General features: G+C 59.5%; 57 protein-coding genes, 1 tRNA gene and 1 pseudogene (1 of these 59 cut by a window edge). 33 read left to right on the plus strand and 26 right to left on the minus strand.

What is annotated here, in order from left to right:
- A protein-coding gene (locus J1G37_RS19670; protein ID WP_124525840.1) for an AI-2E family transporter crosses the window boundary here: on the minus strand, nt 1-785 show its 5' portion. 286 nt of this gene lie to the left of the window's left edge; 785 of the gene's 1,071 nt are visible here — the first part of the coding sequence; the start codon lies at nt 783-785; its stop codon lies off the left edge, out of view.
- Nucleotides 786-816: 31 nt separating this feature from the next.
- Nucleotides 817-1,056 carry a sulfurtransferase TusA family protein gene (locus J1G37_RS19675; protein WP_064451315.1) on the minus strand — a complete coding sequence of 80 codons (240 nt, stop codon included), beginning with the start codon at nt 1,054-1,056 and terminating at the stop codon, nt 817-819.
- Between the two features lie 95 nt (nt 1,057-1,151).
- Between J1G37_RS19675 and J1G37_RS19680 the strand changes: the two genes are divergently transcribed.
- The gene (locus J1G37_RS19680) at nt 1,152-2,585 is read left to right on the plus strand and encodes a M48 family metalloprotease (RefSeq protein WP_017736335.1); all 1,434 of its coding nucleotides are present in this window, start codon (nt 1,152-1,154) and stop codon (nt 2,583-2,585) included.
- 67 nt (nt 2,586-2,652) lie between these two features.
- Here J1G37_RS19680 and J1G37_RS19685 read toward each other — a convergent pair whose 3' ends face one another.
- The 4 genes from J1G37_RS19685 to rpoE all read right to left on the minus strand — a co-directional run bounded on the left by J1G37_RS19685 (nt 2,653) and on the right by rpoE (nt 6,504).
- Nucleotides 2,653-4,089 carry a DegQ family serine endoprotease gene (locus J1G37_RS19685; protein WP_207044707.1) on the minus strand — a complete coding sequence of 479 codons (1,437 nt, stop codon included), beginning with the start codon at nt 4,087-4,089 and terminating at the stop codon, nt 2,653-2,655.
- A gap of 235 nt (nt 4,090-4,324) precedes the next feature.
- Complete coding sequence (locus J1G37_RS19690) at nt 4,325-5,287, minus strand: MucB/RseB C-terminal domain-containing protein (protein WP_207044710.1); 963 nt, start codon at nt 5,285-5,287, stop codon at nt 4,325-4,327.
- A gap of 15 nt (nt 5,288-5,302) precedes the next feature.
- Nucleotides 5,303-5,890 carry an RseA family anti-sigma factor gene (locus J1G37_RS19695; RefSeq protein WP_016975168.1) on the minus strand — a complete coding sequence of 196 codons (588 nt, stop codon included), beginning with the start codon at nt 5,888-5,890 and terminating at the stop codon, nt 5,303-5,305.
- Between the two features lie 32 nt (nt 5,891-5,922).
- Entirely contained in the window at nt 5,923-6,504 is a 582-nt protein-coding gene (gene rpoE, locus J1G37_RS19700) for an RNA polymerase sigma factor RpoE (RefSeq protein WP_003172477.1), read from the minus strand.
- Nucleotides 6,505-6,967: 463 nt separating this feature from the next.
- Here rpoE and nadB point away from each other — a divergent pair, with 463 nt between their 5' ends.
- Nucleotides 6,968-8,572, plus strand: coding sequence for an L-aspartate oxidase (gene nadB, locus J1G37_RS19705; protein WP_207044713.1), 1,605 nt, complete (start codon nt 6,968-6,970; stop codon nt 8,570-8,572).
- A gap of 162 nt (nt 8,573-8,734) precedes the next feature.
- Here the strand turns inward: nadB and J1G37_RS19710 are convergent, their stop codons facing one another.
- The 3 genes from J1G37_RS19710 to J1G37_RS19720 all read right to left on the minus strand — a co-directional run bounded on the left by J1G37_RS19710 (nt 8,735) and on the right by J1G37_RS19720 (nt 10,380).
- Nucleotides 8,735-8,950 (minus strand): hypothetical protein, encoded by a 216-nt coding sequence (locus tag J1G37_RS19710; protein ID WP_169907988.1) that lies wholly within the window; start codon nt 8,948-8,950, stop codon nt 8,735-8,737.
- 75 nt (nt 8,951-9,025) lie between these two features.
- Nucleotides 9,026-9,565 (minus strand): HNH endonuclease, encoded by a 540-nt coding sequence (locus J1G37_RS19715; protein WP_169990287.1) that lies wholly within the window; start codon nt 9,563-9,565, stop codon nt 9,026-9,028.
- A gap of 305 nt (nt 9,566-9,870) precedes the next feature.
- Nucleotides 9,871-10,380 (minus strand): hypothetical protein, encoded by a 510-nt coding sequence (locus J1G37_RS19720; protein WP_169990286.1) that lies wholly within the window; start codon nt 10,378-10,380, stop codon nt 9,871-9,873.
- A 770-nt stretch (nt 10,381-11,150) separates the two neighbouring features.
- On the opposite strand from J1G37_RS19720, the gene J1G37_RS19725 reads away from it, so the two are divergent.
- Nucleotides 11,151-12,239: a hypothetical protein gene (locus J1G37_RS19725; protein ID WP_207044716.1), complete on the plus strand. Its 1,089-nt coding sequence runs from the start codon at nt 11,151-11,153 to the stop codon at nt 12,237-12,239.
- A gap of 541 nt (nt 12,240-12,780) precedes the next feature.
- On the opposite strand, the gene J1G37_RS19730 is transcribed toward J1G37_RS19725, so the two are convergent.
- Both J1G37_RS19730 and J1G37_RS19735 read right to left on the minus strand, forming a co-directional pair.
- Nucleotides 12,781-13,158, minus strand: coding sequence for a hypothetical protein (locus tag J1G37_RS19730; protein WP_169990285.1), 378 nt, complete (start codon nt 13,156-13,158; stop codon nt 12,781-12,783).
- Between the two features lie 28 nt (nt 13,159-13,186).
- Entirely contained in the window at nt 13,187-14,629 is a 1,443-nt protein-coding gene (locus J1G37_RS19735; RefSeq protein WP_207044719.1) for a tyrosine-type recombinase/integrase, read from the minus strand.
- A gap of 43 nt (nt 14,630-14,672) precedes the next feature.
- Here J1G37_RS19735 and J1G37_RS19740 point away from each other — a divergent pair.
- Nucleotides 14,673-14,864: pseudogene (locus J1G37_RS19740) on the plus strand (L-aspartate oxidase); the annotation flags it as partial.
- Here J1G37_RS19740 and J1G37_RS19745 read toward each other — a convergent pair.
- Nucleotides 14,833-15,279 carry a hypothetical protein gene (locus tag J1G37_RS19745; protein ID WP_207044722.1) on the minus strand — a complete coding sequence of 149 codons (447 nt, stop codon included), beginning with the start codon at nt 15,277-15,279 and terminating at the stop codon, nt 14,833-14,835. The pseudogene J1G37_RS19740 and the gene J1G37_RS19745 sit on opposite strands and share 32 nt — an antisense overlap.
- Entirely contained in the window at nt 15,263-15,517 is a 255-nt protein-coding gene (locus J1G37_RS19750; protein WP_017736358.1) for a succinate dehydrogenase assembly factor 2, read from the minus strand. Before J1G37_RS19750 ends, J1G37_RS19745 begins: the two co-directional genes overlap by 17 nt.
- A 140-nt stretch (nt 15,518-15,657) precedes the next feature.
- Here J1G37_RS19750 and J1G37_RS19755 point away from each other — a divergent pair, with 140 nt between their 5' ends.
- Together J1G37_RS19755 and J1G37_RS19760 are read left to right on the plus strand one after the other, a co-directional pair.
- The gene (locus tag J1G37_RS19755) at nt 15,658-16,599 is read left to right on the plus strand and encodes a folate-binding protein YgfZ (RefSeq protein ID WP_207044725.1); all 942 of its coding nucleotides are present in this window, start codon (nt 15,658-15,660) and stop codon (nt 16,597-16,599) included.
- A gap of 36 nt (nt 16,600-16,635) precedes the next feature.
- Nucleotides 16,636-17,457 carry an HDOD domain-containing protein gene (locus J1G37_RS19760; RefSeq protein ID WP_207044728.1) on the plus strand — a complete coding sequence of 274 codons (822 nt, stop codon included), beginning with the start codon at nt 16,636-16,638 and terminating at the stop codon, nt 17,455-17,457.
- Here J1G37_RS19760 and J1G37_RS19765 read toward each other — a convergent pair whose 3' ends face one another.
- Nucleotides 17,458-18,843, minus strand: coding sequence for a sensor histidine kinase (locus tag J1G37_RS19765; RefSeq protein ID WP_207044731.1), 1,386 nt, complete (start codon nt 18,841-18,843; stop codon nt 17,458-17,460).
- Nucleotides 18,836-19,507: a response regulator gene (locus J1G37_RS19770; RefSeq protein ID WP_017736361.1), complete on the minus strand. Its 672-nt coding sequence runs from the start codon at nt 19,505-19,507 to the stop codon at nt 18,836-18,838. Before J1G37_RS19770 ends, J1G37_RS19765 begins: the two co-directional genes overlap by 8 nt.
- A 235-nt stretch (nt 19,508-19,742) precedes the next feature.
- Here J1G37_RS19770 and J1G37_RS19775 point away from each other — a divergent pair, with 235 nt between their 5' ends.
- The 5 genes from J1G37_RS19775 to J1G37_RS19795 all read left to right on the plus strand — a co-directional run bounded on the left by J1G37_RS19775 (nt 19,743) and on the right by J1G37_RS19795 (nt 25,122).
- Nucleotides 19,743-21,035 carry an OprD family porin gene (locus tag J1G37_RS19775; protein ID WP_207044733.1) on the plus strand — a complete coding sequence of 431 codons (1,293 nt, stop codon included), beginning with the start codon at nt 19,743-19,745 and terminating at the stop codon, nt 21,033-21,035.
- Between the two features lie 35 nt (nt 21,036-21,070).
- Complete coding sequence (locus J1G37_RS19780; RefSeq protein WP_124525852.1) at nt 21,071-22,054, plus strand: tripartite tricarboxylate transporter substrate binding protein; 984 nt, start codon at nt 21,071-21,073, stop codon at nt 22,052-22,054.
- 63 nt (nt 22,055-22,117) lie between these two features.
- On the plus strand, nt 22,118-22,576 hold the full coding sequence (locus J1G37_RS19785) for a tripartite tricarboxylate transporter TctB family protein (RefSeq protein ID WP_207044736.1): 459 nt from the start codon (nt 22,118-22,120) through the stop codon (nt 22,574-22,576).
- 1 nt (nt 22,577) lies between these two features.
- Nucleotides 22,578-24,092, plus strand: coding sequence for a tripartite tricarboxylate transporter permease (locus J1G37_RS19790; RefSeq protein ID WP_065899413.1), 1,515 nt, complete (start codon nt 22,578-22,580; stop codon nt 24,090-24,092).
- Nucleotides 24,085-25,122, plus strand: coding sequence for an AbrB family transcriptional regulator (locus J1G37_RS19795; RefSeq protein WP_026136752.1), 1,038 nt, complete (start codon nt 24,085-24,087; stop codon nt 25,120-25,122). Before J1G37_RS19790 ends, J1G37_RS19795 begins: the two co-directional genes overlap by 8 nt.
- Before the next feature lie 112 nt (nt 25,123-25,234).
- On the opposite strand, the gene ung is transcribed toward J1G37_RS19795, so the two are convergent.
- A complete protein-coding gene (gene ung, locus J1G37_RS19800; protein ID WP_207044739.1) occupies nt 25,235-25,927 on the minus strand; it encodes a uracil-DNA glycosylase in 693 nt (230 codons plus the stop codon).
- A gap of 136 nt (nt 25,928-26,063) precedes the next feature.
- On the opposite strand from ung, the gene J1G37_RS19805 reads away from it, so the two are divergent.
- Nucleotides 26,064-27,176 carry an enoyl-CoA hydratase/isomerase family protein gene (locus J1G37_RS19805; protein WP_207044742.1) on the plus strand — a complete coding sequence of 371 codons (1,113 nt, stop codon included), beginning with the start codon at nt 26,064-26,066 and terminating at the stop codon, nt 27,174-27,176.
- Here J1G37_RS19805 and J1G37_RS19810 read toward each other — a convergent pair.
- The gene (locus tag J1G37_RS19810; RefSeq protein ID WP_207044744.1) at nt 27,173-27,520 is read right to left on the minus strand and encodes a hypothetical protein; all 348 of its coding nucleotides are present in this window, start codon (nt 27,518-27,520) and stop codon (nt 27,173-27,175) included. The genes J1G37_RS19805 and J1G37_RS19810 overlap by 4 nt on opposite strands.
- Nucleotides 27,521-27,751: 231 nt before the next feature.
- Here J1G37_RS19810 and J1G37_RS19815 point away from each other — a divergent pair, with 231 nt between their 5' ends.
- From J1G37_RS19815 to J1G37_RS19840, 6 genes are all read left to right on the plus strand, one after another.
- Nucleotides 27,752-27,964: a cysteine-rich CWC family protein gene (locus tag J1G37_RS19815; protein ID WP_207044746.1), complete on the plus strand. Its 213-nt coding sequence runs from the start codon at nt 27,752-27,754 to the stop codon at nt 27,962-27,964.
- Nucleotides 27,964-28,656: a pseudouridine synthase gene (locus J1G37_RS19820; protein ID WP_207044748.1), complete on the plus strand. Its 693-nt coding sequence runs from the start codon at nt 27,964-27,966 to the stop codon at nt 28,654-28,656. Before J1G37_RS19815 ends, J1G37_RS19820 begins: the two co-directional genes overlap by 1 nt.
- A gap of 306 nt (nt 28,657-28,962) precedes the next feature.
- Nucleotides 28,963-29,847 carry an alpha/beta hydrolase gene (locus tag J1G37_RS19825; protein ID WP_207044750.1) on the plus strand — a complete coding sequence of 295 codons (885 nt, stop codon included), beginning with the start codon at nt 28,963-28,965 and terminating at the stop codon, nt 29,845-29,847.
- A 108-nt stretch (nt 29,848-29,955) separates the two neighbouring features.
- Nucleotides 29,956-30,029: transfer RNA gene (locus J1G37_RS19830), tRNA-Gly, on the plus strand.
- Nucleotides 30,030-30,359: 330 nt separating this feature from the next.
- A complete protein-coding gene (locus J1G37_RS19835) occupies nt 30,360-30,653 on the plus strand; it encodes a type II toxin-antitoxin system RelE/ParE family toxin (protein ID WP_207044752.1) in 294 nt (97 codons plus the stop codon).
- Nucleotides 30,654-30,655: 2 nt separating this feature from the next.
- Nucleotides 30,656-30,964, plus strand: a complete 309-nt coding sequence (locus tag J1G37_RS19840; protein WP_124525905.1) for an addiction module antidote protein — start codon at nt 30,656-30,658, stop codon at nt 30,962-30,964.
- A 34-nt stretch (nt 30,965-30,998) separates the two neighbouring features.
- Here the strand turns inward: J1G37_RS19840 and J1G37_RS19845 are convergent, their stop codons facing one another.
- Nucleotides 30,999-32,162, minus strand: coding sequence for an MFS transporter (locus J1G37_RS19845; RefSeq protein WP_207044755.1), 1,164 nt, complete (start codon nt 32,160-32,162; stop codon nt 30,999-31,001).
- 95 nt (nt 32,163-32,257) lie between these two features.
- Here J1G37_RS19845 and J1G37_RS19850 point away from each other — a divergent pair, with 95 nt between their 5' ends.
- The 5 genes from J1G37_RS19850 (at nt 32,258) to J1G37_RS19870 (ending at nt 34,944) form a co-directional block, all read left to right on the plus strand.
- Nucleotides 32,258-33,151, plus strand: coding sequence for a LysR family transcriptional regulator (locus J1G37_RS19850; protein WP_207044757.1), 894 nt, complete (start codon nt 32,258-32,260; stop codon nt 33,149-33,151).
- A gap of 168 nt (nt 33,152-33,319) precedes the next feature.
- The gene (locus J1G37_RS19855) at nt 33,320-33,502 is read left to right on the plus strand and encodes a type II toxin-antitoxin system HicA family toxin (RefSeq protein ID WP_017736377.1); all 183 of its coding nucleotides are present in this window, start codon (nt 33,320-33,322) and stop codon (nt 33,500-33,502) included.
- A gap of 22 nt (nt 33,503-33,524) precedes the next feature.
- The gene (locus J1G37_RS19860) at nt 33,525-33,935 is read left to right on the plus strand and encodes a type II toxin-antitoxin system HicB family antitoxin (RefSeq protein WP_207044759.1); all 411 of its coding nucleotides are present in this window, start codon (nt 33,525-33,527) and stop codon (nt 33,933-33,935) included.
- A 57-nt stretch (nt 33,936-33,992) separates the two neighbouring features.
- Nucleotides 33,993-34,346, plus strand: a complete 354-nt coding sequence (locus J1G37_RS19865; RefSeq protein WP_242551659.1) for a hypothetical protein — start codon at nt 33,993-33,995, stop codon at nt 34,344-34,346.
- A gap of 97 nt (nt 34,347-34,443) precedes the next feature.
- Entirely contained in the window at nt 34,444-34,944 is a 501-nt protein-coding gene (locus tag J1G37_RS19870; protein ID WP_207044762.1) for a methylated-DNA--[protein]-cysteine S-methyltransferase, read from the plus strand.
- Between the two features lie 65 nt (nt 34,945-35,009).
- Here the strand turns inward: J1G37_RS19870 and J1G37_RS19875 are convergent, their stop codons facing one another.
- On the minus strand, nt 35,010-35,537 hold the full coding sequence (locus tag J1G37_RS19875) for a DUF4142 domain-containing protein (protein ID WP_207044765.1): 528 nt from the start codon (nt 35,535-35,537) through the stop codon (nt 35,010-35,012).
- Nucleotides 35,538-35,813: 276 nt separating this feature from the next.
- Entirely contained in the window at nt 35,814-36,734 is a 921-nt protein-coding gene (locus tag J1G37_RS19880) for a LysR family transcriptional regulator (RefSeq protein ID WP_207044768.1), read from the minus strand.
- A 68-nt stretch (nt 36,735-36,802) separates the two neighbouring features.
- Here J1G37_RS19880 and J1G37_RS19885 point away from each other — a divergent pair, with 68 nt between their 5' ends.
- Complete coding sequence (locus tag J1G37_RS19885; RefSeq protein ID WP_207044771.1) at nt 36,803-37,288, plus strand: DMT family transporter; 486 nt, start codon at nt 36,803-36,805, stop codon at nt 37,286-37,288.
- Here J1G37_RS19885 and J1G37_RS19890 read toward each other — a convergent pair.
- Nucleotides 37,246-38,211 carry a hydroxymethylglutaryl-CoA lyase gene (locus J1G37_RS19890; RefSeq protein WP_207044774.1) on the minus strand — a complete coding sequence of 322 codons (966 nt, stop codon included), beginning with the start codon at nt 38,209-38,211 and terminating at the stop codon, nt 37,246-37,248. The genes J1G37_RS19885 and J1G37_RS19890 overlap by 43 nt on opposite strands.
- Before the next feature lie 11 nt (nt 38,212-38,222).
- A complete protein-coding gene (locus J1G37_RS19895; RefSeq protein ID WP_207044777.1) occupies nt 38,223-38,897 on the minus strand; it encodes an NAD-dependent epimerase/dehydratase family protein in 675 nt (224 codons plus the stop codon).
- Between the two features lie 352 nt (nt 38,898-39,249).
- Between J1G37_RS19895 and J1G37_RS19900 the strand changes: the two genes are divergently transcribed.
- Nucleotides 39,250-40,479 carry an aminotransferase class I/II-fold pyridoxal phosphate-dependent enzyme gene (locus J1G37_RS19900; RefSeq protein WP_207044780.1) on the plus strand — a complete coding sequence of 410 codons (1,230 nt, stop codon included), beginning with the start codon at nt 39,250-39,252 and terminating at the stop codon, nt 40,477-40,479.
- 85 nt (nt 40,480-40,564) lie between these two features.
- Nucleotides 40,565-41,749: an MFS transporter gene (locus J1G37_RS19905; protein WP_207044783.1), complete on the plus strand. Its 1,185-nt coding sequence runs from the start codon at nt 40,565-40,567 to the stop codon at nt 41,747-41,749.
- On the opposite strand, the gene yiaY is transcribed toward J1G37_RS19905, so the two are convergent.
- The gene (yiaY, locus tag J1G37_RS19910; protein WP_207044786.1) at nt 41,716-42,864 is read right to left on the minus strand and encodes an L-threonine dehydrogenase; all 1,149 of its coding nucleotides are present in this window, start codon (nt 42,862-42,864) and stop codon (nt 41,716-41,718) included. The genes J1G37_RS19905 and yiaY overlap by 34 nt on opposite strands.
- 123 nt (nt 42,865-42,987) lie before the next feature.
- Here yiaY and J1G37_RS19915 point away from each other — a divergent pair, with 123 nt between their 5' ends.
- Entirely contained in the window at nt 42,988-44,004 is a 1,017-nt protein-coding gene (locus tag J1G37_RS19915) for a DUF4917 family protein (protein WP_207044789.1), read from the plus strand.
- A gap of 123 nt (nt 44,005-44,127) precedes the next feature.
- Here J1G37_RS19915 and J1G37_RS19920 read toward each other — a convergent pair whose 3' ends face one another.
- The gene (locus J1G37_RS19920) at nt 44,128-44,655 is read right to left on the minus strand and encodes an XRE family transcriptional regulator (protein ID WP_207044790.1); all 528 of its coding nucleotides are present in this window, start codon (nt 44,653-44,655) and stop codon (nt 44,128-44,130) included.
- Nucleotides 44,656-44,815: 160 nt separating this feature from the next.
- Between J1G37_RS19920 and J1G37_RS19925 the strand changes: the two genes are divergently transcribed.
- From J1G37_RS19925 to J1G37_RS19950, 6 genes are all read left to right on the plus strand, one after another.
- A complete protein-coding gene (locus J1G37_RS19925) occupies nt 44,816-45,598 on the plus strand; it encodes an aldolase (RefSeq protein WP_124525923.1) in 783 nt (260 codons plus the stop codon).
- Between the two features lie 27 nt (nt 45,599-45,625).
- Nucleotides 45,626-46,498 carry a dihydrodipicolinate synthase family protein gene (locus tag J1G37_RS19930; protein ID WP_207044793.1) on the plus strand — a complete coding sequence of 291 codons (873 nt, stop codon included), beginning with the start codon at nt 45,626-45,628 and terminating at the stop codon, nt 46,496-46,498.
- Nucleotides 46,499-46,700: 202 nt separating this feature from the next.
- Nucleotides 46,701-47,240 (plus strand): sigma-70 family RNA polymerase sigma factor, encoded by a 540-nt coding sequence (locus tag J1G37_RS19935; protein WP_207044796.1) that lies wholly within the window; start codon nt 46,701-46,703, stop codon nt 47,238-47,240.
- Entirely contained in the window at nt 47,237-48,196 is a 960-nt protein-coding gene (locus tag J1G37_RS19940) for a FecR domain-containing protein (RefSeq protein WP_207044799.1), read from the plus strand. Before J1G37_RS19935 ends, J1G37_RS19940 begins: the two co-directional genes overlap by 4 nt.
- 128 nt (nt 48,197-48,324) lie before the next feature.
- Entirely contained in the window at nt 48,325-50,895 is a 2,571-nt protein-coding gene (locus J1G37_RS19945; protein WP_207044803.1) for a TonB-dependent receptor, read from the plus strand.
- Between the two features lie 103 nt (nt 50,896-50,998).
- Complete coding sequence (locus tag J1G37_RS19950) at nt 50,999-51,898, plus strand: DMT family transporter (RefSeq protein WP_207044806.1); 900 nt, start codon at nt 50,999-51,001, stop codon at nt 51,896-51,898.
- 66 nt (nt 51,899-51,964) lie between these two features.
- Here J1G37_RS19950 and J1G37_RS19955 read toward each other — a convergent pair whose 3' ends face one another.
- Together J1G37_RS19955 and J1G37_RS19960 are read right to left on the minus strand one after the other, a co-directional pair.
- Nucleotides 51,965-53,173 (minus strand): SAM-dependent methyltransferase, encoded by a 1,209-nt coding sequence (locus J1G37_RS19955; protein ID WP_207044808.1) that lies wholly within the window; start codon nt 53,171-53,173, stop codon nt 51,965-51,967.
- 247 nt (nt 53,174-53,420) lie between these two features.
- Nucleotides 53,421-54,038, minus strand: a complete 618-nt coding sequence (locus J1G37_RS19960; protein WP_017737108.1) for a TPM domain-containing protein — start codon at nt 54,036-54,038, stop codon at nt 53,421-53,423.
- Nucleotides 54,039-54,131: the final 93 nt, after the last annotated feature.

The raw sequence follows: 54,131 nt of genomic DNA on the forward strand, positions 1-54,131 counted from the left end.
ACCGTCACCACCACGGCGCCGACATAGGGCACCACCACCGACAACCCCACCAGCAAGGCCAGCAGCGCGGCGTAGTTCAAGTCCAGGGCGATGAAGGCGATGTAGGTCACGCCTCCACAGATAATGATTTCGATGACCTTGCCACGGATGTAGTTGGCGATCTGTCGATTCATCTCTTCGGCTACCCGGGTAATCAACGCCCGTTCGCGCGGCAGGTAGCCACGCACCCAGCGCCCGATCATGGCACGGTCCTTGAGGAAGAAAAACACCAGGATCGGCACCAGCACCAGGTAGATCATGATGTTGACCAGCAACGGCAGACTGGACAGGGAAAAGGTCAGCGCCCATTGCCCGAACTTTCCGATCTCGCCGCGCGCCACCTCAATGGCCTGCAACACTTGCTCATCCGACACCAGGTGCGGGTAACGCTCCGGCAACAGCAGCAGCAACGACTGCCACTTGGCGAGCATACCGGGCAGCTCGTTGAACAGGGTGATCAGTTGGTGCCACAGCAACGGCAGCACCACCACGATAAACAGCACCAGCAGCCCCATGAACAACGCGAACACCAACCCCACCGCCGCGCCGCCCGGCAAGCGCAAGCGCTCCAGGGTGGTGACCAGACCCTGCATCAGGTAGGCCAGCACCATCCCCGCCAGCACGGGCGCCAGCATGCCGCCCAAGGTGAGCACCGCCGTAAAGGCGAGAAACAGCAGGACCGCCAGCACCACTGCTTCTTCATCGGAGAAATAGCGCTGAATCCAGTCTCGTAACACTTTGAACATCAATCAACCTCGGCGTGGTGGGGCTAGTTTTTCAGGCCTTGCGCAACCAGTAACGGTACACACCGGCGGCGTCTTCTTCGTGCAACAGGGTATGACCGGCCAACCTGGCAAACGTCCGGAAATCACGCTGGGAGCCTGCGTCCGTGGCAATCACCTTGAGCACCGCGCCGCTGGCCAATCGGTTGAGTTCCAGCTTGGCCTTGAGCAAAGGCAACGGGCAATTGAGGCCGCTGGCATCGAGTTCGGCATCGAAGGCTACAGCGTCGGTCATGGTTTTACTCCGGGCATCCGTTTGGGCTGCTTAGAATATCTGGTCCGAAGCTCAGTGTCCGGCTACAGTAAGCTCTTTGTCGAAAGGCTCTGTGCATGACTTTTTTGCGCCCCACCCTGCTGACGCTGGCTTGCCTGCTGGCCTCCCCAGGCTTCGCTGACGACCTGCCGTCACTTGGCGACGCCAGTTCTGCCATTGTCTCGCCTCAACAGGAATACCAACTGGGCCGTGCGTGGCTGGCCTACCTGCGCGGCCAGGTCTCACAGCTCAACGACCCGCAGCTCAAGGATTACGTCGAAACCAGCGTCTACAAATTGGTGGAGACCAGCCAGGTCAATGACCGGCGCCTGGAGTTCATCCTGATCAACAGCCCGCAGCTCAACGCCTTTGCCGCACCCGGCGGGATCGTCGGGGTCAACGGTGGCCTGTTCCTCAACGCGCAGACCGAAGGCGAGTACGCCTCGGTACTGGCCCACGAGTTGGCGCACTTGTCGCAACGCCACTTCGCACGTGGCGTTGAAGCCCAGCAACGCATGCAGATCCCGATGATGGCCGCCCTCCTCGGCGGCATCATCGCCGCCGCCGCCGGTGCAGGTGACGCCGGCATAGCCGCAATTGCCGGCACCCAGGCCGCCGCCATCCAGGAACAACGCCGCTTTTCGCGCCAGAACGAGCAAGAGGCTGACCGCATCGGCATCCTCAACCTGGAAAAAGCCGGCTACGACCCGCGGTCCATGCCGTCCATGTTCGAACGCTTGGGGCGCCAATACCGCTTTGACGCCAAGCCGCCGGAATTCCTGCTGACGCACCCGGTAACCGAATCGCGGATCGCCGACACTCGCAACCGTGCCGAGCAAGCCAAGCCTGGCGGCAAGGAAGACAGCCTGCGCTATCAATTGATTCGTGCACGGGTGCAGTTGCAGTACGAGGACACATCAGGCCTCGCCGCCAAACGGTTCCAGGCGCAATTGGACGAGAACCCGAAAAACGATGTGGCGCGCTACGGGCTGGCCATTGCGCAGATCAAAGGCTCCCAGTTCAAACAAGCGCGGGAGAACCTGACGGCACTGCTTGCCAAGGCGCCGAACGACATTACTTACAACCTGGCGCTGATCCAGCTGGAAATCGACAACAACCATCTGCCCGATGCCCAGCAGCGTACCGATCGAATGCTGACCCAGTATCCCGGTAACTACCCGCTGAATCAGATCCGGGTAGACCTGCTGCTCAAGCAAAACCGCACCGCCGAGGCGGAGAAGGCCTTGGACGGCCTGCTTAAATCCCGTCCCGATGATCCCGATGTCTGGTATCAGGTCGCCGAAACGCGCGGTTTGTCCGGCAATATCATCGGCCTGCACCAGGCACGCGCCGAGTACTTTGCACTGGTGGGCGACTTCCAGCAGGCCATTCAACAGCTGGACTTCGCCAAACGCAGGGCGGGCAGCAACTTCCCGCTGTCGTCACGCATCGACGCACGCCAGCGTGAGCTGATCGAACAGGAACGCCTGGTGAAAGGGATGATGAGCTAAACCCATCGCCCACAAAAAAGCCCCGCCTTCGTTAACCGAAGGCGGGGCTTTTTATTGAGCTAGCGGATTACTCGGCCAGCTTGAAGGTAATGAAGCTGGCACGCCCCTGACGCAACACACGCATCGACACCGAGCGATTCTTCGGCAGCGCCTTGGCGATGTCGGTGAACTGCTTGGTGCTGTCGATCGCCTGATTGTTCAGGTGGGTGATGACGTCACCTGGCTGCAGGCCAATCAGGGAAGCAGGACCATCCTGCACTTCCTTGATTACTACGCCACTCTTGAGGTCGAAGCTCTTCTTCTGCTCATCGGTCAGCTCGACCACGGCAATGCCCAGGCGGTTGCTGCTGCGCTCAGCGCCCGACTTGGCGTTGCCCAGGGCATCCAACGTGGCGCCTTCTTCGGGAATGGCACCGACAGTCAGCTCAACGGTCTGGCGCTTGCCTTCGCGGATCACTTCCAGCTTGGCCTTGCTGCCGGCCTTGAGTGCGCCGACCAGATGAGGCAGATCCGCCGACATGACGATCGGCTGACCGTTCATGCTCAGGATCACGTCACCGACCTGCAAACCACCTTTGGCCGCTGGGCCGTCGTCCTGGATCTGTGCAACCAGGGCACCCGCCGGTTTGTCGAGACCAAACGACTCAGCCAGATCCTTGTTCACTTCCTGGATCACCACGCCCAACCAGCCACGGCTGACCTTGCCACCGCTTTTCAGCTGGTTGGAAACGTCCATGGCCACGTCGATCGGGATGGCGAACGACACGCCCATGAAACCACCGGAACGGGTGTAGATCTGCGAGTTGATGCCCACGACTTCGCCGGCCAGGTTGAACAGCGGACCACCGGAGTTGCCCGGGTTGATCGGCACGTCGGTCTGGATGAACGGCACGTAGTTCTCGTTCGGCAAGCTGCGGCCAATGGCGCTGACGATGCCTTGGGTCACAGTGTGGTCAAAGCCGAACGGTGAACCGATGGCGACAACCCACTGCCCGGCTTTCAAGTCCTGGGATTTACCCAGCTTCAGCACGGGCAGGTCTTTGCCTTCGATCTTCAGCAAGGCCACGTCGGAGCGCGGGTCAGTGCCCACCAACTTGGCTTTCAGCTCACTGCGATCCGCCAGGCGTACGAGGATCTCGTCAGCGTCGGCAATCACGTGGTTGTTGGTGAGGATGTAGCCATCCGGCGAGATGATGAAACCCGACCCCAGGGACTGGGCCTCACGCTGGCCACCGCCACCGCGCGGGGAACGCTGTTGCGGCATGCCGCGCTCGAAGAACTCGCGCAACATCGGCGGCAGGCCTTCCAGGTCTGGCATCTGCTGGTTGGAGACTTTGCGATCCGGCAGTTTCTGCGTGGTACTGATGTTCACCACCGCTGGCGAGGCCTGTTCAACCAATTGGGTGAAGTCAGGCAGCTCGGCCGCTTGCGCAGGCAAGGCCTGGCCCAGCACCAATACCGTGGCGACGATGGATAGGTAAGACTTCAAACGTGGTATCGACATACAGCTCCCGTTACGACGAGCAGGGTTGAGCGACAGGGTTCAAGAAACGCCGGAAACTGCGACCGACATTTTTGTTCCGCGAACAAAACAAGGCCAGGGCCGACAAGCCCTGACCTATAAAAAACATGGGGGATTTTTGCAAGTGAAAATGCTGATCCATTCATTTCATGCTCTCGGCAACCGACCCGGCATGGGCTTCACAGTGAAAGCTCAGGATGAACATAGGATTAACAACTCACGGCTGGGCGGTGGTCTTTTTTTCACCGCGCACAGATAGCGCGATGCGTTCGGCGGTACCGATGGGGATTTCGCCAACCACCGTCACCATCATCTCGCCATCCACCGTATTCAGGCGGCGCGAGACGGCAACCGTAGGGCCCAGCTGGGTGCGGGTCTCAGTCACGCTTGCGTCGTTGATCGGCTCAAGGAACACCGAGAAACGCGCCAGCCCGTCTTCATACATCAGACTGTCGACTGTGGCTTTAGTCTGGGTGTCTGTGCGAGCACTGCTGTTGGTCAGCTGGAAACCTGGCGGCAACCATTCCATATGCCAGCGCTCGGTTGGCGCGACATCTGGCGCGTTACCCTTGGCTGCGGCAATAGGCGTGCATTCGCTGCTGGGCTGCAAATCCCGATCCTCGGGCACGGCCGACGTGTTCAAGCGCGTGAACTGGAAACGCTCCAGCAACTGGCCCTGGTCATTGAGCAACAGGGATTTGAGCGGCAAGGCGGTTTCACGGTCCAGGTGCAGCTCAAAGCCGTAACGGTATTGATCACGCGGCGTGATTGAAACGATCACCGCATTACGACCGGCCACGCGGGATTTGCCGATGACGGCCAGTTCATAGAATTCATTGAGTTTTTGCGGATCAAGCGCACGTGATGGAGCATCACGGGAATTGCCCAGGCCTGCGACAAGGGCGCCGCTGACACACTGGGTGCGGCCATCCAACCGCACGACTTCCTGGGCAGAGCCATCGAGCTGCAAGAGCCGCTCACGGACCTGACCGTCCTGGACACGATGCCAGATGTCATGGGTAGAAAAACTGCCATTACGCTCGTAGACGAACGTACCTTGAAAGCTTTGCTGCTGCTCTGCACGCCCAAGTCGATTCAGCCAGTCTTGGGCTTCATCGGCGTGGGCGGGGAGTGCAAACCAACTACTGAGCAAAAGCGTAAGGAGCGGTATGGCGCGCATAAAGCTCCTTACGGATTAGCGGTTTTCCAGGCTTGCTGCGCGAGCATAGGGCAGAGCGGTTTCAGTGCCTTTCAGAGCTGATTCCTGAGCGTGTTGGCGCAGGTAGCCTGGAAGACGCTGGTCCTGCCAGCCGGATTGCCCTTGCAGAACACCATTGGCCATCGGGCCGGTGGTGTCAGAGCTTTCCTTGTAGCCGGCCAGTACCGCTGGGCCTTTGACCTGGGGTCCAGCCATCACCGGTTGCTGAGTCTGCTGGGCCAGTTCGGCGCCGGCGATTTCGTCCTGGTTGTACAGGCGAACACCTGCCAACACAGCAACGGTCACCGAGGCAGCGACTGCCAGGCGACCCAGGCTACGCCATGGACCACGAGCAGCTTTTGCCGGAACGGCTTCATCAGCCAGAGCGGCAGAAACGGCCGCAGCAATATCCAGACGAGGGATTAGAAGATCCTTGTGCATCACCGCCCGAGCGACTTGGTAACGAGACCAGGTATCACGGGTTTCGGCATCATCAAATGCGTTGAGCACTCGACGAAGTTCCAGTTCATCCGCTTCGTTATCCATCACTGCGGACAGCGATTCCTGCAGGGCATCACGACTCATGGCGGTTCCTCTCTTGGCTGTCGCCGCTGTCTTTAGTTTTCCTGCAACAACGGTTGCAAGGCTTTATCGATGGCTTCCCGGGCCCGGAAAATCCGTGACCTTACAGTCCCCACCGGACACTGCATGACGCTCGCAATGTCTTCGTAACTCAGACCGTCGAATTCACGTAAAGTTAACGCCGTACGTAAATCTTCTGGCAGTTGCTGAATAGTGCGATGAACGGTGCCTTCGATCTCGTCGCGCAGCAATGCACGCTCCGGCGACTCGAGATCCTTGAGGCCGTGATCACCATCGTAAAATTCAGCATCTTCTGAACTAACATCGCTATCCGGTGGGCGGCGTCCGCGAGACACCAGATAGTTCTTCGCCGTGTTGATGGCGATGCGGTACAGCCACGTATAAAACGCACTGTCACCGCGGAAATTGCCAAGTGCACGGTACGCCTTGATAAAGGCTTCCTGTGCAACGTCCTGCGCTTCATGGGTGTCGTGCACAAACCGCACGATCAACCCGAGAATTTTGTGCTGGTATTTCAGCACTAGCAGATCAAATGCGCGCTTGTCGCCGCGCTGAACGCGCTCGACCAGCTGCTGATCCTCTTCCTGGGTTAGCATGAACACTCCTCGTTGTACTTGAAGGAGGCTTGCATAACTAAACGATCAGGCTTGCAAACATAGACTAGGACTTTTCGCAAAAGTTCTCCCCCTTCAAGCAAGTTTCCGGCATGCACTGATTTGGCACACACGAAAAACGCAGCACGGGCAACGCCGGCTGCGCGAATAATCTTGTCGCCGGTTTTCTGACGCGTCCAATGCACCCGACGGGCCAATAAACTCAACGTTTTCCCAGCTTTCGGGCAACCTGCTATTGAGTCGGGGCTTATGCAAAAAGTTCCCACTTCAATAACCGGCCGATTTTACCCACGCCGTGCACCGTAATCTCACATTGCCACGAATGCCCGGCTATTGTGCCGCTCCCCCCCTCTATATACTAGTGGTCCGTGTGACCCTTTGATTCGCCGATCCAGGCGTCCTGTTTGCGCCAGCCCTTTGGATCGCTTTTTGCGGAATCCTTCAAATGAGCCAACAGTTTCAACACGATGTTCTGGTGATCGGTAGCGGCGCGGCCGGCTTGAGCCTGGCGCTGACCCTCCCCAGCCACCTGCGAATTGCCGTACTGAGCAAAGGCAACCTGGCCAACGGCTCGACATTCTGGGCCCAGGGCGGCGTCGCCGCCGTGCTGGACGACACCGACACGGTGCAATCCCACGTCGAAGACACCCTCAACGCCGGCGGCGGCCTGTGTGACGAAGACGCCGTGCGCTTCACCGTCGAGCATAGCCGCGAGGCCATCCAATGGCTGATCGACCAGGGCGTGCCGTTCACCCGCGATGAACACGCGGGCAGTGACGATGGCGGTTTCGAGTTCCACCTGACCCGCGAGGGCGGCCACAGCCACCGTCGCATCATCCACGCCGCCGACGCCACCGGCGCCGCGATCTTCACGACCCTGCTCGAACAAGCGCGCCAACGCCCCAACATCGAACTGCTGGAGCAACGCGTCGCCGTCGACCTGATCACCGAAAAACGCCTGGGCCTGGACGGCGAGCGCTGCCTCGGCGCCTACGTGCTCAACCGCGCCAGCGGCGAAGTCGATACCTACGGCGCACGTTTCACCATCCTGGCCTCAGGCGGCGCCGCCAAGGTCTACCTCTATACCAGCAACCCCGACGGCGCCTGCGGCGACGGCATCGCCATGGCCTGGCGCTCGGGCTGCCGGGTGGCCAACCTGGAATTCAACCAGTTCCACCCGACCTGCCTGTATCACCCGCAGGCCAAGAGCTTCCTGATCACCGAAGCCCTGCGCGGCGAAGGCGCCCACCTGAAACTGCCGAACGGCGAGCGTTTCATGCAGCGCTTCGACCCCCGCGCCGAACTGGCGCCACGGGACATCGTCGCCCGCGCCATCGACCATGAAATGAAGCGCCTGGGCATCGACTGCGTCTACCTGGACATCAGCCACAAGCCCGAAGCCTTCATCAAGACGCACTTCCCAACCGTCTACGAGCGTTGCCTGACGTTCAACATCGACATCACCAAAGGCCCGATCCCCGTGGTCCCGGCCGCGCACTACACCTGCGGCGGCGTGATGGTCGACCAACACGGCCGTACCGACGTGCCCGGCCTGTATGCGATTGGCGAAACCAGCTTCACCGGCCTGCACGGCGCCAACCGCATGGCCAGCAATTCTCTGCTCGAATGCTTCGTCTACGCCCGCTCGGCGGCGGCGGACATCCTTGAACAACTGCCGCGCATCGCCGTGCCAGACGCCCTGCCCCGCTGGGATGCGAGCCAGGTCACCGATTCGGACGAAGACGTGATCATCGCCCACAACTGGGACGAGCTGCGGCGTTTCATGTGGGACTACGTGGGGATCGTGCGCACCAACAAGCGCCTGCAACGCGCGCAACACCGCGTGCGGCTGCTGCTGGATGAGATCGACGAGTTCTACAGCAACTACCGAGTAAGCAGAGACCTGATTGAATTGAGGAACCTTGCTCAAGTAGCGGAACTGATGATCAGGTCTGCCATGGAACGTAAGGAATCTCGGGGTCTGCACTACACGCTGGACTATCCAGGGATGCTGCCAGAGGCGAAGGATACGATCCTTACACCGACCTGATGAGGCACGTTAGGAGCCCATAGCGTAGCACCATAGGACCCCGATTTGTAACAGCTTTGGCTCACATTTGTCCCAACGCTGGGGTCCTTATCGCCTGCCCGCAAGGGTCCTTATCGTGCGCCTGAGCGAGCGTGCGAGGGCCTACGGGGGTAAGCGCGCAGGTTAGCTATGACAGGTGGTCTCACAGAAATTTGTGTCATTTTCGTTAGGTGCTGCGCCTTGACGTACGCGGGAGTCACTGAAACGGGCCACGGTGGAACCCTCAACGACCGAGTCAACGTGCATACGGTCAGGCATGGCGAAACGGTCACGGGCGTCACGGTGGTCAGTGTTGCGGTTAATGGTGCCGGTTGCTTGGTTCAGGTTGACTTTAGACATGTGGGAATCTCCTTTAGGGAATCAACAGGGTCCTCATCTGGTGAGGGGTTTTAATCCCAGTCCCTAAAGTGAGCCTTACGGCCAACCCTCAGCGGGACCCATTACGGCCTCAAGCGGGAGCTGACAGTAGAAGCTGGTCACGTTGGCGAACTCGCCATGCTCCTCAAGGATTGCCTCAAGGGCAGCACGACACATTGCGTTGAGCTGTGCGCCGTCATGGTCACGGTCAAGCATGAAACTTTTGCGCAGGCTGTAGCCCTCGACACAGCCAGTCACGCGCCCGGTCTTGGCGTTGAGGTAGACCCCTTTAGGGAAGAACCCTCCACGGCCTGGGGTGTTGCGTGCGTTCTGGCGATTGGTGCAGGCCCGTAGGTTGCTGGCCTTGTTGTAGCCTGGGTCACCGTCCTTATGGTCGATGTACAGGCCTTGGGGATCAGTGCCGGTGGTCAGTGCATACACGACCCGGTGAACTGCCAGCCCTTGGAATGACCAATAGCCATCGGGGCGCTTTGTGCCCACGGGTTGACCTTCAAGGGTCGCAAGGCCCGAAGGGCTCAGGGAGTCGGCCTTGTAGGAAGCGGAAAGGGTCTTAACGTCGATCTGAATGTTTTGCATGTGGTGGTACTCCTTGTGGTCTCTTGGTTGGTGGTTCTCCTGGGTGACCCGTGGTGTGGGTCTTATAGGTGCGTGTAGTTGCTCAGTGATCCCCTAAAGGTTGCTCAGTGACGTTGGTCAGTATGTGGTCGGTAGACCCAGGCTTTAAGCCCAGAGGGTCTAAAGGTCTCTCTCTGAGATGGGATTGCTTATCAGCAAATAATCCACATCACAAAAGGTCTCTTAGAGGGTCTTTAGTCTTGTGTCCTCATTGAGTCAGCGCCTCTTAGAGGTCGGTCCTTAGGGTTCTTCATCTTGTGTCCGCATTAAATGAGGAACGCATCAGCTCCCAGGTCCAGGCGTAGCTGTGCCATCTGGTCAGGTGCCGATTGAATGGCCGAGATGGTCTCGCGCTGGTGACCTTCAAGGCCTCCCATAGCAGCCCTCAGCCACTTAGGCCGGGACCTCATAAGCGGTTGCAAGGCGACCTCAAGGGCGCTGAGATAGCGGCGAGCCATCCGGGAGGACAGGCCCAGGTGTGCCCCAATGGTCTCTGTAGAGAACACCTCAAGGGACTCAAGCAATTCATAGAGGGTCTTAACGGGGAGCTGCTTGGTTCCGCCGTGGTCCAGCTTTGCGACTCCTGAAAGAATGTCTTCAGACCATCGGTCATACCGGTCCTGAAAATCCAGATGACTACAGAAAGGATTCTCAATGATTGTCGGAACGGTTCCTCGCTTGGGTTTCTCAGGGACAAGGCGCAGGCCTGTCAGATAGTCCGCCCGGTCGAAGGCATCGGCCAGGGTGTGGAGTAGAACAGGTGTGTGGTGGATCATGGTGGTTGTCTCCTATAGCTCGCCTTATCGACGGGCAGCGTTGAGCCTCCCGTGGTGTAGGGTGATTGGTGATGTCCTCTTGTGGGTGAGGGGTTTTAATCCGAGGTTTCTAAACGAGCCCACCTTGACCCCCATTGAGGGGATCGCAGCGGGAGACGTTAGGAGGAAACTGTGTTGTCCGTGTTCTTGTGAGGGTATCTGTTCCTAAGTATCAGAACGTGGCCCACACAGGCAGCCAGTTACTTGGCGACAGGCGCCTATCTCTCAATGGGTGAGGGGTTTTGATCCGAGGTGTCAACTCGTAGCCTTAGTGAGGGTTTCTACGCGCACAGTCAGGCGGTCAGCAGAAGAAACTGTTCGGGCCTTCCCGCGTTAGTGAGGGTTTACTCAGGGCTATGCGGCAGGCTAAGGCTATAATTTACAGGGAGCCCAGCAGGCCCTCAGAAACGATGTAGCCCAGCAGTTAAGCCAGGCTTCTATCAATACCGTGTCGCCATGCAATTTGTGCAGACCCACACATCAGTTCACTCCTTACATTTTGTAGAGCTGCGCGCTAAGTGAGTTTTGAAGGATTCAATAAAGACCGCCGCGCCGTTTGGTCGTCTATAGCGCTACCTATGGAGACCGTCAGAAAATAACAAAGCCCGGTGTGACCCACGGCGCTCCAATTTGTTGAATCGCTCTTTATTATCTGGCTTAGTGGTAGCGGCGCGTTCTGAGCGCCCGGTCGCTGAGTCACGCACGCCCGAACCTAAGCAAGGAGCATTCGCATGGAATGGCAACCGGTTTTGAGAGAATTGCATCTATACGGTGGCGGACGCATTCTGAATGGGATGGATCAAAAAGCTGATCTTCGGCCCAGTGCAATGAATGGAAAGTCCGCAACATTAACTATAAAAAGCTATGGTAGTTTTTATGCTGATGTTAAAGCTTTAGGATTCCAGATAGTCGGATGTGATTTTTTTCACACAGAAGAGCAAGCGAAAAGTTTCGTACCTCCCGAGTGGAGGTCAATTAATCCCGCAGCCTCTCCAACGTGGATATGCACAGACCAAGGTCATAATTGGTCCTTCATAGCCAATGCCGCATTTCTAAAAAAAAACGGACTATTTTACGATATAGCTTCTCGAATTTCCCATCAAATAAGAGCATGTGAATGGAGATTGAGGCAGTTATCGGAAGCATATTCAGATCAACTGAACGGGAGATTACACTCGAAATCTTTTAAACCCAACGAACGCTTTCTTGATGGCCATACCTCGTTATGTTACTTGGCCCTACAGTCGTTCCTGGTAGATTCTTGCACTTTAAGAGATTATCTTTCAGAGTTCTACTCAGAGGCAACAATAAGAAAAAATGATCCGGCCGCTCCCAAAATCACTGCTTTAAGTGGCCTATTAAAGATCTGGCGATCTCAGCCACCTCAGGATAAAGCGGGCAAGGAGTTGAAAGCCTCATCGTCGCCCGACAATTGGCTCTACGAACTCGGCGCATACCGAGACTTAGTCGTCCATGTCGCCCCTTTAGCAAATGCTGCGAAGACCCTACTGGCCTTCACGAGGACAATAGACTTTCATGGCCAGCAGTTGCCAGCCATACAGCTACCAATTCCATTAAAACCTGCTCAAGTAACTAAAATTCGGACTATTGGACAATACTTTGAAGACCCCAACGTAGACTTTGCTCGCGGCTTGAACTTTATTGAGAATATGGACTCCTCAAGAGACGCACTCGAATACGCTCATATTTCTATGCAGCAACTTGGCGCACTTTGCAATTCAATTTCGAGCATTTCCCCCTTTGCACCTGAGGTTCCGATCATCACACCAATAGACTTAAAGATCACAAAAACCCCATAAGATTACTGCAATAAATCGAACGTTTTTTTATTACTTTGGTGAATGATAGAGCATTGAGAGACAACCAACTTAAGGTTACCCTCAATGCCCTTCCTCCCTGGCGAACCTCTTCAAATCCGTTAAGGTCCAGCTTCCAGGCTTCCTACGATTCTCATCAGTGATGGCTCTCATACGTAAGGCTTCTGCATCAAGCTCTGATAGAACTTCAAGGACCTCCTTAACCAAGGGGTCCTCTTCAGGTCCTCTTAGGGTCAGGTTGTACCACTGATACAGGAGCCGTGTGGCATCAATTGCAGCCTCATAGCGAACACCTAAAAGATAGGTCTCCTGGGCAGTGTCGCGATGCTTTTTTTATAATCCGTCCAGACCCAGCCCGAACCCTCCTGATAGTCAGGACACTTAATACACTAACCGTAATAGCAACACTCATTGAGGGCTTCCAAGTGCGTCAGTGATGGGCCTCACAGCTCCCACGATATTTCGTAATTAAAGTCGTGACGGACCTTAAAGGTGGTAGTCCGAGGTGCAGCTAAACCGTTGTTCAGGAAAAGAGTTTGTATAAACCGAATAAGCCGAGGGCTACGAAGATATAGAAGGCTATCTGCACACCCTTTTTGGTGACCTTGCGATTAATGACGCCAAGCTCATCGAAAAAGTACGAAACAAACGCATTTGAGTCTACGTCCATCTCGTCGCCGGTCTCCCAAAAAGCAGCGATAGCCTCTCCGTGTTTAATTCGCGCAAGGTTCGAAGTTCGCTCGTTGCTGTCGTCTAAATTTACCTGGTCTTGAATGAAACATTGCCAAGCCATAATTCGAGCTGTTTTTTCACCAAGAGAGGGAATTCGATCCACTACTATCGCGCGCGCCTGTAGTTCGCTGTTGACCTTAGCAATTCCGTATAGATCAAGATTTCTCATAGCTGACTCCATTCAAATTTCAGCAATATTATAAGGCCATACGGAACGCGTTCACCAGAGCTTCAGCCATACGGCCCACCTCAACGGCACTCCCTGCCCCATACAGGTCATAACTGATAGACCCTGAAGCGTGCCCCAAGATGGACTCAGCGGTTCCCACAGGCACCTCAGCGGCCTTCAAGGCACCGGCCAGCGAGTGACGCAACGAGTGGAAGGTTAGGGTCCGATCAGCGTTCAAGCTCAAGACATCCCTAAGGGCGCCATTAAGCACGCTGGAGTACTGACCAGACCCCAACGTGAACAGTCGGGATTCGGAGCTATCTACAAACTCACGGAAGGCCTGGAGGTCGAAGCCGTAAGCGCCATCGGTCAACGGGATGACCCTCAAAGCATTCTTGGTCTTGGCCGTCTTGCCATCGTTCCTATTGATGTCTATGACCCACACGCCCCCAACTTGCTTAACGTCAGCCTTGGTCAACTGCCTCAGTTCCTCAATACGCGCCCCGGTGATGACCCCAAGTGACAACGCCCAACGCTGCCATGCGTCCGCTGGTAGTGAGTTAGCGTGAGTCATTAGGGCCTTTAGTTGACCCGTAGAGAACGCCTCACGCGAGCTGTCAGCATCCTTGGAAAGCTTCAGCCCCTTGTCAAAACTCTTGTCGAGGTAGCCGTTATTCACAGCCCAATCCATCACCGTTGATAGCCGGGTCATCAGCTTGTTCACAGTGGACCCTTTACGGCCCTTAAGGAGCTTGTCCCGAAGGTTCTTCATGTCCTCACGAGTGTGCCCCCTCATGTCCAAGTCGCCAAGGATCACGCTGATAGCCTCACACGATGACTTCACGTCACGCATGGTGCTGGCCTCAATGCTGTCCTTGCGTTCCTCCATGTACAGCGCAGAGAGGGACTTGAAGGGCAGACTTGGGGAAGCGTTTACAGATATAGGCAGGGAGAGAGCCAAAGGCACGCCACAAGACTCATCATTGAGGTCCTTAACGATCTCGACCAATTTCCCTGAACGGCCACGCATACGTTCCTGTGAGGCATCAAGGATCTCAAGTGCCTTACTCACTGCCCGTTGCTGATTGATGCTCAGGGGCAGTTTTGCGGATGCCTTACGAAGCGCCAAGTGATGCTCATCGTTGATCATCTCGTAAGCGACCAGCGAGCTATCACCGTGTGCCATCGTCAGGTTGTATTCAGCGAACTCAATCAAGCGCTCACGGAGTTCGTCCCATGACGCCTCAGGGTTGTCCAAGTGGTAAGCCTTGAGAGTCGAAAGGATGTCGTCGGAGATGGTCATTGCGGTGGCCTTGTCGGTAGTCCTGAGTGACAGCGTGAAGAAGCCCTTAAGGGTTCCTTGAGGGCGAAGGCGAAGGTAATAGCGACCAGACCGGCGATAGTGGTACGGCTTGGCGAGCGCAGTTTGTAACAGGTTTGTCCCACTTGGGGAGCGGTGGTTGACGGTCATCGGCTGAAACCCCTGTATCCATTGGGTTTAGCCTCATAGGGTCGAGTTCTACAGCAACTATAAAGTCAGCCGCGACCTGATCGAGTTGCGCAACCTGGCCCAAGTGGCGGAACTGATGATCCGCTCCGCCATGGAACGCAAGGAAAGCCGCGGCCTGCATTACACCCTCGACTACCCCGACCTGTTGCCCGAGGCCCGCGACACTATTCTGGTGCCAACCACCTACGGCGACTGAACTTCAAGCGCACCCGCAGGCGTCGATGCAGATCGGCGGCCTGCGAATCGGCAGGCACACAGATCGAGCGCACCCACCACTGCCCCGGCACCCGGTAACGCAGCACCACGATCAACGGTAATGCCAGGCTGTCGGGACGCAACTGCACACCGTGCCAGCCACGTGCGGCGCTCCACAACTGCCAGCCACTTTCATCGCGGCGCAGGCCACGAACCGACGAACGGTGAGTCAGCAGCACATGGCGCGGCAAAACCCAGGCAGCATGCGCCAGGCACACCAGCACGCCGAGGCTTGAGTAAGGCAGGTCGAGGGACAACAGCGCACCCAGCGCGAACAGCTGGGCAAGGAGATACGCCGCCAGCAACAGCCGTGAGGCCTGCCAGCGGCATTCAAAGGTATTACTTGGGCTGGACACGATCCAGAATCATCCGAACCATGCGCTGCAGCTCCGGGTCTTCAGATTCGGCGCGTTCCATGAACCAGCCGAACATGTCCTGGTCTTCGCACGTCAGCAGCCGGACGTAGAGGTCGCGGTCCACCTTGTCGAGCGTCGCGTAGACCTCTTTGGTGAAAGGCACCAACAACACATCCAACTCCAGCATGCCGCGACGGCTGTGCCAGTAGAGGCGATTGATTTCTACATCTTCGACCATGGAGCGCTCCTCAAATAGGCGGCAAGTATACAGGCCCGGCCGCACCGGAACAGTCGGCTTTGGTCGCCCCATACGGAAACTATCCATTTGCCGGGCGCCCCTCTATGATGCACCCATGACTTTTTGACCTGCGATGACCCATGGCTGACTCCGCTTTCTTCTGCTCCCTGTCCCACGAAGGCGTTCTCGCCGTCCGCGGCGCCGACGCTGCCAAGTTCCTGCAAGGGCAACTGACCTGCAACCTCAATTACCTGAGCGACACCCAGGCCAGCCTCGGCGCGCGCTGCACGCAAAAAGGGCGCATGCAGTCGAGCTTCCGCATCCTGCTGCAAGGTGACGGCGTGTTACTGGCCATGGCCAGCGAACTGCTGGAACCGCAACTGGCCGACCTGAAGAAGTACGCCGTATTCTCCAAATCCAAACTCACCGACGAAAGCGGCGCCTGGGTTCGATTCGGCCTCATCGGTGCGGATCAGGCACTCGCCGCTCTCGGCCTTGAACTGCCCTCCGACACCGACAGCGTTGCACGCACTGAACGCTTGATCGCCATTCGGGTTTCGCCCGACCGCGCCGAACTCTGGGTGCCCGTCGAACAGGCCGATACCGTACGCAGCCAATTGGCGGCACAGCTTAAAGAAGCCGGTCTAAACGAATGGCTGCTGGGGCAGATCCGCGCCGGCATCGGCCAGGTCATGCCACAAACCCGCGAGCTGTTCATCCCGCAAATGCTCAACCTGCAGGCCGTCGGCGGCGTCAGCTTCAAGAAAGGCTGCTACACCGGCCAGGAAATCGTCGCGCGCATGCAGTACCTGGGCAAGCTCAAGCGTCGTCTGTATCGCTTGCGCCTCGATAGCGCCGAGATGCCCGAGCCAGGCACCCCACTGTTTTCCCCCAGCCATAACAGCTCGATCGGCGAAGTGGTGATTGCAGCAAAAGCTGACCAGGCGGTTGAACTTTTGGCCGTGTTGCAAGCCGAAGCAGCCGACAGTGGCGATGTGCGCCTCGGCACCCTGGAAGGCCCCGGTTTGCAGCTGCTTGACCTGCCTTACACACTCGACCGTGATCGAGAGATCCAGCGTTAGTCGCCGTACCTTTTTGCAACACCCTAGAGATCATGAATGAACAAGCTGGCGGAAAAAGTCCAACAGGCTTTGATTACGGCCATCGATAACGATGACCTGGTTCTGCCGACATTACCGGAAGTGGCGCTGAAAATTCGTCAGGCCGCTGAAGACCCGGAAATCAGCATCAGCCACTTGAGCAAAGTGATCGGGCGCGACACCGCGCTGTCGGCGCGCCTGATCAAAGTGGTCAACAGCCCGTTGTTGCGCGCGACCCAGGAAGTCACCGACCTGCACACCGCCATCACCCGGCTGGGCACCAACTACAGCAGCAACCTGGCCATCGGCCTGGTGATGGAACAGATCTTCCACGCCCGCTCCGAAGCGGTCGAACAGAAGATGCGCGATGTCTGGCGCCGCAGCCTGGAAGTGGCGGGCGTCAGCTATGCGTTGTGCCGCAGCCACAGCCAGCTCAAGCCGGACCAGGCGGCCCTGGGTGGCCTGGTGCATCAGATTGGCGTGCTGCCGATCCTGACCTATGCCGAAGACCACTACGAACTGCTGTCAGACCCGGTGGCGCTCAACCATGTGATCGACAGCATCCACCCGCTGCTCGGCGACAAGCTGCTGCGCGGCTGGGATTTCCCGGAGATGCTGGCCAACCTGCCCGGCCAATACCTGGATATGGAGCGTGACTCCACCCGCCTCGACTACATCGACCTGGTGCAAATCGCCGTGTTGTATTGCTATCGTGGCACCGACCATCCCTTGGCGAATGTCTCGGCCGCCACCCTGCCGGCACTCAAGAAGCTGCGGGTCGACCCCTACAGCGAAGCCCTGCGCGCCGAGCTGGATGAAGCACGCTCGATGTTCTACTGATCAGCCGGCGATAAAGCTCACCCGTACCTTCAAGCCCGCCCGCTCGCCATCGTGCAGGCTGATCTGCGCCAGGTGCGCGCGACAGATCTCGCCGACAATCGCCAGCCCCAGGCCAGAGCCCAGGCCCTGCTGGCTGCGTCGGTAGAAGCGCTCGAATACCCGGTCGCGCTCATCCAGCGGGATGCCCGGGCCGTCATCTTCCACTTCCAGCACCGCCGGCGCCGTGACCCGCAAGATCACATTGCCACCCGGTGGCGTGTGCGCCAGGGCGTTGTCCACCAGGTTGCTCAACAGCTCGTTCAACAACGTCGGCTCGCCACGCAGCCACACCGGCTCGTCGGCCTCCAACGCCAACGCCACGCCGCGCGCATGGGCCAAGGGCGCCATGGCCATGCCCAATTCCCGCGCGAGCTGGCTGAGGTCGAGCAACTGCGCACCGCCCTCGGCAATCGCCCGCGCGCCGTTTTCGATACGCGCCAGGGACAACAGTTGGTTAGCCAGGTGGGTCAGGCGATCGGTGCCCTGGGCGGCGCTTTCCAGGGTACTGCGCCAGGTCGCCGGGTCTTCGGCACGCAGGCCCAGTTCGAGACGGGCCTTCAGCGCGGCCAACGGCGTGCGCAGCTCGTGGGCAGCGTCGGCAATAAACTGCGCCTGGCGCTCGAACTGACCGCGCAGGCGTTCGGTAAAGTGGTTGAGGGAGCGCACCAGCGGGCCAAACTCATGCTGCACTTCCACCAGCGGCAACGGCCGCAGGTCGTCGGGCTGGCGCTCTTCCACGGCGGTGCGCAAGCGCTCCAGCGGGCGCAACGCCGCGCTCACGGCGAACCACACCAGCAGCAAGGCGCCCACCGCGAGCATGCCCAGGCGCAGCAAGGTGTCGGCCATCAGGCTGCGGGCCATGCTGACGCGGGCTTCATCGGTTTCGGCCACGCGGATTTCCGCCATGCCGTTCATGTTCGGTTCGGAGACGGCCTTGAGCAGGCTGACCACGCGCACCGGCTGGCCCTGATATACCGCGTCGTAAAAGCGCGCCAACGCAGGATAATCATCGGTGCGCGGCGTACCGGGCGGCGGGCCGGGAAGGTTTTCGTAGCCGGAAATCAGCTTCTGATCAATGTCATTGACCTGGTAATAAATGCGCCCGGCGCTGTCGTAGGCGAAGGTATCCAGCGCCACATAGGGCACGTTGGCGCTGAGGGTGCCGTCGACCTGGGTCAACCCGGCGGCGATGGTCCGCGCCGAAGCGAGCAAGGTGCGGTCGTAGGCGGTGTCGGCCGCCTCGCGCCCGTTCCAGTAGGCACTCATGCCGCTGGCGAGCATCAATAACACCAGCAACAGCGCCAGGTTCCACAGCAGGCGCCAGCGCAGACTGCTGGGTTTATGCATCGCGCGCTTCCAGCAGATAGCCGAGGCCACGGAAGGTCACGATGGCGATCGGTTGGCCGTCGAGTTTCTTGCGCAGGCGGTGCACGTAGATTTCGATCGCATCGGGGCTGGCTTCTTCATCCAGGCCGAAGACCTGGGACGCCAGCTGCTCTTTACTCATGACCCGCCCCGGACGCGCAATCAGCGCTTCCAGCACGGCTTGCTCGCGGGACGTCAACGTCATCAGCTCGCCGCCCACGGTGAAACGGCGGGTGTCGAGGTCGTAGACCAGCACCCCGCACGTCTGCTGGCGCTCGCCGCCCAACACGCTGCGCCGCAGCAGCGCCTTGACCCGGGCTTCCAGTTCAGTCAACTCGAACGGTTTGGCGAGATAATCGTCCGCACCAAGATTCAGGCCATGCACACGGTCTTTCACGTCGCTGCGCGCGGTCAGCATCAACACCGGCAGATTTTTCCCACGCGCCCGCAAGCGCGCCAGCACCTCGAAACCGTCCATGCGCGGCAAGCCCACATCGAGGATTGCAGCGGCGTACTCCTCGCTGCTCAAGGCCAGGTCCGCGGCCACCCCATCGTGCAACACGTCGACGGTCAAACCCGTGCTCTTGAGCGCCTGGGCGACACTTTCGGCGAGTTGCAGGTGGTCTTCAACCAACAGGACACGCATGGATTTGTACCTCGTTCAGGGGTGGGCGACGCCACGCTGTGGCGGGCAGTTTACAGGCGCCGCCTGCCCTGTGAAGCCCGAAAACATTGAAAGGCCATTGAAAGGTTAGTGAAAGCTTCGCCCTTTAGCATCCCGTCACGGTGGTCTCTGCCCACCGCGCTGCCTGAGCCGCAGCACCCGAAAAACGCCTTGAAGCGTTTTCGTCAAAATAAGAACAATAACGGAGTACACCACGATGCTGTCGACACAGCCCCAGGCTTTCACGCCTGTGCGTTTTTCCCGCCTGACCCAGACCGCCCTTGCCAGTGCCGCTGCCCTTGCCGGCTTTTCGCCGCTTAGCCAGGCTGCCTTCTTCGAAGACAGTAGCGGCACCCTGGAAACCCGCAACATGTACTTCAACCGCGACTTTCGCGACGGCACCAGCGCGCAGCAATCCAAGCGCGACGAATGGGCCCAGGGCTTCATGCTCAACCTGCAATCGGGCTACACCGACGGCACCGTCGGCTTTGGCGTGGATGCGCTGGGCATGCTTGGCGTCAAGCTCGACTCCAGCCCCGACCGCACCGGCACCGGCCTGCTGCCGACTCACGATGACGGCCGCGCCGCCAACGAATACTCCAAGCTGGGCCTGACCGGCAAAGTGAAGATCTCGGCCACCGAGCTGAAGATCGGCTCGCTGGCCCCCGAACTGCCGATTCTCAAGCCCAACGACGGGCGCATCCTGCCGCAGACCTTCAACGGCGGCCTGATCACCTCCAAGGAATTCAAGAACCTGGTGTTCACCGGTGGCCGCCTGGACAAAGCCAAGGACCGCGACGACAGCAACTACGAAGACATCGCCCTTAACAACAAGAACAGCCGCTTCGTCAGCGGCGCCACCGGCAAGCATTTCAACTTCGGTGGCGTGGACTACAAGTTCGCCGACAAGATCACCGGCAGCTACCACTTCGCCCAACTCGACGACGTCTACCGCCAGCACTTCCTCGGCCTGGTCGCCGCCCGCCCGATGGGCCCCGGTACCTTCGCCACCGACCTGCGCCTGGCGATCAGCGATGACACCGGCAGCGCCCGTGGCGGCAAGATCGACAACACCTCCCTCAACGGCCTGTTCAGCTATGCCCTCAATGGCCATAAGCTCAGCGCCGGCTACCAGCACATGTCCGGCGACAATGCGTTTCCGTACGTGGATGGCAGCGACCCGTACCTCGTCAACTTCGTACAGATCAACGACTTTGCCGGCGCCGAAGAACGCTCCTGGCAGGCGCGCTACGACTTCGACTTCGTCAAACTGGGCATCCCCGGTCTGAGCTTCATGAGCCGTTACATCTCAGGTGACAATATCAAGCTCAAGAACGGCGACACCGGCAAAGAGTGGGAACGCAACAGCGAGATCAAGTACGTCGTGCAAAGCGGCACCTTCAAGGATGTGGCCGTGCGCCTGCGCAATGCCACGTACCGCTCCAACTATTCAGCCCGCGATGCGGATGAAATGCGCCTGCTGGTGAGCTACAGCGTCGCCCTTTGGTAAGTAGCCACTCATAACAACAAAGACGGAGATAAAACATGACCCTTTCACTGCGTAAATTGGCCCTCGCCGCCGGCTGCGTACTGTTCGCCGGCCAACTGCTGGCCGCCGAAGAACCCAAGCGCCCGGAATGCATCGCCCCGGCCTCCCCCGGCGGTGGTTTCGACCTGACCTGCAAGCTGGCGCAAAGCGCGCTGGTCAACGAGAAGTTGCTGAGCAAGCCGATGCGCGTGACCTACATGCCCGGCGGCGTCGGTGCGGTGGCCTACAACGCCGTGGTCGCCCAGCGCCCGGCGGATGCCGGCACCTTGGTGGCGTGGTCCAGCGGTTCGCTGCTGAACCTGGCCCAGGGCAAGTTCGGCCGCTTCGATGAAAGCGCCGTGCGCTGGTTGGCAGCAGTCGGCACCAGCTACGGTGCCATCGCGGTGAAAGCCGATTCGCCCTATAAGACCCTCGACGATCTCGTCAAAGCCCTGAAGAAAGATCCGGGCAGCGTAGTGATCGGTTCCGGCGGCACCGTCGGCAGCCAGGACTGGATGCAAACTGCACTGATCGCCAAGGCCGCCGGGATCAACCCGCGTGAGCTGCGCTACGTGGCGCTTGAAGGCGGCGGCGAAATCGCCACCGCCCTGCTCGGCGGCCACATCCAGGTGGGCAGTACCGACATCTCCGACTCCATGCCCCACATCCTCAGCGGTGACATGCGCCTGCTGGCGGTGTTCTCTGAAGAGCGCCTGGACGAGCCGGAAATGAAGAATATTCCGACCGCCAAAGAGCAAGGCTACGACATCGTCTGGCCAGTGGTGCGCGGTTTCTACCTCGGGCCAAAAGTCAGCGATGCCGACTACGCCTGGTGGAAAGACGCGTTCGACAAACTGCTGGCCTCCGACGAGTTCGCCAAGCTGCGTGACCAGCGCGAGCTGTTCCCGTTCGCCATGACCGGCCCGGAGCTGGACACCTACGTGAAGAAACAGGTGGCTGACTACAAAGTGCTGGCCAAAGAGTTTGGCCTGATCCAGTAACCGCCCCTGCCTGTCACATGGCCACGCCCTCTTCAACCGGGCGGCGTGGCCCAGGAGTTTCACATGCTCTTACAACGCATTTTCGCCAGCATCATGCTGCTGGTCTGTGCCGGTCTCGCGCTGATGGCGTGGCCGTACCAGGCCGCATTTTCCTACGAGCCGGTCGGGCCACGTGCCTACCCGCTGCTGATGCTCGGGCTGATGAGCCTGGGCCTGATCTACATGGTCATCCGCCCCCAGCCAACCAAACACACCGAAGAAGAACCGGCGCTGGACCGCGAAACCCTGATCAAGATCGCCATCTGCGTCGGCCTGTTGATTGTGTTCGCCGGCACCTTCGAGCCCCTGGGTTTCATCCTCAGCAGCATGCTGATCGGCATCCCCATGGCGCGCCTGTATGGCGGCCGCTGGTTGCCGAGCGTGGTGATCGTCAGCCTCATGGCCATCGGCCTGTACCTGCTGTTCGATAAAGCCATGGATGTACCGCTGCCCCTGGGCCTGCTCGACGTTCTGGAGAACTGATATGGATACTTTCGGCTATTTGGGCCAGGGCTTCGGCGTTGCACTGTCCCCGTACAACCTGGTGACCGCGTTGTGCGGCACCCTGATCGGCACCGTGGTCGGCCTGTTGCCGGGCCTGGGCCCGATCAACGGCGTGGCTCTGTTGATCCCCATCGCGTTTGCCCTGGGCCTGCCGCCGGAATCGGCGCTGATCCTGCTGGCAGCCGTGTACCTGGGCTGTGAATACGGCGGCCGGATCAGCTCGATCCTGCTAAACATCCCGGGCGAAGCCTCCACCGTGATGACCACCCTCGACGGTTACCCGATGGCCCGCAAAGGCCTGGCCGGTGTGGCGCTGTCGTTGTCGGCGTGGAGTTCGTTCATCGGTGCGTTTATCGCCACCTGCGGCATGGTGCTGTTTGCGCCGCTGTTGGCCAAATGGGCGATTGCCTTCGGCCCGGCGGAATATTTCGTACTGATGGTGTTCGCGATTGTCTGCCTGGGCGGCATGGCCGGTGACAAGCCGCTGAAGACCTTTGTCGCGGCGCTGATCGGCCTGTTCCTCTCGGCGGTCGGCATCGACGCCAACAGCGGCGTGTACCGCTTTACCGGCGACAACATCCACCTCACCGACGGCATCCAGTTTGTCGTACTGGTGCTGGGCCTGTTCTCCATCAGCGAGATCCTGTTGCTCCTGGAAAAAACCCACCGTGGCCAGGAAGCGGTGAAAGCCACCGGACGGATGATGTTCAACTTGAAGGAAGCGTCCGCTGTCTTCGTGGTGAATATCCGCTGCGGCCTGCTCGGTTTCATCATGGGCGTGTTGCCGGGTGCCGGCGCCACCTTGGCCTCGGCCGTTGCCTACATGACCGAAAAACGCCTGGCCGGTGCCAGCGGTAAATTCGGCCAGGGCGACATGCGCGGCCTCGCCGCCCCGGAAACCGCGATTGGTGCTTCTGCCTGCGGCGCCCTGGTGCCGATGCTGACCCTCGGCGTACCCGGTTCGGGCACTACGGCGGTGATGATCGGCGCGCTGTCGCTGTACAACATTACGCCCGGCCCGCTGCTGTTCCAACAGCAACCGGACATCGTCTGGGGCCTGATCGCGTCGTTGTTTATCGCCAACATCATGCTGGTGATCCTCAACATCCCGATGATCCGCATCTTCACGCGCATCCTTGCCGTGCCGAACTGGGCGCTGGTGCCGGTGATCGCCATCATCACCGCGATTGGTGTGTACGCGGTTCACGCCACCACCTTCGACCTGTTCCTGATGGTCGGCATCGGCATCTTCGGCTACATCCTGCGCAAACTCGACTTCCCGCTGTCGCCGGTGCTGCTGGGCTTTATCCTCGGTGGCCTGATGGAGCAGAACCTGCGCCGGGCGCTGTCGATTTCCAACGGTGCGCTGGACATCCTCTGGTCGAGCCCGATCACCTTTGGGGTGTGGGTCCTGACCGCGCTGATGCTGGCCTTCCCGCTGGTGCGCATCTACCGCAAACGTGCCCTGCAGCGTCGTGCCGTGGCCGATGTCTGAGGTCACCTTTAAACATTGGTGGGGAACACCGCTGGTCGGCCTGGCCGGCGGTTACCTGGCCAGCCTCGTCGGCTGGCCTTTGCCGTACATGGTCGGCTCGTTGCTGGCGATCATCCTCGTGCGTTGCCTCACGCCGTGGCAGTTGGCGGAAATTCCCGGTGGGCGCAAATGCGGCCAGTGGGTGGTGGGGATCGGCATCGGCCTGCACTTTACGCCGGTGGTGATCGAGCAAGTGATGAGCCACTTCGGGCTGATCTTCTTCGGCGCGCTGGTCACCAGTCTGTCCAGTGTGGTCGGCGTGTGGCTGATGCGGCGCAGCGGTGAAGACCGCGCCACCGCGTTTTTCTCCAGTATGCCCGGCGGTTCCGGGGAGATGGTCAACCTCGGCGCACGCAATGGCGCGGTGCTCAGCCGTGTCGCGGCGGGGCAGAGTCTGCGGGTGTTGGTGGTGGTGCTGTGTGTGCCGGCGATCTTCAAGTATGTGCTTGAAGGCGGCGCGCCGCAGTTTCATCCGGCGCCGGTGAGTTGGCCTTGGTTGTTGGCGTTGTTTCCGCTTGGCGCGTTGGTGGCCTGGGGTTGGCAGCGCTTGCGTCAGCCGAACCCGTGGCTGTTCGGGCCGTTGCTGGTGAGTGCGACGGCCAGCGTTGTGTGGGATCTGCATATCGGCCTGCCCGATGGCGGCAGCCAGATCGGCCAGTGGTTGATCGGCAGCGGTTTGGGTTGCCACTTCAACCGGCAGTTCTTTCGGCGGGCGCCGTCGTTCATGGGGCGCACGTTGATTGGTACGGCGTTGACCATGGCGCTGGCGACGTTGGCGGCGGTGGGGCTGAGCGCGCTGACTCATCTGGACTTGCGCTCGTTGACCCTGGGCATGATGCCCGGCGGGATTGCCGAGATGAGCCTTACGGCAGAGACCCTGCAATTGTCGGTGCCGTTGGTGACGGCGATGCAGGTAATGCGCTTGTTGTTTGTGTTGTTTTTGGCTGAACCACTGTTCCGACACTGGAACCGCCAGCCGGAAAAAACTTAACGTTTCAGCACTCCTCAACTGTGGGAGCTGGCTTGCCTGCGATAGCGCAATGCCTGTGACAAAGATGCCAGCTGGCCCATCGCGATCGCGGGCAAGCCCGCTCCCACAGTGTTTAGAGTGGCGGCAACCGCCACTCAATCGCCGTCTCGCCATTCTGCTCAAGAAACTTGTTGGTACGGCTGAAATGCCCGCAACCCAAGAACCCGCGATACGCCGACAACGGCGACGGGTGCACCGAGGTCAACACCAGGTGCTTGGTGGCATCGATCAGCTTCTGCTTGCCCTGGGCATGGGCGCCCCACAGCAGGAACACCAAGTGCGGCTGATGCGCGCTGACCACCTCGATAATTCGATCAGTAAAGAACTGCCAGCCCTTGCCCGCATGGGCGTTGGCGTTGGCGCGTTCCACGGTCATGGTGGTGTTGAGCATCAGCACACCCTGATCGGCCCAGCTTTGCAGGCAGCCGTGGTTGGGGATGTCGATGTTCAGGTCACGCTTGAGCTCTTTATAGATATTGAGCAGCGACGGCGGCGTGGGTATGCCCGGTTGCACCGAGAAGCACAGACCATGGGCCTGGCCGGGGCCGTGGTACGGGTCCTGGCCGAGGATCACCACCTTGACCTTGTCCAGCGGCGTGGAGTTGAGGGCGTTGAAGATCAACGGGCCTGGTGGATAGATCTCTTTGCCGGCCGCATGTTCATCGCGCAGGAACTCGCGCAACTGGGCCATGTAGGGCTGTTCGAACTCATCGCGCAGGGCGTGCTTCCAGGTGGGTTCGAGTTTGATACGGTCGCCTTCGGTCATGATGGAGTGGTCTTGTCAAAAAGAATGAGGCGAACCCTAGGAAAGCCGACCCCGCTTGTCAATTGATCTGACACACCACCGGCACTTTCCTACGAAGCGATCATACTGATCCTCTACCTTCCCGAATGAGGTCACGATGAACCTGCACTTCGAAGAGCTGACCGGCAGCGACGGTGCCCGCCTCGGTATCGCCAGCCTGGACGCAGAAAAATCCCTCAACGCCCTCTCCCTGCCGATGATCCTGGCCCTGGGCGAACGCCTGGACAGTTGGGCGAAAGACCCGAATATCGTTTGCGTACTGCTGCGTGGCAATGGGCCCAAGGCCTTTTGCGCCGGTGGCGAAGTGCGCAGCCTCGCGATGGAATGCCGTGAGCAACCCGGTGTGGTACCGGCGTTGGCCGCGCATTTCTTTGCGGCGGAATATCGCCTCGACTACCGCCTGCATACTTATCCAAAACCGGTGATCTGCTGGGGCCACGGCTACGTGCTGGGCGGTGGCATGGGCCTGTTGCAAAGTGCGGCGGTGCGCATCGTCACGCCGAGCAGCCGCCTGGCCATGCCCGAGATCAGCATCGGCCTGTACCCGGACGTCGGCGCCAGTTGGTTTTTGCCGCGCCTGCCGGGCAAGCTCGGGTTGTTCCTCGGCCTGACCGGCGCACATATCAACGGTCGCGATGCCTTGGACCTGGGCCTGGCCGACCGTTTCCTGCGCGATGACCAGCAAGATGAGCTGATCGACGGTTTGCTGCAATTGAACTGGCAGGAACAAACGCCGATGCAGCTCAACAGCCTGCTCAAGGCCCTGGCCCAGGAAGCCGTCATCCAGCAACCCGAAGCGCAGTGGCTGCCGCGCCGGGCACAGATCGACGAATGGCTGGATGTGGGTGATGTGCGCTGCGCCTGGCGCGCCTTGAGCCAATTGCGCGACCACAGCGACCCGCTGTTCAGCCGCGCCGGCAAGACCCTGAGCGAAGGCTGCCCGTTGACCGCGCACCTGGTGTGGGAACAGATCCAGCGGGGCCGCCTGTTGTCCCTCCCCCAAGTATTCCAAATGGAATACACCATGAGCCTGAACTGCTGCCGCCACCCGGAATTTGCCGAAGGGGTACGCGCGCGGCTGATCGACAAGGATCAGCAGCCCCATTGGCATTGGCCGGATGTGAATACAGTGCCCGAAGCGGTGGTGCAGGCGCATTTCCACAAAGCGTGGGAAGGCCGGCACCCCCTGGCGGATTTGTCTGAGCGTTAACGGTGCCCGCGATGGCCGCCGTCACCACGGCCGCCTCGGTCGTGGCCGCCGCGATTGTCCCAGCCCTGGTTCGGATAGGGTCGGTAGCCAGGCCTTGAGTAGTAACGCGGCGCTGGCTGGTAATAACGCGGTGCCGCCTGGTAGTAGCGTGGCGCAGGATAGTAGCGCGGTGCTGGCGTGTAATAGCTGCGCCCATAGTAGGAAGAACCGCCTCCGTAGTAATACGCTGGCGCCGGGGTGGTGTAGACCTCGGAGCGATAGTAAGTGCCGCCACCGTCGTAATAGGGCACACACGCGGATAAGGTCAGGCCGAGCAAGGCAGTGAGTAGCAGTCGTCGATACATGGCGGCCTCCTGGACCGCGGAAGAGCTCCTCCAGCGACGCTGGGGGGCGGCATTCAGCTTTCACCGAATGACGAAATATCTGACACCAAAAACCGAATCTGGTGCGTTTTTGACACAGCTTGAAACACGTAGATCAGACGACCGGAGAGCCTTGGTTTTCCCGCCCGTTTGGCACCTGACGCGGCGACGCTGTATCGTGCCACCCCACCGAGATCCAGCCTGAACCGAGCCATGACCACGCCAACCCTCTGCCCCGCCTGCGGCGCCCGCAACGACTGCACCCTGGCCGATCCACTCACTGCCGACCAAGCGTGCTGGTGCTACGGCGTCACCATCGATCCGGCCGTGCTTGAGGCGTTGCCCGATGCGTTGCGCAACCAGGCTTGCCTGTGCCCACGGTGCGCCCAGGTGGACGCGCAACTGCGCGGCGATGAACAGCCGTAATGCGCGTTGATCGGTTCCTCAGCAACCTGCCGCGTTTCAATCGCCAGCAAGTACGCGTATTGCTGGTTGAACGGCGTGTGACAGTGGATGGCATCGCGGTCAGCGATCCCCATCACGAGGTGCGCGAATTCAGCCGTGTGTGTGTCGACGATGAAGTGTTGCAGGCCGGCAAACCGGCGCGCTACTTCATGCTGCACAAGCCGCAGGGCTGTGTGAGCGCCACAGCGGACCCACAGCACCCGACCGTCCTCGACCTGCTGGATGTGCCGGACAAAGGTGAGTTGCACATCGCCGGCCGTCTGGATTTCAACACCACCGGCCTGATGCTGATCACCAATGACGGCCAGTGGTCGCGGCGCCTGACGCAACCGCAGACCAAATTGCCCAAGGTTTACCTGGTGGAGACCGAGCAAACGATCGGCCCCGAATACGCCACCACGTTTGCCGCCGGCCTGTACTTTGCCTTTGAAGACCTCACCACCCAGCCTGCCACCCTGGAGCTGCTGGGGCCGAGGACGGCGCGATTGGGCATTGTCGAAGGGCGCTATCACCAGGTGAAGCGCATGTTCGGGCATTTCGACAACAAGGTGATCGGCTTGCATCGCGAACGGATGGGGCCTTTGGTGTTGGATGCGAACCTTGCGCCGGGGGAGTATCGGGCACTGACCGACGACGAGATCCGACAGGTCTGACGACCGTTCAGCCGGTGATGGCAAAAAACCAGTTGGGCGCCTTGCGAGGTGGCGCCTGTGCTGCTTGAATCAAACCGTCAGCCGAAATATGACTGGCGAGTCGCCCATAACCTCCAAGAAACACTTTGCCCCCGCCCGCGCTTGACCTACGGGCCTTCCAGGCAAAACCGCCCGCCATAACAACAGCCGTCGACCAGCCGTCATCGGATCGACATGGGCCTCCCTTTTCCAGGCGTATGCCTACCTGTCACAAAGCTCGTGCAGAGTTATCTGCGCGCCCTACCCGCTTGCCAGGAGTCTTACGACATGAGGCCAGAAATCGCTGTGTTGGATATACAGGGTCAGTATCGGGTTTACACGGAGTTCTATCGCGCGGACGCTGCTGCAAAGACCATCATCATGGTCAATGGCTCCATGGCCACCACGGCATCCTTCGCCCAAACCGTGAAAAGCCTGCACCCCCAATTCAATGTGGTTTTGTACGACCAGCCCTACGCTGGCCGTTCCAAAATCCACAATCGCCATGAGCAAATGCTGACGAAGGACATCGAAGGCCAGATCCTCCTGGAACTCATCGACCACTTCGCCGCCGAGCACGTGCTGTCGTTCTCCTGGGGCGGCGCCGCCACCCTGGTCGCCCTCGCCCAGCGCCCGCGGCGCGTGGAGAAAGCGGTGATCAGCTCGTTCTCACCAGTCATCAACACGCCCATGCGCGACTACCTTGAACGTGGCGTTGACTACCTCGGCAACCTCGACCGCGACCGTGTCGGGCACCTCGTCAACAACACCATCGGCAAACACCTGCCGTCGTTGTTCAAGCGATTCAACTACAAGCATGTGAGCAGCCTCGCCGAGCACGAATATGGGCAGATGCACTTCCACATCAGCCAAGTGCTCAACAGCGATCGACTGTGCTACCTCAAGGCGGCCAAGCAGATCGACATTCCGGTGCTGTTCCTGAACGGCGAATGGGACGAATACACCAGCGCCCAGGACGCCAAGCTGTTCGGCCAGCATGTGACCCACAGCAGCTTCAGCACCATCCAGGCAACGGGGCACTTCCTGGACATGGAACACAAGGCCGCGTGCCGGGACAGCCGGGAGGCCGTCGTTGGGTTTCTAAAGTCGCAGCGGCCGGTCAGTCGATTGCGTTATCACCAAGGTCAGACTCAACATGCCTTTGCGATCTAATTGTGTGGGAGCTGGCTTGCCTGCTCCCACATAGGCATGTAACCCACACATTTTTGAAGAAAAACTTCAAATCCGGGTGAACATCTGGTACAAAGTCAGCCGCTCTGAGCGGGTATAGTTTAATGGTAGAACAGTAGCTTCCCAAGCTTCCGACGAGGGTTCGATTCCCTCTACCCGCTCCACTTAATTGTTGGTCCAACGTCAGGATGATTTTGACGGGGGATGCATGAAAAAACCGGCCCTGGTGGCCGGTTTTTTTATGTCTGGGATTCGGTGGTTCGACACGTGTGGCAACTTCGCACAGGCACAACCCAGGCGATTCAGATGGCCGCGTAGGCGGTTTCGCTTAATTCAACACTGCGCCTACGAGCCCATTCTCCTGGCAAATTCTGGCAACAGAAATCGTCTTTGAAACCGAAGTGTTCCCGCCCCATCCTCCGCAACCTTTGCGATCAGTCATTCTTGTTGCCAGATAGTATCCACATGGATACAGTTAGCGCCTGCGAGGTCCTGTGTATTATTCAATCCAGCAAACCCAAGTCTTCGCAGACTGGCATTCAGGTGTTCGCGACCTGAGAGCAAAGATTGCGATTGGCCGGCGTATTGAGAGAGCAAGCAAGGGTAACCTGGGCGATATCAAGGCGCTAGGAAACGGCATCTCAGAAATGCGAGTCGATGTAGGTGTCGGTTATCGCGTGTATTTCACCCTACGAGGCAGAGCGCTCGTCATCTTGCTGGTGGGCGGTGACAAGTCATCGCAAGAAGCCGATATCCGACGGGCAAAAAAAATGGCACAGGAGGTTTGAAAATGCCGCAAACACTGACGACATTCGATATGGCCGAGCTGCTCGACAGTGACGAGGCCATCAGTGAGTACCTCTCTCAGGTGCTGGCCGACGGCGATAACGAAGAGTTTCTGCGTGCCATCGGCTACGTGGCCAAAGCCCGAGGAATGACAAAGATCGCCACTGAGACGGGTATGGGTCGCGAGAGTCTTTACAAGGCGTTCTCCCCCGGCGCAAAACCGCGCTTTGAAACAGTCCTCAAAGTACTCCACTCGCTAGGCATTGATCTGTTTGCACGGCCTGGACATGTCACCAATCACCCAATTATTTGAGCACGCGGCCCGGCCGGCACTGCGACGACGCCCGTCAAGGCACTGAAACCAGCGCGGGTTTAACAGGCTTCCAACCGACCAAGGCGATGAGCAACGTCATCAACTGAAAGACGACAATCAACCCCACACACCCCGCCCAGCCCCACCGCTCCCAGATCAATGCCGGGACGATCGCCCCGCAGCTACCGCCCAGGTAATAACAGGTGAGGTAAATACCCACAGCACCCGCCTTGTTGTCGCCGGCATTGGCCGTGGTGAACGCATTGGCGGCGGCCTGTGCGAGGAACACGCCGGTGGAACTGAAGGCCAGCCCCAACACGATGCACCACAGCGTTGGCACCAAGGTAAGTACCGTGCCCGTGATGCCCAGCACGACAGCGACGCTCAGCAGTTCGCCATGGGGCCGGGCTTTGCTGAGGCGCCCCGCGATGGGGATCACGATCAACGCCAGCAGGAACACCATGTAAAGCGTGCCCAAAGCCGCAGGACCGAGGTTGAATGGCGGCAGGCCAAGGTACAAACCCACGTAGGTAAACGCCGCCACCTGGGAAAACAACACGCAAAAACCTACGGCGTAAGCGGCCAGCAATGGCTGACGAAAAACCCCCGATGAAACGGTTGCCAGCGGCGCCGTACGCGCCCGGTTAACCGGCAACAGAAACTGAATGAACCCGCCCACCATCAGGCTCAGCGCCGCGAGCAACTCGAAGGCTTCGCGCCAGCCCACGTACTCCGTCATCACCCCGGTGACGAAGCGCCCGGCAAACCCACCCAACACGGTGCCCGCCACGTACAGGCTGGTGACTTCGGTGACCGTGCCACCACTCCAACGGTCGCCGATATAGGCCACGCTGGTGGCGAACACCACCGGAATCACCATGCCCTCGACAAACCGCCACACCAGCACTTCGGTAAAACTGTCGGCATAGGCCGTCATCAACGCTGGCACGGCCAACAGCAGCGCCGCCACGCAGATCACCGTGCGTTGCTCGAAACGGCTTGTCAGGCGGCTGACAAACGGCGCCGTGATCGCGACAGCCAACGTCGTCACGGTAATGCTCCACCCCGCCGCCTTGGCGCTGATCTGAAACTGCGCGGCAAAGGTCTGGAGGATGCTCTGGGTCGCATACAGGTTGAGAAACGCCGCGCAGCCACACAGGAACAGGGCAAGACGGGCACAATGCAGGCGCGGTTTCATGAAACCTCTCGTTTTATATTGAGCGGTCTTTATAGAATGCCCGGCAGGTCTTGGACCAATACCGAATCAGGACCGATCAATACCCGAGGGCCAGGATGCTCGACCTACGCAAGCTGCGATACTTTCTGATGGTCGCCGAAGAATTGCACTTCGGCCGCGCCGCCCTTCGCCTGCACTTGGCCCAGCCACCGCTGACCCGACAGATCTCGGCGCTGGAAGCTGAGCTGGGTTTCAAGCTGTTCGATCGCACCAGCCGCACGGTGACGCTGACGGCACAAGGCCGGTCGTTCTTGCCCTATGCGCAGGGTGTGCTGGAGCAGGTGGAGCTGGCGCACGTCATCGCCGGCAAACTCGCGGCAGGTACCGCCGGGCAACTGACGCTGGGGTATGTCAGTTCGATTGCCTTGTCAGACTTGTTCAGCCAGGCGATCCAGGCATTTGCCCAACGCTTTCCCGATGTGCAACTGACCCTGGTGGAATGTGCCTCCGGCAGCCTGGGGGCGCAGGTGGCCGACGGGCGGCTGGACGTCGGGCTGAGTCGTTTACTGCCACAGAGCAAGGCCGTGCAAGCGCTGTCGCTGGGCGAGGAACGGCTGGTAGCGGCCTTATCCACTGACAGCCCGTTGGCAAGCCAGGCGCAGGTCAGCTTGGCGCAGCTCAGTGCTTATCCGCTGATCCTGTTCCCGGCGGATTACGGATCGGGGCTGAACCAATCCATCGAGCAGCTTTACCGCCACCACGGCCAGCCTTTGCGACCCGGGCCGACCGGGCGGCAGATCACCTCGATCATCGCCCTGGTCGCCGCCGGGCAAGGCGTGGCGCTGGTGCCGGAATGTACACAAAGCTTGATGAACAAAGGCGTGACCTACCGGCCGTTGGTGGAAGTGGATGCGTGTGCGCAGTTGCTGGTGCTGACGCCAACCGCATCAAAAAGTGTGTTGGTCGATGCGTTTCTCAGCGTGATGACACAGGCCCTACACACCCGGTAATACCTGGGCAAAACCTCGCAATACCTCTCTGTGGCGCCATGGCTGCGCACTCTTACACTTCAGTCACTGCCTGGCGAAATACCGGTCATCGAAGGTCGGTGGGTAGAGTGTTGATAATTTATTTTTTGTGGTTATAGTCACCACCAACACACACCACAAGGAGGTGTTGTGGATAGCCGATATTTGATAGGTCACATCGTTGCGGACGGTTGGTATCTGGTGCGTACCCGAGGCAGCCATCACCACTTCAAGCACCCGACCAAGCCGGGGCTGGTGACGATCCCTCATCCAAAAAAGGACCTGTTGGACAAGACAGCCAAGAGCATCTTGAAACAAGCTCTGCTGAGCTGACCGTCCCTGGAGGACAACACACATGCTTTACCCCATCGCAATTTCAACCGGTGACGAAAACCACGCCTGGGGTGTGGAAGTACCGGATATTCCCGGCTGCTACTCGGCCGGCGACGACCTGGACGACGCCATGGCCATGGCCCGCGAAGCCATCGAAGGGCACTTCGAGATCCTCGCGGAAGACGGTGCGCCGATTCCCAGCGCGCAGAAAGTCACCCTGCATGCCGCCAACCCACAGTACGCAGGTTGCACCTGGGCAGTGGTCGACATCGATATCACCAAGTACCTGGGCAAGGCGCAGAAACTCAACATCACCCTGCCGGGTTACCTGTTGAACCGCATCGATGACTATGTGCTGCATCATCCCGAAGAAAAAAGCCGCTCGGGTTTCCTGGCATCGGCGGCGCTCAAGGTGTTGCAACAGGACCATTAGGCGCCCTCAGCAAAATCTGACGGTGGCCAAGCGCTAACCTCTGGAAGATGTCAGCTCATGCTGCCCGAGATCGAGACAATGCCTGAATCCAAACCACGCATGCCCAAGCCCATACTGCGCGAGGTAGTGGGCTGGGTGCTGGTTTTGCCACTGCTGCTTTCGTTCGTGAAGCTGCCGTTTCTCCTCGGGTCGGTCATCGCGGCTGGATCGATCGTGGGTTCGGTGTATGGCGTGCTGCTCGCGAGACGCCATGCCAACCGACGCGTGGTCGTGTTCGCCGCTATCGTCACCCTGTTCAACATCATGTCGTTCGTTGTGTTCAGCACGGGCTCACTGCTCATGGCACTCTACTTCACGTTCAGGCTTTTTGGTTATCCGTATCTTTACGAGTGGGTCTACTGGAATTTCTGAGCGCAGGAAAATTCAACCGCAAGAAACGTAGTTTGTGGGCGGGCGTATGAAACTACCCTCGCATGGTAACGTTTGCACACTCTCAAGGAGGCCGCCCATGCCCTACGAATACAAACTCATGCCCTCCCCCGTCGGCCAACTCACGCTAGTGGCCCGCGACGGCAAACTCAGCGCGATCCTGTGGGAAACCGAACGAGCCAACCGTGTGCGCCTGGGTGAACTGCACGAGGCCAACGACAGCCCGGTGCTACTGGAGGCGCAGCGCCAATTACAGGAATACTTCGCCGGCACCCGCAATCAGTTCACGCTGGAACTGGACTTCACCGGCACTGATTTCCAGAAGCAAGTGTGGCAGGCGCTGCTGACCATTCCCTTCGGCGAAACCCGTAGCTACAGCCAGATCGCCCAGCAAATCGGCAACCCCAAAGCCGTACGCGCCGTGGGCGCAGCCAATGGGCGCAATCCGATCTCGATCATCGCGCCCTGCCATCGGGTGATTGGCGCCTCGGGTGAGTTGACCGGGTTTGCCGGTGGCCTGCAAGCCAAGCAATATTTGCTCGCACTGGAAGGTACCGGACAGGCGCAATTGGCCTTCTAGACAAGCCGCAAAAAAAACGGCGGTTGGATTTTTCCAACCGCCGTTTGGCGTTTCAGGCGACAGATTCAACCGTCACTCTGATGGTCCTTACCGTAGGTCGATGCCAGGGCGCGGGCCTTCTGCAAGCGCTCTTGCAACTTGGGCAGCGTCTCATCCACCAGCGCTTTTATTTCCGGCACATCCGAGGCAGCGCCTTCCTGTTTGAACAGGGCAATGGCCTCTTCGTTTTCCTTGACCTGTTGCGCGGTGTAGGCCGCGTCAAAGGAGTCGCCGTCCTTGAGCTCGGGCATCAGGGTCTCGGCTTTGTCGACGATCTTTTCCCTCGGCGCCACCGGCAGTTCAAGCTTCTTGGCGATAGCCGCCAGGTGTTGGTTGGCCAGGGTGCGCTCGTTGATCACCTCAATGGTGTAGTCCTTGATTTCCTGGGACGAGGTCTTGGCGTGGGCCATGCGACTGGTTTCGATATCGGCCATGCCTTTGGCCGACGCCTGCTCGATGAATTCAGCAGGCGACTGGGCGAAAGCATTGCTGGCGCCGAGGCCCAGCAGCATCGCGAAACTGGCGGTGCGTAACCGGATAGCCATGCGGCTCATGATGGGTTCCTCCAGGGCAAAAATAAGTGCGGGGGAACACTCCCCGCCCTGAATTCGAATTTTCATGGCGGCAAAGGTTTAGAAAATACTTGCCAGTGCGACGAACGGTCGTCCTGGCATGGGAATGCAATGCTGAACACACCACCAATCAAAATGTGGGAGCTGGCTTGCCTGCGATGGCGGCGGTACAGGCAATTTATGCATTGCTTGACCCACCGCTATCGCAGGCAAGCCAGCTCCCACAATTGATCTCTGTTGTTCTCCAGATTCCGCAGCTCAAGCTGGCAACTTTAGCCCTTGTATCTGCCCCATCAACCACTGCAACCCCGAATCCCCACCCCGCCGCACATGCCACGCCAACTCCACCGCAAACGAGGGGATATGAAACGGTGGCGGCACCGCCAACAGGTGTGGGTGATCAATATTGACCAAGCCCCGCGACGACACTGTCAGGATCAAATCCGTGCCCTGGATCAACTGCGGTGCCACGCCCCAATGCGGCAGGCTGACCGCCACATGTCGTCGCTCACGAATTGCGGTCAACGCCCGCTCGATTTCCGGCGTCCCACTGCCGCGCATTTCCAGCAACACATGGGGACGCGACAGGTAAGTGGGCAAGTCCAGCACGCCGTCATCCGGCAAGCTGTCGCGGTCTACCAGGCAGGTGTAGTGCTCTTCAAACAGCGGCGTAGTACGCAGTTCCACAGGCATGTCAGGAAAGACCCCGGCAGCCAAATCAAGATCGCCATTGAGCACGCCATCTACCATGCCCTCGCGGCTGGCCTGGATGATTTGCAAGTCGATACCGGGCGCTTCACGGCGCAGCATGCGCACCAGGTCCGGTAGGAAAATCGCCGCGCTGTAGTCCGACATCGCCACCCGAAAGCGGCGCTTGGCCGAGGCCGGATCAAACCGTTTGGGCGCCAACAGCGCCTGCACCTGGGCCAGCGCCTCGGCGAGCGGTGCAGCCAATTCCAACGCGCGAGCGGTGGGCACCAACGTGCCGCCCTGGCGCACCAGCAACGGGTCGCCGAGCAAGTCCCGCAACCGTGCCAGCGCATGGCTCACCGCCGGCTGGCTCAGGTGCACGCGTTCAGCGGCGCGGGTGACGTGTTGCTCGGCGAGCAAGGCGTCGAGGATCACCAGCAGGTTGAGGTCGATGCGGCGCAGATCATTCATCAACTGCATGCTCGGCATAAGAATTTGGAATTTAAATTTGCGCGACGAATACCTTAGAGTCCAGCAAAACCTCTTGGAGATTCACAATGACGACCTTGCATTGGCTGGGTTTATTGGCGCTGGCAGTGATCGCCGGGGCAGTGGTGCCGTTTCAAAGTGCGATCAACGCCAACCTCGGGCGCGGGCTCGGGCACCCGTTGTGGGCCACCTTGGCGTCGCTGCTGGTGAGCATCATCGTGTTGCTGCCGGTGATGGTGGCGCTGCGCTTGCCGTTACCGAGCCTGGGCTTTATCAGCAAAGCCCCGCTGTGGATGTGGGCCGGTGGCGCGTTTGGTGTGTGTTTTATTTCCCTGGCGTTGATGCTGCTGCCCAAGTTGGGCGCGTCGGGATTTATTGCGCTGGCCATGGCCGGGCAGGTGCTGGCGTCACTGGTGCTCGACCACTTTGGCCTGTTCGGCCTGGCGGAGCGCGAACTGACAACGCCCCGGGTGCTGGGGGCGTTGTTGTTGATCGGCGGCGTGGTGTTGATTCAGTTCAGCGCAACGCCCTCGGCGATCAGCGCGGCGACATAATCCGGTGGGGCATGCAGGTCGCAATTGCGCCCGGCCTTGACCACCTGGCCGGGTAGTTCATGGCCCAGCAGCGCTGGCAAGCGCCGGGACATCTGCAACAGATGCGGCAGGTCGATACCGGTATGAATCCCCACCTCCGCGCACAGGTTCACCAGATCCTCCGTACAAATATTGCCCGACGCCCCCGGCGCAAACGGACAGCCGCCGAGGCCACCGAGGGCCGCGTCAAAACGCCGGGCACCGGCCTCGTAGGCGGCCAGCACATTGCACAACCCCAGGCCGCGGGTGTTGTGGAAATGCAGGGTCAGGTCGGCGGCAGGCACGTGTTGCAATACGCGCTTGACCAGGCGTGCTACCTGGCGCGGGTTGGCCATGCCGGTGGTGTCGGCCAGCGTGATGCCCCGGATACCCAGCTCACGATAAGCCTCCACCATCCGCAGCACGCGGTCCTCATCGACCGCCTCTTCGAACGGGCAGCCAAATGTCGTCGCGATGCTGCCGTTGAGACGCACCGGATGGTCGGCAGCAAAGCTGACGATCTCGCCGAACGCCGCCAACGACGCCTCGCAGCGCATGCGCAGGTTGGCCAGGTTGTGGCTCTGGCTGGCGGACATCACCAGGTTCAACTCATCGGCGCAGGACGCGACGGCACGTTGGGCGCCCTTGAGATTGGGGATCAGCGCCACGTAGATGACACCCGACTTGCGCGCGATGCCCTGGAACACCTGCTCGCCATCGCGCAAGGCCGGGATGGCCTTGGGCGAGACGAACGAACCCGCTTCGATCCGCGAGAAACCGGCGCGGGAAAGCTGGTCGATCAAGGCGATCTTGTCGGCCGTCTCCACCCAGGTCGGTTCGATTTGCAAGCCATCACGCGGCGACACTTCCTGCACGATCAGCGCGTCTGAATAATCCACAATCACCGCCTGCTCCTTCAACGACGCTCGTCAGCCAAGCGATTAATCCCAGCCTGCTCCACCACCGGTTGCGGCGCGCCATGACTGGCCGCCTGCAACATCGCCCGGCCGACCGTCTCGGTGCTCACCACCCAACCCGGTTTAACCCGGCGCAGCAACGACAGCAGCGGCCCCAGCACCGAATAAAACGCCTGGTACAACGGCGTCTTCGAGCGCACGCCGTGCAACGGTTGGATCACCCCCGGCCGGAACAGGTACACCGCCTTGAACGGCAGGCGCAGCAAGGCATTTTCGGTCTTGCCCTTGACCCGCGCCCACATCGATTTGCCCGCCTCGGAACTGTCGGTACCGGCGCCGGACACGTAGATAAAGGTCATCTGCGGATTGAGCCGCACCAAGGTACTGGCCGCAACCAAAGTGAGGTCATAGGTGAGGTGGGTGTACTGGATTTCGTTCATGCCCGCCGAAGACACGCCTAGGCAGAAGAAGCACGCATCAAAGCCTTGCAGCAGGTTTTCCAGGGGTTGGAAATCAAGCATGTCGCTGTGCAGCACCTGATGCAGTTTGCCGTGTTCCTGGGTCAGTGCCGTGCGGCCGACGGCGACGACTTCCTGCACGTCGGCGGCCAGCAGGCATTCACGCAGAACACCCTGGCCGACCATGCCGGTGGCGCCGAATAACAGAACTCTCATCAAGTACCCTCCTTATCCAGCCAGTTTTGACTACTCGAGAGACAGATCTTTTAAGACTGTCGTCACATTCGATCCCTGCATTGATACCTTACTCAATCCTGTGAACTACGGCTTCATGAAATCGCACGATATCTTCCGAACCAGCTCACCACATCACTCTAAAATTTACCTCTGGAGCAGCCACCAGCCGAGCCCTAGTAGCCATCAAAAAGACATACGTTCGCCACTACTTATTGTAGGAAGTAGCCCACTTCAAAAACACTTCCCAGAGCAGTTCGACCAAGAAACATCTGACTTACTCGATAAAAAATTTCTCGCTACAGTTTTCCACCCCCCCTTCAAGGATGAAAACATGGAAAACACACAGCCAACCCACAACTATTCGAACCTTAGAAAAGTCATTGAACTCTCAAACAACGACTGGCAATCAGCGCACGCAGGGAAAATTTGCGAGCTCAATGTAACCGTAAAAAACGTAAACCTTCTCACCGATCAACACGGGCGCGAACTGCATCACTTTTGCACGACCTCCTATCTTGGCCTTGACTACCATCAGAAAATACTGGAAGGCGCCATCCAAGGGGTGATAGAAGCCAAGACGCTTCGCATTGCAAACTCAAAAAACCGATGCAAACTTGAAATACTTGAACACTATGAAACAGAACTATCATCTCTTTTCAACGCAACCTGCCTAAGCACACTCTCCTGCAGCGCGGCCAGTTCTGGTTTATTGCCTCTTATAGCCAGCGGCCTGTTTACCGGCAACTGCCCACCCACCCTGTTATTTGACAAGTTCTCTCACTATTCAATGAACCACCTGAAAGCGTTCTGTGCAGATGAAACGGAAGTGATAACCGCTCCTCACAATGACATGTGTTTTATCGAAGACTTGTGCCAAAAACGCAAGCATGTCGCTTATATCGCGGATGGTCTATATAGCATGGGTGGAGCAACGGACATTGACGGGCTACTGTACCTTAAATCCCGTTATGGACTATTTCTTTACCTGGACGATTCGCATGCGATATCCGCATTCGGAGCACGGGGCAGCGGTTTTGTAAGAACGCGCTTGCAAGCACTGGACAATCACACCGTAGTCGTAGCGTCGCTTGGCAAAGCATTCGGCGCGAGCGGAGGGATCGTGATGTTTGGTGACGATAAACATAAAAACTTAATGCATCGATATGGTGGCCCCAGCAACTGGTCCCAAAGTCTGAATTCAGCCGCCATAGGTGCAGGTTTAGCATCTATAAAAATTCACCAAACAACAGAGCTGGACATGCTTCAAGAAAAGCTCGCCGACAACATCAAATTATTTGACAGTCTTATCCATACCGAGCAATGGGGCATGAATACAGCGATCAGGCTAGTGAACTGTGGCGCTGCGGAGAAGGCGAACGCACTCTCCATACAGCTTGCCGATAGTGGCTTTTTCACTTCCGCGGTATTTTTCCCTGTCGTCCCTAAGGGCAAGGCAGCCATTCGCATAACGCTGCGAGCAGACATGAGCAGTGAAATCTTGCATGCATTCTGCAAAAAACTCACACGTCTGTTAGAAGAAACCATGACTACGTCAACGTGAATACTTGAACTGCTGGCAACTACCGAGGGTTGAATCGTTCATTCAATCGATGCGTTATTAACCGTTACAGTGACGAATTCCCCCTTTGAAAAACACTCTGTTGATATTGGCATGCTGCGCGACCTTCCTTGCCCAAGCCGGGCTCAGCAGTTACTTACCTGCTGTCCCGGCTATCGCCCACGCTTTACTGGCCGCAGAGGACACAGTAACGCCTGCCTTGGCCGTTTATCTAGTCGGCATGGCATTGCCTATGCTCTTGTGGGGGAGCCTGGGTGAACGGTTTGGCCGAAAACCTGTGATGGTGGCAGCATTAGCCGTGTACGCACTGGCAAGTGCGGCGATACCGTCGGCGTTTAACGTTGAATCCTTTCTGTCGCTGAGACTGATCCAAGGCTTGGGCGCAGGTGGTGTTTCGGTGATGGCGCGGGTTTTGATTCGGGATAGCTTCAGTGGCGCGTTGTTGGCCAAAGGGCTGTCTTGGTTGGGCATGACGTTTGTGGTCGCATTGGGTATTGGTCAATTCGTGGGCTCGGTGGCACAGGCAGCACTCGGCTGGGAGGCGATTTTTTACGGATTGGCGATTGGCGCTATCGGGCTGATCGTACTGCTGTGCAGAGAGCCATTTCCCGAACGGGTAAGCACCGATTCGTCGGTTTCTGCGTGGAGTATCTACGCCAGGTTGGTGCGGCATCCGCCGTTTCTACACCCAGTATTGGTTGGCGGGTTTGGCTATGGCGTGATCATTGCGTTCAACACCTGCGCACCCTTGATATTGCAAGGAAGTTTCGGGTGGAGCGCAACGCAATATGGCTGGCTGGGTTGGCCTATCAGTACGGCCTATCTGGTAGGGGCGATGATGGTAAATCGTTTCGTTGCTCGTGCAGGAAGGGTGAGCATGCTGGTTTGGGGCGTGGCGCTGCTGCTCATGAGTACCACCGTGATGCTGTTAGGTAGCGTATTTGCCAGCGGCATTGCGGCGCTGCTATGGCTGCCGTATTGCCTGGCCGTATTGGGCCAATCAATGAGTTACCCGATCAGTTTGTCACTTGCCAACGATGACTCACCAGTAGGCGGCGCCTACGCCATGGCCTTAAGTGGTTTTATCCACCAATTCATGGCTGCCTTGATTGGCGGCGTCGCGAGCCTGCTGGTGACTCAGCAAGCATGGCCGTTAACGCTGTTGTGCCTGACGCTGGCGGGCAGCGCATGCGTGTGCGTCACCCGCTGCAAGGCAGATCAGAACGCGTTACGGAAGATCTCCTCAATCTGACGCTGATCCGCGCGCCGTGGATTGGTTAGCCCACACGCATCCTTCAACGCATTGCTGGCGAGCAGCGGAATGTCCTGCAACTTGGCGCCAAGCTCACGCAGGCCGGCCGGGATATCTACGTCCTGGGACAGGCTGCGGATCGCCGCGATCGCCGCCTGGGCCCCCTCTTCCACGGTGACGCCTTTGACATCCGCACCCAACGCGCGGCCCACGTCGCTCAAGCGTTTGGCGCTGACGCTGGCGTTGAAGCTCTGCACATGGGGCAACAACACCGCGTTGCACACGCCGTGGGGCAAGTCATACAGGCCGCCCAACTGGTGCGCCATGGCATGGACAAAACCCAGGGACGCGTTGTTGAACGCCATGCCGGCGAGGAATTGCGCGTAGGCCATGTTTTCCCGCGCGGCCTTGTCACTGCCGTCGCGCACAGCCAGGCGCAGGTTGGCGCTGATCAGTTCGATGGCCTTGATCGCACAGGCGTCGGTGATCGGCGTGGCGGCGGTGGACACGTAGGCTTCGATGGCGTGGGTCAGGGCGTCCATGCCGGTGGCGGCGGTGAGGCCCTTGGGCATGCCGACCATCAGCGCCGGGTCGTTGACCGACAGCAGCGGCGTGACGTTACGATCGACGATGGCCATTTTTACGTGGCGGGTTTCATCGGTGATGATGCAGAACCGGGTCATCTCGCTGGCGGTGCCGGCGGTGGTGTTGATAGCCACCAGCGGCAGTTGCGGTTTGCTCGACTGGTCCACGCCTTCGTAGTCGCCAATATGCCCGCCGTTGGTGGCGCACAGCGCGATGCCCTTGGCGCAGTCATGGGGCGAACCGCCGCCCAGGGACACCACGAAATCGCAGGCGCTTTCCTGCAACAGCGCCAGGCCTTTCTCGACGTTTTCCACATTGGGGTTGGGCTTGGCGCCGTCGTAGATCACCGAATCGATGTCCTGCATCGCCAGTTTCTCGGCGATCATGCTGGCCACGCCGGCTTTGGCCAGGCCCGCGTCGGTGACGATCAGCGCCTTGTGAAAGCCGTAGTTGCGGATGGCGGTCATGGCTTCGTCGAGGCAGTCGGTGCCCATGATGTTGACGGCGGGAATAAAGAAGGTGCTGCTCATGGCTAATCCTCGTAGGCTTTATGCCTACAGAATCAACCGCTGACGGCCACAGCATCTTGATCAGGATCAACGCCCGCTCGTGATAAAGTCACCGCCCAGCCGATTTCGAGTAGACCCGCCGCAATGAAGGATTTCCAGGATATTGACGCCCACCTTGAAGACTGGAGCGCCCTGCGCGGCGCCATCGACTTCAGCGGGATTCTGATCGGCAACGGCGCCAGTCGTACGATTTGGGAAGACTTTGCCTACGACTCGCTGTTCGAAAACGCGCGCACCGTCGAAGAAAAACCCCTGAGTCCATCCGAACTCAGTGTGTTCGACGCCCTGCAAACCCGCAGTTTCGAGCAGGCCCTGGGCGCCCTGAAAACCACCAGCCGGGTCAACAAGGCGCTGGCGGTCAGCTCGGCGGCGCCGCGCAATCGCTACTACGCGATCAAGGAAGCGCTGATTAACACCATCCACGCCGTGCATATCCCGTGGCGCCTGGTGCAACCGTCGACACTGGAGACGATCAACCGCGAACTGGCGAGCTACTCCACGGTATTCACGAGCAACTACGACTTGCTCAACTACTGGGCGATCCTGCACACACCGGGCATCGACGACCTGTTCCGCAGCGCCGACGCCAGCTTCGACCTGCGCAACACCCACACCAGCGCCACGCGCATCCTCTACCTGCACGGCGGCCTGCACCTGGTGCGCAACCTCGACGGCACCGCGCGCAAATTGCCGACCACCGACAGCACCTTGCTCAGCAGTTTTGCGATCAACAACACGATCAAGACCCTGGATGATGTGCCGCTGTTTGTCAGCGAAGGCAAGGTGGAAGAGAAACTGAAGACCATCCGCAGCTCGGATTATCTGTCGTTCTGCTATGAGCAGTTGCTCGGCCATCAGGGCGCGCTGTGCATCTTTGGCCACGACTTGGGCGCGCAGGATAAACACTTGGTGGATGCGATTTGCCAGGCCAAGTTGAGCACCCTGGCGATCTCGGTGTCGGGGCGCAGTGATGGGTTTATTCGGCAGCAGAAGCGGCGGTATTCGGAGATGTTCGAGGGGACGGGTGTGGAGCTGAGGTTCTTTGCGGCACGTACCCATTCGCTCGGCAATCCCACACTGTCCGTCCCTGTCGAACGCTGATCAAAATGTGGGAGCGGGCTTGCTCGCGAATACGGTGGGTCAGGCAGAACATCTGTGCCTGATACACCGTATTCGCGAGCAAGCCCGCTCCCACATTGGTCGCATTTCAAGGCGCAGTCAGCGTCACTCGTCCCTGCTGTGGACAACCACCAGCAACTGCGCCTGCACCGGCCCCACCGACCTCAGCCGATGGGGCTTCTGTGCATTGAAATGCAGCGCATCGCCGCGCTCCAGAATCACCCGTTCATTCATGAAATCCACTTCCACCTGGCCTTCATGCACGAACAGAAACTCCTCCCCCAGGTGCTCCTTGAAGGTCTTATCGGTGAACTCCGCCGGCGGATAGATGATGAACGGCAGCAGGCTGCGCTCACTTACCTGATGGGCCAGCACCGCATAACCCGGCGCGGTATCGGGCCGTTCATGGCTGCGCACCAGGCTGTAGCTGTCGAGGCTGACGCTGTCTTCGCTGAACAGCTCTTCGACCTTCACGTTCAATGCCTTGGCCAGTTTCAGCGCGGCCGCAATCGACGGTGTATTGAGCCCGCGTTCAACCTTGGACAGGTAACTCTTGGTCATGCCGGACTTTTCGGCCAGCACGTCCAACGTCACGCCAAGTTTTTTTCTCAATAATTTCAAACGGATAGACATGTGCTGCGGTTAGTCCATGCAGAAAACGATAAGCTGCGCTTGCCAATGACACTTTGTGTCATATAGCATCTTTAGTGTCATTTGCGTTCACCCAACGACCTTGCGAGCAGCGGGAGACCAGCAAACCAGACGTCCATTGAACCACCCAAAGGACACCGATATGGCCAAGACATTAGCACTCCCCAAAGACCAGCTGGTCAAGCAAGCACTGATCCAGATGCAAAACACCCTGGCGGATAATACGTGGACCGACCGGCAAAAGCTGGCGCTCACGTGCCGCATCCTGTTCGAGAACGGCCACGACTCCGGCCTGGCCGGGCAGATCACCGCCCGTGGGCCAACGCCTGGCACCTATTACACTCAGCAACTGGGCCTGGGCTTTGACGAAATCACCGCCAGCAACTTGCTGCTGGTCAACGAGGACCTTGAAGTGCTGGAAGGCCATGGAATCCCCAACCCGGCCAACCGTTTCCACAGTTGGGTGTACCGTGGGCGGCCGGATGTGAATTGCATCATCCATACGCACCCCACGCACATCGCTGCGCTGTCGATGCTGGAAGTGCCGTTGCAGGTGTCCCACATGGACCTCTGCCCGCTGTACGAAGACTGTGCGTTCCTGGAAGCCTGGCCGGGGGTGCCGGTGGGTAATGAAGAAGGCGAAATCATCACGGCAGCCCTGGGCGACAAGCGCGCGATCCTGCTGTCGCACCACGGTCAACTGTCCACGGGGGCGAGCATCGAGGAGGCCTGTGTGATCGCGCAGTTGATCGAACGTGCGGCCAAGTTGCAGTTGCTGGCGATGGCGGCGGGCACCATCAAGCCGATCCTGCCGGAACTGGGTCGTGAAGCCCACGACTGGATCTCCCGGCCCAAGCGCCACGGCGCCGCGTTCAATTACTACGCCCGGCAGAACCTGCGCCAACACGCCGATTGCCTGAACTGATTGCCCTTTTTCGACCGGAGACCCTCCATGTCCAGCCCAACTATTCACGGCATCATCGGCTACACCATCACCCCTTTCAGCGCCGACGGTTCGCGCATTGACCTCGACGCCCTCGGCCGCTCCATCGACCGCTTGATCGCCAGCGGCGTGCATGCCATCGCGCCCTTGGGCAGCACCGGCGAAGGCGCCTACCTGAGCGACGCCGAATGGGATGAAGTGAGCGCCTACAGCCTGGCAAAAATCGCCCGGCGCGTGCCCACCGTCGTCAGCGTGTCCGATCTGACCACCGCCAAAGCCGTGCGCCGCGCCCGTTACGCCGAAGCCAATGGCGCCGACGTGGTGATGGTGCTGCCCGCCTCGTACTGGAAGCTCAGCGAAGCGGAAATCCTCGCCCACTACGCTGCGATTGGCGACAGCATCGGCGTGCCGATCATGCTTTACAACAACCCGGCCACCAGCGGCACCGACATGTCGGTGGAGTTGATCCTGCGCATCATCAAGCAGGTCGCCAATGTGACGATGGTCAAGGAAAGCACCGGCGATATCCAACGCATGCACCAGTTGCATCGCCAGAGTGACGTGCCGTTCTACAACGGCTGCAACCCCCTGGCGTTGGAAGCCTTCGCGGCCGGTGCCAAGGGGTGGTGCACGGCGGCGCCGAACCTGATCCCAAAGCTCAACCTGGATTTGTATGACGCGGTGCTGGCCAATGACCTGACAAAAGCACGGGCGCTGTTCTATCGCCAGTTGCCGCTGCTGGAGTTCATTCTCAAAGGGGGTTTGCCGGCGACGATCAAGGCCGGGTTGCGCTTGACCGGGTTAGAAGCGGGCGATCCGCGCTTGCCGGTATTTCCGTTGGGTGAAGCGGCGATCGAACAGCTGAAAACATTACTGAAATAAAGCCACAATCCCCTGTGGGAGCGGGCTTGCTCGCGAATGCGGTGGATCAGTTGAAATACCTGTGACTGACACACCGCCTTCGCGAGCAAGCCCGCTCCCACATTTTTGATCTCGAGCGTCCGTAATATATAGAGACAAATAGCAATGGTTCTCGATACCATTCGCGACTTTCCTCCGTCGTGCTTCGTCAAGAAGGATATCCATGTCTCGTCCCAAGCCCGACCCGTTGGCGGCCGATGCCTTTCGCGGTTTTTATACAGATATCCTGTATTTCCTGCGCAAACGCACGGACAACGCCAGCGACGCGGCGGACATGACCCAGGATGTCTTCACCCAATGGCTGGACTACCGCGACCGCGCCAAGGTCGAGCAGCCACGGGCGTTTCTGTTCCAGATGGCGCGCAACCTGCTGCGCGATCACTGGCGTAAACAGAAGGTACGGCAGACCGTCCACCAGGATCAGGCCGAAAGGGACTTGGAACCTGCCACCGACGAGCAAAACGAACCCATGGCCGCCGCGCAACGCTTGCAACGCCTGGAACAGTTGAAAGAAGTCCTCGCCGAACTCTCGCCCCGCCGACGAGAAGCCCTTATGCTGCACCGCTTCGAAGGCCTGAGCCAGGCGCAGATCGCCGAACGCATGGGCATTTCCACGAGCATGGTGGAAAAGCACATCGCCTTGGCCCTGCTGCATTGCAAACGACGCCTTCAACACGAACCCGGCACGGAGCAGCCAGAATGAACCGCCTGAGCGACATCGACATCGAGGACAGCGACTCCATCGACGCCCAAGCCGCCAGCTGGTTTGCACGCAACCACAGCGAAACCGACCGCGCCGACCGCAAGGCCTTTGCCGCCTGGCAGGCCGAGCCGGCCCATGCCCGCGCCTATGCTGAATTCGAGCAGCTGTGGGCGGACCTCGCCCAGTTGCAGCAACTGAACAAACCCGTGGCGCTGCCCCAGCGCAAACCGTCCGCGTGGCGCCCGGCCCTGGCCGTGGCGGCCGCCTTGCTGTGCGCAATCATGGCCACGCATATCGGCGCGCCCCGCGAGTTGTATCACACCCAGGTCGCAGCCCACGCCAAAGGCATGCACACCCTCAATCTGCCCGATGGCAGCACCTTGTATGTGAATGCCAACACCCGCGTGCGGGTGGAGTTCACCGCGTACCAGCGCATCGTGCACCTGGACAAAGGCCAGCTGTACCTCGAAGTGGCCGCCGACAAGGAACGCCCGCTGTTCGTGCAAGCGGGCGAGGCCAATGTGCGCGTGGTCGGCACCGGCTTCGATGTGCGGCGCAGCCAGCAGCAACTGGTGGTCAGCGTCGCCCATGGCCAGGTCGCCTTCGAGCCGGATGCCAAAAGCCCCGTCACCCTATTGGGCGCACAGCAGCGCGCGATCTTCAGCTACGCCAAGGGCACGTTGCAGCAACAGACCCTCACCGCCGAAGAGGTGGCCGACTGGCGCAGCGGTCACCTGTCGTTTCGCAACCGCGAGCTGGTCAGCCTGATCGATGAATTGAGTCTGTACCGCCCACAGGCACCGTTGCAGGTCAGTAACGCCGTGGCGCACTTGAAGGTCTCGGGCAACCTGGATGTGAATGATCCCGACGCCCTGCTCAACGCCCTGCCCGCCCTGTTACCGGTGAAAACCGTGGCGTCGGCCGATGGCATCGTACGCATCGAACCGAGCAAATAACCCTGCAAGATTCTTATTTGAGAATATTTTGCATTCGCAGGTGTGGTTTTTTCGAGCAGCCGCGTCTTCCCCCGGTCTGCGTTTGATACGCACACCTTTTCGGCCACTTGGCCACACCGGGGGATTTCATGTTTCGCGCGCCTTGCCACGCTTCGCACCTGTTTCTTCGACCGACGCTCATCGCCAGTTGCCTGGTATTCAGCCTCAGTGCACAGGCCGATTCGCTCACGCTGCAACTGCCAGCGCAATCACTGGCGACGTCCCTCAGCCAGGTGGCGCAACAGGCACAGATCCAGTTGCTGTTCGATGAAGAGCTGCTCAAGAACGTGCAAGCCCCCGCGCTCAACGGCGACTTCACGCCGGAAGTGGCGATTCGCACCCTGTTGAAAAACGGCGAGTTCACCCTGATCAAGGTCGGCAGCACCTACGTCGTGCGCCCCGATGAGGGCAAGACCACCAACAGCGGCGTTGTTCAACTGGATGCACTGAGCGTGATCGGCACCGGTAGCCAGGTCGACTCCAGCACAGTGGGCCGCTCCACCCTGAGCCAGGCGGATATCGACCGCTACCAGCCCGATAACATTCCTTCGCTGTTGCAGACCCTGCCCGGCGTCTCCATGGGTGGCTCGCCCAAGCCGGGCGGCCAGACCATGAACATCCGCGGCATGGGCGATGCCGAAGATGTGCCGATGACCGTGGATGGTGCGGCCAAAAGCGGGTTCGAGCGTTATCAACAAGGCACCATTTTCATCGAGCCCGAGTTGATCAAAAGCATTGAGGTGGAGAAAGGCCCTTACTCGCCATTCACCGGTAACGGCGGTTTTGGCGGCACGGTCAACATGATCACCAAGGACGCACCCGACCTGCTCAAGGACGGGCGCAACGCCGGGGCGATGATCAAATACGGCTACGCCAGCAACAACCACGAGCAGGTCTACACCGGCGCCGTGTATGGCCGCACCGACGACGGCCGCATGGACGGCCTGGCCTACCTGACCAAGCGCGACGGCGACGACCTCAAGCTCGCCGGCACACCGCCCGACCCGCGCAATGAATACCCGATCAACCCCAAACGGTTGCCCAACAGCGCGCAGGATGTCGACGGCCAGCTGTTCAAGTTCAACGCGTATTTCACCGATGAACACAGCATGGGCCTGTCTTACTCTCGCGCCCAAAGCCAACGTATGACGCCGTTCTCGGCTAAGTCCTACCCATCACCACCGACACAATCGGCCATCGACCGTTATGGCTACGCAACGGCGGTGTCTCGCTTCCTGGCCGACCGCGACACAGTGGACACCACCTGGTCGAGCAAGTACGAATATCACCCGTTGAACAACCCGCTGATCGACCTGAAGCTGAGCTACTCGGAGTCCAATACCGACCAGACCGATGAGCGCGCCGAGAATGCCGTCATTGGCCTGGCTACCGGTGGACGCAAGATGGATACGTCCTACACCGACCGCATCCTTGAATTGCGCAATACCAGCCTGCTGACCACCGGCCCGTTGGAGCACGCGGTGACCACGGGCGTGCAGATCCGCAAGCACAAGCGCGAAACCGAAAGCTGGATGCCGGGCGCAACCTACAACACCGCCAAATACAACTATGGGCATTTCCAGCCGTATTTCATGCCCCACGGCAAGGTCGATAGCAACGCGTTCTACATCCAGGACGCGATTACCCTGGGCGACGTGACCCTCACGCCGTCCCTGCGTTACGACCACGTGCGCAACCGCGGCGAAGCCAACGATGCGCCGTACTACAGCAACCCGGACCCGAAAGTGGGCCACGACTACAGCGACCGCACCTACACCGGATGGTCGCCGCGCCTGGCGGCGTTCTGGAACGTGACCCCGGATGTGGCCTTCTTCGCCAGTTGGAACCGTACGTGGCGCGCACCGGTGATCGATGAACAGTACGAAGTCCAGGGCGGCCTCAGCACCCGCAGCGCCACCAGCCTGAACCTCGACCCGGAGCGCATTACGGCGATTACCGCAGGCAACGTCACCAACTTCTCGGGGCTATTCACCCGCGAGGACAACCTGCAACTGCGCACCACGCTGTTCCACAACCGTATTGAAGACGAAATCATGAAAGCCACCGGCGTCGGCTGCGAACGACAGTTGACCGTGTCGGGCAGTATCGATTCGGTATGCAGTGACGCGGCAGCCAGGACCAACTATCGCAATGTGGGTGGCATGACCATCAAGGGCTTCGAGCTGGAGAGCTACTACGACTCGACCTACCTGTTCGGCTCCCTGACTTACTCCTGGGCCACAGGCAAGCGCGACAACCCCTACACCAACCCCTGGGCGACAGACCTGCACGTATGGGCGCGGGATATCCCACCGGCCAAATGGGTGGTGGTGCTGGGTACCAAGATCCCGAGCTGGGATGCGCAGGTGGGCTGGCAGGGCCAGTTCGTACGCAAGACCGATCGCGTGCCCACCGATGTTTACGCGGGCGGTTTGAACTCCAGCATCGGCGACTTCATCTACGACCAGACGGAGAACGCCAGCTACGACACACAAGGCCTGTTCGCCAATTGGAAACCACAGCAGGCCGGTCTCAAGGGCACCGAGATCAACTTCACCGTCGACAACCTCTTCAACCGCTTCTACCAACCGGCACTCAGCGGCGAAGGTGTCTACAGCCAAGGCCGCAACGCCAAGATCAGCATCACGCGCTTCTTCTGAAAAACTGTACGGATAAATCCGCACCCAGCTGTAGGCCCTTGATTGGCGGGGGGTGTGGCTAGATGGGCTTCCCTTGAAGCCCTCTAGATTCTGGTTGCCTTCCATGAGCTCGCGCGAAAACACCGGCATGGCCCTCGGCCTGCTGGGCGTCATCATCTTCAGCCTGACCCTGCCCTTCACCCGCATCGTGGTGCAGGAAATCCACCCGCTGCTCAACGGCCTCGGCCGTGCGCTGTTCGCGGCGGTGCCGGCGGCGGCGTTGTTGCTGTGGCGCCGTGAGCAATGGCCAACCTGGCGCCAGGTGCGCGGGCTGTGCCTGGTGATTGCCGGGGTGATCCTCGGCTTCCCGGTGCTGTCGGCGTGGGCCATGCAAACCCTGCCGGCGTCCCATGGCGCGCTGGTCAACGGCCTGCAACCGCTGTGCGTGGCGTTGTATGCGGCGTGGCTGTCCCACGAGCGGCCGTCCAAAGCCTTCTGGGCCTGCGCGGCGCTGGGCAGTGGCTTGGTGTTGAGTTATGCGTTGATCACCGGCGCCGGCAGCATTCAGGCGGGCGATTTGTTGATGCTCGGCGCCATCGCCGTGGGCGGCCTGGGCTATGCCGAAGGTGGCCGACTGGCCAAGGAGATGGGTGGCTGGCAGGTGATCTGCTGGGCGCTGGTGCTCTCGACGCCGGTATTGATCGGCCCGGTGTGGTACCTGGCGGCGCAGCATCAAGGGGCGATCTCCATGGGCACCTGGTGGGCGTTTGGCTATGTGTCGCTGTTCTCGCAGTTCCTCGGGTTCTTTGCCTGGTATGCCGGGTTGGCCATGGGCGGGATCGCGCGGGTGAGCCAGATCCAGTTGTTGCAGATCTTCTTTACCATCGCGTTTTCGGCGTTGTTCTTTGGTGAACAGATCGAGCCGATTACCTGGGTGTTTGCGTGTGGGGTGATTGTGACGGTGATGCTGGGGCGCAAGACCAGCGTGCAGCCAGCACCCATTCCCAAGCCGAACACAATCTAACGGTGGAAGAAGATCTGTGTGGGAGCCCGCTCCCACACAAGCCCTATCACACAGGGGATTCTGTGTTCAGCTTAAGTAGCCATCCGTCCGCAGCAGGGTTTCCAGGCAGTGTTCGGTGATGTGGTAGAACGCCTTCAGTTCCTGGATCTTCTCCAGCAACTGCGCATTGTCCATCGGCTCCGCACGCTTCACCGCCAGGATCATCTTGTTCTTGTTGGTGTGGTCCAACGAGATGAACTCAAACACCTTGGTCTCATAACCACAGGCTTCCAAAAACAACGCACGCAAACTGTCGGTGACCATCTCGGCCTGCTGGCCCAGGTGCAAACCGTATTGCAGCATCGGCTTCAACAACGCCGGGCTCTGGATCTGCAGGCGGATCTGTTTGTGGCAGCACGGCGAGCACATGATGATCGACGCACCGGAGCGGATGCCGGTGTGGATCGCATAGTCGGTGGCAATGTCGCAGGCATGCAGGGCGATCATCACGTCCAGTTCGCTGGGCGCCACGCTGCGCACGTCGCCGCACTTGAACACCAGCCCCGGATGTTCCAGGCGCGCGGCGGCGGTGTTGCACAGGGTCACCATGTCTTCACGCAGCTCGACGCCCGTCACTTCGCCCTCGGCCTTGAGGGTGTTGCGCAGGTAGTCGTGGATGGCGAACGTCAGGTAGCCCTTGCCCGAACCGAAATCGGCCACGCGCACCGGCTGGTCGAGTTTGAGCGGTGAAGTGGTCAGCGCATGGCTGAACACTTCGATGAACTTGTTGATCTGCTTCCACTTGCGCGACATCGACGGGATCAGCGCCTGCTTGGCGTCGGTCACGCCGAGGTCGGCGAGGAATGGCCGGCTGAGGTCGAGGAAGCGATTCTTCTCGCGGTTGTGCTCGGCGCTCGGCGCCTCGCGCAATTGCTGCGGCTTGCTTTTGAACAGCGAGCTTTTGTTCTTCTTGCTGTATTCCAGCTGGGCTTCGTCGGTCAGCGACAGCAGGTGCGCGTTCTTGAACTGCGCCGGCAGCAACGCGGCAATCGTCGCCACGCCCTCGGCCACGGGGAAGTTCTTGGTGATGTCACGGGTTTTATAGCGATAGACGAAGGACAGGCATGGCTGTTCCTTGACCGTCACCGCCTTGATGATCAGGCGTTGCAACTCGGCTTCGTCACCGACGTACTTGGCCAGCACCAGCTTGATAAAGGCGTTCTGCGCAAGGCTGGTGCCCAGCAGTTCGATGAACTGGGCGTGGTGGTCGCTGACGGGTTGAGCGGTGACAGACATGAACAAAAACGCCTCGGGCAGGGAATGCCGGGCATTTTAGGGGGGATGGGGCTGGAGGGCACGGGGTTATTTGACTAACGGTCGATGAACCGCCACAAACCAAATGTGAACACTGGCTTGTGTGGGAGCTGGCTTGCCTGCGATGGCGGTGGGCCAGCTTGCTTCCCTATTGCTGATACACCGCCATCGCAGGCAAGCCAGCTCCCACATGAAACATGTTTCCACATGTAGAACTGTGTTGTCTCGATTATTTGAGGACGACCAGGCGATTCGGCAGCTCGTTACGGGTCTGCGTCACCGGCACATGCACCTTCAACAACTCGCCGCACGCCTCGATGCAGTCGATAAACCCCGCCAGCGTCTGCCCCTGCTTCACCTGCTGGGTAAACGCCTGCACGATGGCATCCCAACTGCCGTCATCCAACCGCTTGGAAATCCCGTCATCCACCAGGATCTCCACATACCGCTCCGCCTCGCTGACAAAGATCAGCACGCCGGTGCTGCCCAGCGTGTGGTGCAGGTTCTGCTCCAGAAACTGCCGCCGTGCCAGGTTGGACGCGCGCCAGTGGCGCACGGAACGGGGGATCAGTCGGGTGGTGACCTTGGGCAAGCGAAACACCAGGCACAACACGATGAACGTCGCCCATTGCGCCAGCAGCAAGGTGTACATGGTCAGGTAGCCCGACAGGTAATGCACCACACCCGGCACCACCAATGCGATGAGGCTGGCCCACAGCAACGGAATATAGGCGTAGTCATCGGCGCGGGCAGCCAGCACGGTCACCAGTTCGGCGTCGGTGGTTTTTTCGACGCGGGCAATCGCTTCGGCCACTTGGCGCTGCTCGTGTTCAGTCAGTAATGCCATGGTTGTAGACGCTCTTTTCTAGTTATTGTCATTACCAGCCACCCGATGCCCCGCCGCCGCCGAAGCCTCCACCGCCGCCCCGGCAACCACCAC

Source organism: Pseudomonas sp. Marseille-Q1929 (assembly GCF_017316265.1).
Taxonomy (GTDB): Bacteria; Pseudomonadota; Gammaproteobacteria; order Pseudomonadales; family Pseudomonadaceae; genus Aquipseudomonas.

What these genes read in the sequence shown, in the direction of transcription:
- J1G37_RS19675 (WP_064451315.1), bottom strand. Translation starts at nt 1,056, where the DNA reads ATGACCGACGCTGTAGCCTTCGATGCCGAACTCGATGCCAGCGGCCTC.
- J1G37_RS19680 (WP_017736335.1), top strand. Translation starts at nt 1,152, where the DNA reads ATGACTTTTTTGCGCCCCACCCTGCTGACGCTGGCTTGCCTGCTGGCC.
- J1G37_RS19685 (WP_207044707.1), bottom strand. Translation starts at nt 4,089, where the DNA reads ATGTCGATACCACGTTTGAAGTCTTACCTATCCATCGTCGCCACGGTA.
- J1G37_RS19690 (WP_207044710.1), bottom strand. Translation starts at nt 5,287, where the DNA reads ATGCGCGCCATACCGCTCCTTACGCTTTTGCTCAGTAGTTGGTTTGCA.
- J1G37_RS19695 (WP_016975168.1), bottom strand. Translation starts at nt 5,890, where the DNA reads ATGAGTCGTGATGCCCTGCAGGAATCGCTGTCCGCAGTGATGGATAAC.
- rpoE (WP_003172477.1), bottom strand. Translation starts at nt 6,504, where the DNA reads ATGCTAACCCAGGAAGAGGATCAGCAGCTGGTCGAGCGCGTTCAGCGC.
- nadB (WP_207044713.1), top strand. Translation starts at nt 6,968, where the DNA reads ATGAGCCAACAGTTTCAACACGATGTTCTGGTGATCGGTAGCGGCGCG.
- J1G37_RS19710 (WP_169907988.1), bottom strand. Translation starts at nt 8,950, where the DNA reads ATGTCTAAAGTCAACCTGAACCAAGCAACCGGCACCATTAACCGCAAC.
- J1G37_RS19715 (WP_169990287.1), bottom strand. Translation starts at nt 9,565, where the DNA reads ATGCAAAACATTCAGATCGACGTTAAGACCCTTTCCGCTTCCTACAAG.
- J1G37_RS19720 (WP_169990286.1), bottom strand. Translation starts at nt 10,380, where the DNA reads ATGATCCACCACACACCTGTTCTACTCCACACCCTGGCCGATGCCTTC.
- J1G37_RS19725 (WP_207044716.1), top strand. Translation starts at nt 11,151, where the DNA reads ATGGAATGGCAACCGGTTTTGAGAGAATTGCATCTATACGGTGGCGGA.
- J1G37_RS19730 (WP_169990285.1), bottom strand. Translation starts at nt 13,158, where the DNA reads ATGAGAAATCTTGATCTATACGGAATTGCTAAGGTCAACAGCGAACTA.
- J1G37_RS19735 (WP_207044719.1), bottom strand. Translation starts at nt 14,629, where the DNA reads ATGACCGTCAACCACCGCTCCCCAAGTGGGACAAACCTGTTACAAACT.
- J1G37_RS19750 (WP_017736358.1), bottom strand. Translation starts at nt 15,517, where the DNA reads ATGGTCGAAGATGTAGAAATCAATCGCCTCTACTGGCACAGCCGTCGC.
- J1G37_RS19755 (WP_207044725.1), top strand. Translation starts at nt 15,658, where the DNA reads ATGGCTGACTCCGCTTTCTTCTGCTCCCTGTCCCACGAAGGCGTTCTC.
- J1G37_RS19760 (WP_207044728.1), top strand. Translation starts at nt 16,636, where the DNA reads ATGAACAAGCTGGCGGAAAAAGTCCAACAGGCTTTGATTACGGCCATC.
- J1G37_RS19765 (WP_207044731.1), bottom strand. Translation starts at nt 18,843, where the DNA reads ATGCATAAACCCAGCAGTCTGCGCTGGCGCCTGCTGTGGAACCTGGCG.
- J1G37_RS19770 (WP_017736361.1), bottom strand. Translation starts at nt 19,507, where the DNA reads ATGCGTGTCCTGTTGGTTGAAGACCACCTGCAACTCGCCGAAAGTGTC.
- J1G37_RS19775 (WP_207044733.1), top strand. Translation starts at nt 19,743, where the DNA reads ATGCTGTCGACACAGCCCCAGGCTTTCACGCCTGTGCGTTTTTCCCGC.
- J1G37_RS19780 (WP_124525852.1), top strand. Translation starts at nt 21,071, where the DNA reads ATGACCCTTTCACTGCGTAAATTGGCCCTCGCCGCCGGCTGCGTACTG.
- J1G37_RS19785 (WP_207044736.1), top strand. Translation starts at nt 22,118, where the DNA reads ATGCTCTTACAACGCATTTTCGCCAGCATCATGCTGCTGGTCTGTGCC.
- J1G37_RS19790 (WP_065899413.1), top strand. Translation starts at nt 22,578, where the DNA reads ATGGATACTTTCGGCTATTTGGGCCAGGGCTTCGGCGTTGCACTGTCC.
- J1G37_RS19795 (WP_026136752.1), top strand. Translation starts at nt 24,085, where the DNA reads ATGTCTGAGGTCACCTTTAAACATTGGTGGGGAACACCGCTGGTCGGC.
- ung (WP_207044739.1), bottom strand. Translation starts at nt 25,927, where the DNA reads ATGACCGAAGGCGACCGTATCAAACTCGAACCCACCTGGAAGCACGCC.
- J1G37_RS19805 (WP_207044742.1), top strand. Translation starts at nt 26,064, where the DNA reads ATGAACCTGCACTTCGAAGAGCTGACCGGCAGCGACGGTGCCCGCCTC.
- J1G37_RS19810 (WP_207044744.1), bottom strand. Translation starts at nt 27,520, where the DNA reads ATGTATCGACGACTGCTACTCACTGCCTTGCTCGGCCTGACCTTATCC.
- J1G37_RS19815 (WP_207044746.1), top strand. Translation starts at nt 27,752, where the DNA reads ATGACCACGCCAACCCTCTGCCCCGCCTGCGGCGCCCGCAACGACTGC.
- J1G37_RS19820 (WP_207044748.1), top strand. Translation starts at nt 27,964, where the DNA reads ATGCGCGTTGATCGGTTCCTCAGCAACCTGCCGCGTTTCAATCGCCAG.
- J1G37_RS19825 (WP_207044750.1), top strand. Translation starts at nt 28,963, where the DNA reads ATGAGGCCAGAAATCGCTGTGTTGGATATACAGGGTCAGTATCGGGTT.
- J1G37_RS19840 (WP_124525905.1), top strand. Translation starts at nt 30,656, where the DNA reads ATGCCGCAAACACTGACGACATTCGATATGGCCGAGCTGCTCGACAGT.
- J1G37_RS19845 (WP_207044755.1), bottom strand. Translation starts at nt 32,162, where the DNA reads ATGAAACCGCGCCTGCATTGTGCCCGTCTTGCCCTGTTCCTGTGTGGC.
- J1G37_RS19850 (WP_207044757.1), top strand. Translation starts at nt 32,258, where the DNA reads ATGCTCGACCTACGCAAGCTGCGATACTTTCTGATGGTCGCCGAAGAA.
- J1G37_RS19860 (WP_207044759.1), top strand. Translation starts at nt 33,525, where the DNA reads ATGCTTTACCCCATCGCAATTTCAACCGGTGACGAAAACCACGCCTGG.
- J1G37_RS19865 (WP_242551659.1), top strand. Translation starts at nt 33,993, where the DNA reads ATGCTGCCCGAGATCGAGACAATGCCTGAATCCAAACCACGCATGCCC.
- J1G37_RS19870 (WP_207044762.1), top strand. Translation starts at nt 34,444, where the DNA reads ATGCCCTACGAATACAAACTCATGCCCTCCCCCGTCGGCCAACTCACG.
- J1G37_RS19875 (WP_207044765.1), bottom strand. Translation starts at nt 35,537, where the DNA reads ATGAGCCGCATGGCTATCCGGTTACGCACCGCCAGTTTCGCGATGCTG.
- J1G37_RS19880 (WP_207044768.1), bottom strand. Translation starts at nt 36,734, where the DNA reads ATGCCGAGCATGCAGTTGATGAATGATCTGCGCCGCATCGACCTCAAC.
- J1G37_RS19885 (WP_207044771.1), top strand. Translation starts at nt 36,803, where the DNA reads ATGACGACCTTGCATTGGCTGGGTTTATTGGCGCTGGCAGTGATCGCC.
- J1G37_RS19895 (WP_207044777.1), bottom strand. Translation starts at nt 38,897, where the DNA reads ATGAGAGTTCTGTTATTCGGCGCCACCGGCATGGTCGGCCAGGGTGTT.
- J1G37_RS19900 (WP_207044780.1), top strand. Translation starts at nt 39,250, where the DNA reads ATGGAAAACACACAGCCAACCCACAACTATTCGAACCTTAGAAAAGTC.
- yiaY (WP_207044786.1), bottom strand. Translation starts at nt 42,864, where the DNA reads ATGAGCAGCACCTTCTTTATTCCCGCCGTCAACATCATGGGCACCGAC.
- J1G37_RS19915 (WP_207044789.1), top strand. Translation starts at nt 42,988, where the DNA reads ATGAAGGATTTCCAGGATATTGACGCCCACCTTGAAGACTGGAGCGCC.
- J1G37_RS19920 (WP_207044790.1), bottom strand. Translation starts at nt 44,655, where the DNA reads ATGTCTATCCGTTTGAAATTATTGAGAAAAAAACTTGGCGTGACGTTG.
- J1G37_RS19925 (WP_124525923.1), top strand. Translation starts at nt 44,816, where the DNA reads ATGGCCAAGACATTAGCACTCCCCAAAGACCAGCTGGTCAAGCAAGCA.
- J1G37_RS19930 (WP_207044793.1), top strand. Translation starts at nt 45,626, where the DNA reads ATGTCCAGCCCAACTATTCACGGCATCATCGGCTACACCATCACCCCT.
- J1G37_RS19935 (WP_207044796.1), top strand. Translation starts at nt 46,701, where the DNA reads ATGTCTCGTCCCAAGCCCGACCCGTTGGCGGCCGATGCCTTTCGCGGT.
- J1G37_RS19940 (WP_207044799.1), top strand. Translation starts at nt 47,237, where the DNA reads ATGAACCGCCTGAGCGACATCGACATCGAGGACAGCGACTCCATCGAC.
- J1G37_RS19945 (WP_207044803.1), top strand. Translation starts at nt 48,325, where the DNA reads ATGTTTCGCGCGCCTTGCCACGCTTCGCACCTGTTTCTTCGACCGACG.
- J1G37_RS19950 (WP_207044806.1), top strand. Translation starts at nt 50,999, where the DNA reads ATGAGCTCGCGCGAAAACACCGGCATGGCCCTCGGCCTGCTGGGCGTC.
- J1G37_RS19955 (WP_207044808.1), bottom strand. Translation starts at nt 53,173, where the DNA reads ATGTCTGTCACCGCTCAACCCGTCAGCGACCACCACGCCCAGTTCATC.
- J1G37_RS19960 (WP_017737108.1), bottom strand. Translation starts at nt 54,038, where the DNA reads ATGGCATTACTGACTGAACACGAGCAGCGCCAAGTGGCCGAAGCGATT.